This is a genomic window from Paenibacillus sp. cl141a (assembly GCF_900109305.1).
GTDB lineage: Bacteria > Bacillota > Bacilli > Paenibacillales > Paenibacillaceae > Paenibacillus_AQ > Paenibacillus_AQ lautus_A.
In genome coordinates, this window is record NZ_FNZO01000019.1 from 1 (window position 1) to 57671 (window position 57671).

The 57671-nt window shown below is 51.8% G+C and carries 57 protein-coding genes, 2 rRNA genes and 1 riboswitch (1 of these 60 running past the window's edge); of the genes, 56 read left to right on the forward strand and 3 right to left on the reverse strand.

The features are described 5' to 3' along the window. From BMX45_RS29745 to BMX45_RS29755, 3 genes are all read left to right on the forward strand, one after another. A 23S ribosomal RNA gene (locus BMX45_RS29745) occupies positions 1–128 on the forward strand; the annotation flags it as partial. 65 nt (positions 129–193) lie between these two features. Beyond that, a 5S ribosomal RNA gene (rrf, locus tag BMX45_RS29750) occupies positions 194–310 on the forward strand. A 342-nt stretch (positions 311–652) separates the two neighbouring features. Continuing rightward, the gene (locus tag BMX45_RS29755; RefSeq protein ID WP_009591900.1) at positions 653–1090 is read left to right on the forward strand and encodes a hypothetical protein; all 438 of its coding nucleotides are present in this window, start codon (positions 653–655) and stop codon (positions 1088–1090) included. Positions 1091–1188: 98 nt separating this feature from the next. Here the strand turns inward: BMX45_RS29755 and BMX45_RS29760 are convergent, their stop codons facing one another. Next, a complete protein-coding gene (locus BMX45_RS29760) occupies positions 1189–1710 on the reverse strand; it encodes a hypothetical protein (RefSeq protein ID WP_090914272.1) in 522 nt (173 codons plus the stop codon). Positions 1711–1943: 233 nt separating this feature from the next. On the opposite strand from BMX45_RS29760, the gene BMX45_RS29765 reads away from it, so the two are divergent. From BMX45_RS29765 to rsmI, 10 genes are all read left to right on the forward strand, one after another. Next, a complete protein-coding gene (locus BMX45_RS29765; RefSeq protein WP_006207397.1) occupies positions 1944–2129 on the forward strand; it encodes a sigma factor G inhibitor Gin in 186 nt (61 codons plus the stop codon). 138 nt (positions 2130–2267) lie between these two features. After that, positions 2268–3935, forward strand: a complete 1668-nt coding sequence (locus tag BMX45_RS29770) for an aminotransferase class I/II-fold pyridoxal phosphate-dependent enzyme (protein ID WP_090914274.1) — start codon at positions 2268–2270, stop codon at positions 3933–3935. 78 nt (positions 3936–4013) lie between these two features. Further along, entirely contained in the window at positions 4014–4658 is a 645-nt protein-coding gene (tmk, locus tag BMX45_RS29775) for a dTMP kinase (protein WP_090914343.1), read from the forward strand. Between the two features lie 65 nt (positions 4659–4723). Beyond that, a complete protein-coding gene (locus BMX45_RS29780) occupies positions 4724–5053 on the forward strand; it encodes a cyclic-di-AMP receptor (RefSeq protein ID WP_006207400.1) in 330 nt (109 codons plus the stop codon). Between the two features lie 338 nt (positions 5054–5391). Beyond that, positions 5392–5835, forward strand: coding sequence for a YaaR family protein (locus BMX45_RS29785; RefSeq protein ID WP_009591907.1), 444 nt, complete (start codon positions 5392–5394; stop codon positions 5833–5835). A gap of 85 nt (positions 5836–5920) precedes the next feature. Beyond that, positions 5921–6907 carry a DNA polymerase III subunit delta' gene (holB, locus tag BMX45_RS29790; RefSeq protein WP_090914276.1) on the forward strand — a complete coding sequence of 329 codons (987 nt, stop codon included), beginning with the start codon at positions 5921–5923 and terminating at the stop codon, positions 6905–6907. A 56-nt stretch (positions 6908–6963) separates the two neighbouring features. Further along, complete coding sequence (locus BMX45_RS29795) at positions 6964–7764, forward strand: PSP1 domain-containing protein (protein WP_009591910.1); 801 nt, start codon at positions 6964–6966, stop codon at positions 7762–7764. Between the two features lie 32 nt (positions 7765–7796). Further along, entirely contained in the window at positions 7797–8165 is a 369-nt protein-coding gene (gene yabA / locus BMX45_RS29800; RefSeq protein ID WP_009591928.1) for a DNA replication initiation control protein YabA, read from the forward strand. 203 nt (positions 8166–8368) lie between these two features. Then, positions 8369–9136: a tRNA1(Val) (adenine(37)-N6)-methyltransferase gene (locus tag BMX45_RS29805; protein WP_090914278.1), complete on the forward strand. Its 768-nt coding sequence runs from the start codon at positions 8369–8371 to the stop codon at positions 9134–9136. Then, complete coding sequence (gene rsmI, locus BMX45_RS29810; protein ID WP_090914280.1) at positions 9133–10026, forward strand: 16S rRNA (cytidine(1402)-2'-O)-methyltransferase; 894 nt, start codon at positions 9133–9135, stop codon at positions 10024–10026. The genes BMX45_RS29805 and rsmI overlap by 4 nt, the downstream gene beginning before the upstream one ends. Before the next feature lie 268 nt (positions 10027–10294). Here the strand turns inward: rsmI and BMX45_RS29815 are convergent, their stop codons facing one another. Further along, positions 10295–10549 carry an AbrB/MazE/SpoVT family DNA-binding domain-containing protein gene (locus BMX45_RS29815; RefSeq protein ID WP_006207408.1) on the reverse strand — a complete coding sequence of 85 codons (255 nt, stop codon included), beginning with the start codon at positions 10547–10549 and terminating at the stop codon, positions 10295–10297. Positions 10550–10872: 323 nt separating this feature from the next. Here BMX45_RS29815 and BMX45_RS29820 point away from each other — a divergent pair, with 323 nt between their 5' ends. From BMX45_RS29820 to BMX45_RS29880, 13 genes are all read left to right on the forward strand, one after another. Further along, a complete protein-coding gene (locus tag BMX45_RS29820; protein WP_090914282.1) occupies positions 10873–12162 on the forward strand; it encodes an HD domain-containing protein in 1290 nt (429 codons plus the stop codon). 95 nt (positions 12163–12257) lie between these two features. Further along, positions 12258–13025, forward strand: a complete 768-nt coding sequence (locus BMX45_RS29825; protein WP_217648134.1) for a TatD family hydrolase — start codon at positions 12258–12260, stop codon at positions 13023–13025. A gap of 205 nt (positions 13026–13230) precedes the next feature. Continuing rightward, positions 13231–13445, forward strand: a riboswitch (cyclic di-AMP (ydaO/yuaA leader). A 269-nt stretch (positions 13446–13714) separates the two neighbouring features. After that, a complete protein-coding gene (locus BMX45_RS29830; protein WP_090914286.1) occupies positions 13715–14902 on the forward strand; it encodes a 3D domain-containing protein in 1188 nt (395 codons plus the stop codon). A gap of 185 nt (positions 14903–15087) precedes the next feature. Next, positions 15088–15633, forward strand: coding sequence for a ribonuclease M5 (gene rnmV, locus BMX45_RS29835; protein WP_090914288.1), 546 nt, complete (start codon positions 15088–15090; stop codon positions 15631–15633). A 3-nt stretch (positions 15634–15636) separates the two neighbouring features. After that, entirely contained in the window at positions 15637–16521 is an 885-nt protein-coding gene (rsmA, locus tag BMX45_RS29840; RefSeq protein WP_090914290.1) for a 16S rRNA (adenine(1518)-N(6)/adenine(1519)-N(6))-dimethyltransferase RsmA, read from the forward strand. A gap of 114 nt (positions 16522–16635) precedes the next feature. After that, positions 16636–17538, forward strand: coding sequence for a sporulation peptidase YabG (yabG, locus tag BMX45_RS29845; protein WP_090914292.1), 903 nt, complete (start codon positions 16636–16638; stop codon positions 17536–17538). A 291-nt stretch (positions 17539–17829) separates the two neighbouring features. After that, positions 17830–18105 (forward strand): biofilm formation stimulator Veg, encoded by a 276-nt coding sequence (gene veg, locus BMX45_RS29850; protein ID WP_006207415.1) that lies wholly within the window; start codon positions 17830–17832, stop codon positions 18103–18105. Positions 18106–18337: 232 nt separating this feature from the next. After that, the gene (locus tag BMX45_RS29855) at positions 18338–18520 is read left to right on the forward strand and encodes a small, acid-soluble spore protein, alpha/beta type (RefSeq protein ID WP_009591920.1); all 183 of its coding nucleotides are present in this window, start codon (positions 18338–18340) and stop codon (positions 18518–18520) included. A gap of 265 nt (positions 18521–18785) precedes the next feature. Next, positions 18786–19640, forward strand: a complete 855-nt coding sequence (ispE, locus tag BMX45_RS29860) for a 4-(cytidine 5'-diphospho)-2-C-methyl-D-erythritol kinase (protein WP_090914294.1) — start codon at positions 18786–18788, stop codon at positions 19638–19640. Positions 19641–19749: 109 nt separating this feature from the next. Continuing rightward, complete coding sequence (purR, locus tag BMX45_RS29865) at positions 19750–20577, forward strand: pur operon repressor (protein ID WP_090914296.1); 828 nt, start codon at positions 19750–19752, stop codon at positions 20575–20577. Between the two features lie 183 nt (positions 20578–20760). Then, positions 20761–21045 carry a septation regulator SpoVG gene (gene spoVG, locus BMX45_RS29870; RefSeq protein WP_006207419.1) on the forward strand — a complete coding sequence of 95 codons (285 nt, stop codon included), beginning with the start codon at positions 20761–20763 and terminating at the stop codon, positions 21043–21045. 110 nt (positions 21046–21155) lie between these two features. Next, complete coding sequence (gene glmU / locus BMX45_RS29875; protein ID WP_090914298.1) at positions 21156–22550, forward strand: bifunctional UDP-N-acetylglucosamine diphosphorylase/glucosamine-1-phosphate N-acetyltransferase GlmU; 1395 nt, start codon at positions 21156–21158, stop codon at positions 22548–22550. An 83-nt stretch (positions 22551–22633) separates the two neighbouring features. Next, positions 22634–23587 carry a ribose-phosphate diphosphokinase gene (locus BMX45_RS29880; RefSeq protein WP_006207421.1) on the forward strand — a complete coding sequence of 318 codons (954 nt, stop codon included), beginning with the start codon at positions 22634–22636 and terminating at the stop codon, positions 23585–23587. A 161-nt stretch (positions 23588–23748) separates the two neighbouring features. On the opposite strand, the gene BMX45_RS29885 is transcribed toward BMX45_RS29880, so the two are convergent. Further along, complete coding sequence (locus tag BMX45_RS29885) at positions 23749–23949, reverse strand: hypothetical protein (RefSeq protein ID WP_006207422.1); 201 nt, start codon at positions 23947–23949, stop codon at positions 23749–23751. 107 nt (positions 23950–24056) lie between these two features. Between BMX45_RS29885 and pth the strand changes: the two genes are divergently transcribed. The 30 genes from pth to folP form a co-directional block, all read left to right on the forward strand. Next, entirely contained in the window at positions 24057–24620 is a 564-nt protein-coding gene (pth, locus tag BMX45_RS29890) for an aminoacyl-tRNA hydrolase (RefSeq protein ID WP_012818314.1), read from the forward strand. 140 nt (positions 24621–24760) lie between these two features. Then, positions 24761–24991, forward strand: coding sequence for an anti-sigma-F factor Fin family protein (locus tag BMX45_RS29895; protein WP_009591947.1), 231 nt, complete (start codon positions 24761–24763; stop codon positions 24989–24991). Positions 24992–25176: 185 nt separating this feature from the next. After that, positions 25177–28704 carry a transcription-repair coupling factor gene (mfd, locus tag BMX45_RS29900; RefSeq protein WP_090914300.1) on the forward strand — a complete coding sequence of 1176 codons (3528 nt, stop codon included), beginning with the start codon at positions 25177–25179 and terminating at the stop codon, positions 28702–28704. Then, positions 28688–29773: a peptidylprolyl isomerase gene (locus BMX45_RS29905; RefSeq protein ID WP_090914302.1), complete on the forward strand. Its 1086-nt coding sequence runs from the start codon at positions 28688–28690 to the stop codon at positions 29771–29773. The genes mfd and BMX45_RS29905 overlap by 17 nt, the downstream gene beginning before the upstream one ends. A 333-nt stretch (positions 29774–30106) precedes the next feature. After that, positions 30107–30649, forward strand: coding sequence for a stage V sporulation protein T (gene spoVT / locus BMX45_RS29910; protein WP_009591908.1), 543 nt, complete (start codon positions 30107–30109; stop codon positions 30647–30649). Between the two features lie 198 nt (positions 30650–30847). Further along, positions 30848–32527, forward strand: a complete 1680-nt coding sequence (locus BMX45_RS29915) for a putative polysaccharide biosynthesis protein (protein ID WP_090914346.1) — start codon at positions 30848–30850, stop codon at positions 32525–32527. Between the two features lie 93 nt (positions 32528–32620). After that, the gene (gene mazG / locus BMX45_RS29920) at positions 32621–34138 is read left to right on the forward strand and encodes a bifunctional methyltransferase/pyrophosphohydrolase YabN (RefSeq protein ID WP_090914304.1); all 1518 of its coding nucleotides are present in this window, start codon (positions 32621–32623) and stop codon (positions 34136–34138) included. A gap of 166 nt (positions 34139–34304) precedes the next feature. After that, complete coding sequence (locus BMX45_RS29925) at positions 34305–34577, forward strand: HU family DNA-binding protein (protein WP_009591918.1); 273 nt, start codon at positions 34305–34307, stop codon at positions 34575–34577. Then, positions 34577–34855, forward strand: coding sequence for an RNA-binding S4 domain-containing protein (locus BMX45_RS29930; protein WP_009591909.1), 279 nt, complete (start codon positions 34577–34579; stop codon positions 34853–34855). Before BMX45_RS29925 ends, BMX45_RS29930 begins: the two co-directional genes overlap by 1 nt. A 219-nt stretch (positions 34856–35074) precedes the next feature. Next, positions 35075–35356, forward strand: a complete 282-nt coding sequence (gene yabP, locus BMX45_RS29935; RefSeq protein WP_090914307.1) for a sporulation protein YabP — start codon at positions 35075–35077, stop codon at positions 35354–35356. Further along, entirely contained in the window at positions 35353–35922 is a 570-nt protein-coding gene (gene yabQ / locus BMX45_RS29940; protein ID WP_009591929.1) for a spore cortex biosynthesis protein YabQ, read from the forward strand. The genes yabP and yabQ overlap by 4 nt, the downstream gene beginning before the upstream one ends. An 11-nt stretch (positions 35923–35933) precedes the next feature. Further along, complete coding sequence (locus BMX45_RS29945) at positions 35934–36284, forward strand: FtsB family cell division protein (RefSeq protein ID WP_090914309.1); 351 nt, start codon at positions 35934–35936, stop codon at positions 36282–36284. Positions 36285–36398: 114 nt separating this feature from the next. Next, positions 36399–36887: a S1 domain-containing RNA-binding protein gene (locus tag BMX45_RS29950; protein ID WP_009591896.1), complete on the forward strand. Its 489-nt coding sequence runs from the start codon at positions 36399–36401 to the stop codon at positions 36885–36887. Positions 36888–37232: 345 nt separating this feature from the next. Beyond that, on the forward strand, positions 37233–39743 hold the full coding sequence (gene spoIIE / locus BMX45_RS29955; RefSeq protein ID WP_090914311.1) for a stage II sporulation protein E: 2511 nt from the start codon (positions 37233–37235) through the stop codon (positions 39741–39743). Between the two features lie 165 nt (positions 39744–39908). Continuing rightward, positions 39909–40649: a vWA domain-containing protein gene (locus BMX45_RS29960; RefSeq protein WP_090914313.1), complete on the forward strand. Its 741-nt coding sequence runs from the start codon at positions 39909–39911 to the stop codon at positions 40647–40649. Beyond that, positions 40633–41553: a serine/threonine protein kinase gene (locus tag BMX45_RS29965; RefSeq protein WP_009591904.1), complete on the forward strand. Its 921-nt coding sequence runs from the start codon at positions 40633–40635 to the stop codon at positions 41551–41553. The genes BMX45_RS29960 and BMX45_RS29965 overlap by 17 nt, the downstream gene beginning before the upstream one ends. A gap of 416 nt (positions 41554–41969) precedes the next feature. After that, on the forward strand, positions 41970–43400 hold the full coding sequence (gene tilS, locus BMX45_RS29970; protein ID WP_090914315.1) for a tRNA lysidine(34) synthetase TilS: 1431 nt from the start codon (positions 41970–41972) through the stop codon (positions 43398–43400). Between the two features lie 68 nt (positions 43401–43468). Continuing rightward, positions 43469–44008 (forward strand): hypoxanthine phosphoribosyltransferase, encoded by a 540-nt coding sequence (gene hpt, locus BMX45_RS29975; protein ID WP_090914317.1) that lies wholly within the window; start codon positions 43469–43471, stop codon positions 44006–44008. 99 nt (positions 44009–44107) lie between these two features. After that, a complete protein-coding gene (gene ftsH / locus BMX45_RS29980) occupies positions 44108–46177 on the forward strand; it encodes an ATP-dependent zinc metalloprotease FtsH (protein WP_090914320.1) in 2070 nt (689 codons plus the stop codon). 229 nt (positions 46178–46406) lie between these two features. Then, on the forward strand, positions 46407–47345 hold the full coding sequence (nadA, locus tag BMX45_RS29985; RefSeq protein WP_009591898.1) for a quinolinate synthase NadA: 939 nt from the start codon (positions 46407–46409) through the stop codon (positions 47343–47345). Positions 47346–47383: 38 nt separating this feature from the next. Next, on the forward strand, positions 47384–49000 hold the full coding sequence (gene nadB, locus BMX45_RS29990; RefSeq protein ID WP_090914322.1) for an L-aspartate oxidase: 1617 nt from the start codon (positions 47384–47386) through the stop codon (positions 48998–49000). Continuing rightward, positions 48990–49865: a carboxylating nicotinate-nucleotide diphosphorylase gene (nadC, locus tag BMX45_RS29995; RefSeq protein ID WP_090914324.1), complete on the forward strand. Its 876-nt coding sequence runs from the start codon at positions 48990–48992 to the stop codon at positions 49863–49865. The genes nadB and nadC overlap by 11 nt, the downstream gene beginning before the upstream one ends. Further along, the gene (locus tag BMX45_RS30000) at positions 49862–50626 is read left to right on the forward strand and encodes a type III pantothenate kinase (protein ID WP_009591942.1); all 765 of its coding nucleotides are present in this window, start codon (positions 49862–49864) and stop codon (positions 50624–50626) included. The genes nadC and BMX45_RS30000 overlap by 4 nt, the downstream gene beginning before the upstream one ends. A 57-nt stretch (positions 50627–50683) precedes the next feature. Further along, on the forward strand, positions 50684–51568 hold the full coding sequence (gene hslO, locus BMX45_RS30005) for an Hsp33 family molecular chaperone HslO (protein WP_009591925.1): 885 nt from the start codon (positions 50684–50686) through the stop codon (positions 51566–51568). A gap of 20 nt (positions 51569–51588) precedes the next feature. Then, positions 51589–52524 (forward strand): peptidylprolyl isomerase, encoded by a 936-nt coding sequence (locus BMX45_RS30010; protein ID WP_090914325.1) that lies wholly within the window; start codon positions 51589–51591, stop codon positions 52522–52524. A gap of 428 nt (positions 52525–52952) precedes the next feature. Then, on the forward strand, positions 52953–53888 hold the full coding sequence (cysK, locus tag BMX45_RS30015) for a cysteine synthase A (RefSeq protein WP_012818329.1): 936 nt from the start codon (positions 52953–52955) through the stop codon (positions 53886–53888). Between the two features lie 260 nt (positions 53889–54148). Next, the gene (locus BMX45_RS30020) at positions 54149–55813 is read left to right on the forward strand and encodes an anthranilate synthase component I family protein (RefSeq protein WP_090914327.1); all 1665 of its coding nucleotides are present in this window, start codon (positions 54149–54151) and stop codon (positions 55811–55813) included. A 1-nt stretch (position 55814) separates the two neighbouring features. Next, positions 55815–56396, forward strand: coding sequence for an aminodeoxychorismate/anthranilate synthase component II (gene pabA / locus BMX45_RS30025; RefSeq protein WP_090914329.1), 582 nt, complete (start codon positions 55815–55817; stop codon positions 56394–56396). Then, positions 56393–57280 (forward strand): aminotransferase class IV, encoded by an 888-nt coding sequence (locus tag BMX45_RS30030; protein ID WP_090914331.1) that lies wholly within the window; start codon positions 56393–56395, stop codon positions 57278–57280. The genes pabA and BMX45_RS30030 overlap by 4 nt, the downstream gene beginning before the upstream one ends. Continuing rightward, positions 57277–57671, forward strand: the start of a protein-coding gene (gene folP, locus BMX45_RS30035; RefSeq protein ID WP_090914333.1) for a dihydropteroate synthase. Its footprint extends 466 nt past the window's final position; only the first 395 of its 861 coding nucleotides appear in the window; the start codon lies at positions 57277–57279; the stop codon falls past the right edge of the window. Before BMX45_RS30030 ends, folP begins: the two co-directional genes overlap by 4 nt.

A 57671-nucleotide genomic window follows, 5' to 3' on the forward strand; every position in this document is an offset into this window, starting at 1 on the left:
AAGCCCCCCTCAAGATGAGATTTCCCAGTATGTAAGACCCCTTGAAGACGACGAGGTAGATAGGTTGGAGGTGGAAGTGCAGCAATGCATGGAGCTGACCAATACTAATCGGTCGAGGGCTTATCCAAAAATATTTCAATGTGCTGCAAATACGTTTCGTATCTAGTTTTCAGGTGATCAAACATCTGAACCGTTTGGTGGCGATGGCGGAAGGGTTCCACGCGTTCCCATACCGAACACGACCGTTAAGCCTTCCAGCGCCGATGGTACTTGGACCGAAGGGTCCCGGGAGAGTAGGACGTCGCCAAGCGAACAACCACTGTCGATGTAATCGATGGTGGTTTTTATTTGTTTATGGGACTTTTGATGCTTTGATGTGTTAAGAGGTCCAACGCTTTATATAGCACCAAACGAAGCGCCAGCGGCTTTTCTGTTATATAACATGATCATAAAATTGACGTAAACAGATGAAGATTTTGTTACCGATACCACGCCGAAAATCAGTATAATAGAATTAGTCATAATCGGGTAAGTCTTTACCGATTTACGCAGGCTATAGGAATGAAGGCCTGATTGGAAGGTTCTCCATTAACCAACCAACTATGAATACTCATCTGGAGACCGGTTATTGTGGGGGAAGGAGGACAATGACATGTTGCGTAAAAGTGGTCTGCATGTGGCAGGAATGATCTGTGCGGGTACGATACTGTTAATCGGATCCGGATGCGGGGCATCCACGGAACCAAGCTGGAAATCCTTTGACGGGGCAGCGAATGTGAAATCATTCCCGGTTCCGAAGGAAGCGAATAAAACGGAGCAGACGACAGGCAATAGTGACTTGGATTATGTACGCTATGCGCTTCCAGGCTTGAAGGAAGACGACAGTATTCCTGAGCCTTACTTGGATGAAATCGAGTCCTGGGGATGGAAGCAGAAGGAAGTTGAAGACAACGGGTCTTCGTTAGTGTTTGAAAAAGGTAAAAGTATCGTCCACCTGTCGGTGCAAGACGATTTTCTCATAATCACGGTTCCTGCTCAGCTTAAGAAACAAGTCATACAAGGATTGGAAAGCAATAAAGCGAATGAATAAAGACCTCATTCCGAAGCCGGAAGAGGTCTTTATTTCATGTACAAGAGAATATCGTTATAACGCTATGTAGTAAATTCAAACACGAAAAATCCCTTACTTTATTGCTGGTAGTATGAGATATCCTGCTCATTCATTTTTAACATCCCGTCTTTGCGCTGACCGCTCAGGCGCAGCATGGTATAACCTCGCGGAAGAAGCAGCCATAGATGCCAGAACACAATCGCAATGGCAAACGGCAGCGATGACCAGAAGGCCATGATAGCGCTTAAGACTATCCCTACCCAACAGGTATAGAACTGCACCAACATGAATACGCGACGGCTGACATGTTGATCTGGGATATAACCAAGCCAAGGCAGCCTCAGCCTGAAGCGCCAGCGCTTCCGATAGCCTGTTCCCAGGAGGACAAGCACGGTATGACCAATAACGTACTGGATCCATAACATAAGCGGAAAAGCGATGAGCATATAGAGCAGAATGTACGGAGACACCCATAGGGTCCCTGCAGCTGCAGCAAGCCAAGGCAGACTTAAGTAGAGGATGAGCAAGCTTTTGGAAATCTGGATTTTCTTGATTAAGCGGTAGTGATAAAAGGTGGCTTGACCGTGTGGATCTGCCATTGGGCTATGCCGTCCCCCTTTAAATAGAAGATTAATTTCGATAGACGAGAAGTTTTAGTCTTTTATGTTTTTATCGGACAAAATCATATTTTTATTAAGCTGAAAAAAAAGGTACAGACACAAGGCCATCAAGGGGTACATATAATTAAAGCGTAGAAAGATATCCTATGAAAAGGTTTAAAATAATAGAAACTGTGTCATACTAATAGGAAAAGGATCAAGGTGGGATGGTTATGGAAGAATTAACCGAACACGTGTGTATCATATGCAATCAGTCGAAGACCGATGGAATCACCATTGTATCGCAATTCGTATGCGAGGAATGTGAATCGGAAATCGTCCATACCAGTGCGGAAGATGCCAAGTATCATTTTTTTATCCGTCAATTAAAACAGATTGCGATGCCGAAGAATGCATAGGCGCGGGTACGCGTGTTAAATGGGCCTGATGTAAGGGCCTTTTTTTGTTTAGAGAGGATTTTCAGGGCATGGAACGTAGGCGTAGGTTTCAATTTGCGTTAAAATAGGTTAGAGAATGTAATCCGAAGGGATATGTCGATGACTACACATAGAGAGCGTGCCCCACTTACTGAAGCTTTAAGGTTATATCGGGAACGCGGGGCTTCATCTTTTCATGTACCCGGCCATAAGAACGGCAGGGCATACGGGGCAGAAGGTGACGCAGCGGAGATGCTGCGAGAGGCGATGCGCATCGATGTGACGGAAATTACCGGAACCGATGATTTATTTCATCCGGAGGGCGTGATTCAGGAAGCGCAGGAGCTGGCTGCCGATTGTTTTGGCGCCGAAGAAAGCTTTTTTCTGGTGGGCGGAAGCACGGTTGGCAATCTGGCGCTGATCCTGACGGTATGCCGTGAGCCGGGCGACCTCGTGCTGGTGCAGCGGAACGTACATAAGTCCGTGTTGAACGGATTGATGCTGGCCGGTGCAAGGGCGGTGTTTCTTCAGCCGGAGCTGGACAAGCAGAGCGGTTTAGCCGTTGCCCCATCAGAAGCTACGCTGACAGCGGCTCTTGAGGCCTTCCCTGAGGCCAAGGGAGCGTTCATCACGATGCCGAACTATTACGGGATGGGGAGCGACTTAAGGCCGCTGGCGGAGGCTTGCCATAAGCGCGGAGTGCCGTTGCTGGTGGACGAAGCGCACGGGGCGCATTTCGGGCAGCATCCACAGCTGCCGATGAATGCTTTGTCATGCGGCGCGGACGGCGTGGTCCAATCCACGCACAAGATGTTAGCCGCAATGACGATGGGAGCCATGCTGCATGTACAGGGCGTGCTGCTCGACCGGAGCCTGCTGCGCCAGCGGCTGGCGATGGTGCAAAGCTCCAGCCCCTCGTACCCGCTCATGGCTTCGCTGGATCTGGCACGGCGCCTGCTGCACACGCAGGGCGCAGGCGCCTTCACGGCTGGCCTAGCCGCCGTGGATGCCTTCCGGCGCGGCCTCGCGAAGCTGCCGCGCTTCGGGCTGCTGCAGCCGCCGCAGCCCGTGGATGGCGCCGCGGGCACAGCCGCCGCGGCGTACACCCGCCAGGACCCGTTCAAGGCGGTCATTTATGACCGCACCGGGGCCCTGAGCGGTTATGCACTCCAGCGCGAACTGGAGGCGCGCGGCTGCGTGCCGGAGATGAGCGACGAGCTGCGCGTCGTCTTATTGTTTACATTGGGATCGACCCGCGAAGATGCGAATCACGTCTTATGGGCTCTTGTGCATATTGTAGAGCAGGGGGAGAAGACAGATGAGATCGGAATGGAACCAGGTACTGCTGCAGAAGATACGGAATTACTGATCCGGAAATTGCGGGAACAGGGGGATTTCGTGAAGTACGAGCGGCCGGGGATCCACTTGAATGAGGGTTCTTCTCATTTCAATGTCGATGCTAACTTGTTAACTGAAGAAAGTTCGGTCTCCGATGTTTCCACGTGGAACAATTTGCTGCGACAGGCTCCATATTCAGCTCCAATCCCTTTCTCGCTCAAGCCGATTGACAAGGAGAGATTGGAATCGGTGCCGTTAGCAAAGAGCGCCGGGCGAAAGGCGGCCGAGATGGTTATTCCGTATCCGCCAGGCATTCCGATATTATACCCCGGCGAAGACATAACAGCAGAAATGGAACAGAGAATGCTGGCATTGAGGATGGCCGGGGCCAAGTGTCAGGGAATAACCGATCCCACGCTGCAAACCATTGTCGTTTACAAGGAAACGTAAAGGATAGAAACCTCCGTTATGCGCCGGTGCGTAAAACTTGGGGCATATGATCAACAAATGATGAAAGCAGGATACGCTATGAATAATCGCAGACCACTATTTATTACCGTAGAAGGAGGAGAAGGATCCGGTAAAACGACCATGATGGGCAGACTCGCCGCCTTTATGCAGAACCGTTCGATCCCGTATCTGATTACCCGCGAGCCCGGCGGCATAGACATCGCCGAGAAGATCCGCTCCATTATTCTGGATCCGGAGCACACCGCGATGGATGCACGCACCGAAGCATTGTTGTACGCGGCAGCCCGCCGCCAGCATCTTGTGGAGAAGGTGGAGCCGGCATTAAGACAGGGATTGACCGTCCTATGCGACCGATTCGTGGACAGCAGCCTGGTTTACCAGGGGTATGCGCGTGGATTGGGCATGGAAGAGGTATGGAGCATCAATCAGTTTGCCATTGATACCCGGATGCCGGACCTGACGCTGTTATTCGATATCGAGCCGAGGATCGGCCTGTCACGGATCGCGGCGAATGCAGAACGGGAATGGAATCGACTGGATATGGAGAACCTGACATTTCACGAGAAAGTTAGGGAAGGCTATCTATTGGTAGCAGAGCGTAATCCGGATCGAATTCGCATCGTGGATGCTTCCAAGACACCCGCGCAGGTCGAAAGGGAAATGAATCGTCACTTGGAAGACGCGATATTAAAGGATTTTTGAGGTTGTTTGTCAAATAAGTAGTGTTAAGGGCATATGATGCCCAAAATAAACAAGGAGGGTTTACCATGAAATTGATTGTTGCGATTGTCCAGGATAAAGATAGCAACCGTCTCTCCGCCGCATTGGTCAAAGCTAACTTTCGGGCGACAAAGCTTGCAAGTACGGGCGGCTTTCTGAAGGCGGGGAACACCACCTTTATGATTGGGGTAGACGATTCACAGGTTGAAAGTGTGCTTAGCGTCATTCGCACAAGCTGTAAGGTCCGCGAACAGCTGGTCACTCCGGTAACCCCTATGAGCGGTACAACCGATTCCTATTTGCCGCTTCCGGTTGAAGTGCAGGTTGGCGGCGCAACGGTATTTGTACTCCCTGTAGAACGTTTCGAGCATTTCTAAATTCATTCTCTAGATCTGCGATAGATACGTAACGGATGTTTTTATTGGGATATTTGACGGCTGTGTTCTCCTGTATTGAAAGTCTTCTGAACCACTTCTGTATCATAATAAAAATAGTTACCGTAGATCGCTGCAATCGGGAGATGATCTTTCATAAATGGATATTGTAGATGGACTCCGGATCAAGCACCCCGTATTTCGATCATTGTCGGCGAATCGCTTGACAAGATTACCATTTCAAGGTACGTTCACGTGAGGCATAGGTTGTTCGATATGAACGTACCAGATGCCTCCGTTTTATTAGATGCAACAAATAACGCAATAGGCGGTGGATTCAGGTGAAGATCAATCCGGGCTTTCGGCCCATGAAAAGCGAAATCACGGTACCGGATGGCAACGCCAGACCGATTCAGAAGCGATCGTTCTCGGATATGATGCAGCAGCAGGGAGAACGTGCGACCCATGAAGAGCTGAGTCGTCAAATGCGTGAAATTGCAATGCAAGGGGATCGTTTGGCCAAAGCAATGACCGTCCGGGAGTTAAAGGCATATAAATTGATGGTTCGCCGGTTCCTGGAAGAAACGGTTCGTCGCGGTGTAAAAATGAAGGAAACGCGAGGCTGGGACCGCCGGGGGCGCGGCAAGCGCTATAACGTAATCGATGAGGTCGATTCGGCGCTGCTCGAGATGGCGGATGAGCTGCTGGATACGGAACAGGGGAGAATTGATCTGCTGAACAAGGTAGGGGAAATCCGGGGCATGCTGATCAATCTTGTATTCTAGCCGCAAGCGTAAGAAGTTTACTTGAAATGATGGACTGTTCCGTCATAGAGGATCATCATGAAGGATTGGTAGAAGGTGAGGACATATGTCTTTTAACGATATCGTAGGTCAAGGGACTGCGAAGCAACTGCTGCAAAATGCCTTGCGCCGTAATGCTGTCAGTCATGCCTATCTGTTTAGCGGCCCGAACGGTGCCGGACAGATGCAGACGGCGCTTACGTTTGCCAAGGCATTGTTTTGTACGGAAAGAGAAGACGATGCTTGCGGGCAATGTTTGGAATGCCGCAAGGTGGAGCACGGCAACCATCCGGATCTGACGATGGTCGAGCCGGATGGGGCCAGCATCAAGATCGATCAGATCCGCGATCTTCAGCGGATATTCTCCTATCGATCGGAGAACCGGAATCCCAAGGTATATATTATTGACCGCGCGGAGAAGATGACCACGCAGGCAGCCAACAGCCTGCTGAAATTTCTTGAGGAGCCGCAGGCGCCTGCCGTCGCCATACTGATTGCCGAGAATGGACAAGCCCTTCTGCCCACCATTCAATCACGATCGCAGTTAGTCCCGTTTCGGGCACTCGATCCGCAGATGATGGAAAAGGTCCTTGTAGGTGAGGGCTATCCTGCCGCGCTTGTACGCTGTGCCGTTCATCTGGCGTCCGGACTTGACGAGTGCAGGAAAATATTGAATGAGAATTGGTTTGCAGAAATTAGAAACGTAGTGTTACAATTAGGGAAGGAGTCTTTGAACCGCAGCGGCTCTGCGATGATCACCGCGAGTCAAAAAGTGTTCAAAACCGAACTCTCCGATCATCTGGACTTATTGTTCAGTATGTTTCATTTATGGTTTAAGGACATGATCCATGTCCAGTATGGAAGGAAAGAGTCTCTCGTTTTCATAGATCAGGCAGAGTATATCTCTGGTCATGCATCAACCCGCAGCACAGCACAGTGGGTGTCATACATGGATTTGGCCGCAGAGTGTCAGAAGAAGTTACGCTATAATGTCAATGGACAGCTCAGTTTAGAGCAGTTATTGATGGGTTTGGGCGGTAACACTCCGGCGTGAGCACACCCCCAGGCCCGAAGAATGGCCAATATGTACAGGCACAAGGGGGTTTATTTTTGTACAGTGTAGTAGGTGTCCGCTTTAAGAAAGCGGGCAAAATATATTACTTTGATCCGCTCGACCTCCCCGTGGAGAAGGAACAATCCGTAATTGTGGAAACCGCGAGAGGGATCGAGTATGGTCAAGTTGTGATAGGAAAGAAGGAGGTAGGTGAATCGGACGTTGTCCTTCCCCTCAAGAAGGTCATTCGTATCGCTGGTGACTCCGATGCCCGTGTGGTTGAAGAGAACAAACAAGCTGCGAAGGATGCATTCACCACCTGTTTAAATAAAATTCGGGATCACGAACTGAAAATGAAGCTGGTCGACGTGGAATTTACCTTTGACCGAAACAAAATCATTTTCTACTTCACGGCGGAAGGCCGTGTGGATTTCCGTGAACTGGTTAAGGATCTGGCCAGCATATTCCGAACAAGAATCGAACTTCGCCAGATTGGAGTTCGCGATGAAGCCAAAATGCTCGGCGGTCTTGGACCTTGTGGACGTGTACTGTGCTGTTCCTCATGGCTTGGTGATTTTGAACCGGTATCGATCAAGATGGCAAAGGATCAAAGCCTATCGCTCAATCCGACTAAAATTTCCGGGCTATGCGGAAGATTGATGTGCTGCCTGAAGTTTGAGCATGATAATTATGAAAGCGTGAAAGAAGAGCTTCCATCCGCAGGGAAACTGGTCGTTACTTCGCTTGGAGAAGGCAAAGTAGTCGGGCTCAATGCGGATAAGCGGACGGTTCATGTTCAGCTGTTTGAAATTGGAAAGGTCAAGGAACTTCCAATGGATGACGTTGTCATCAAATAGTCCAATAGAATGTTTATTTTCGGGGTGTAGACTTGGAGAAGAAAAACATTTTTGTGCTCATTCAAGAGTTGGAAACACAGATGGGACATATACACAGTGAACTGGGTGGACTTAAGCTGGTCATCAAGGAACTGCTGGAAGAGAACCATCGCCTCAGTCTTGAAAATGAACAGCTCCGGAAAATTTTAAAGAGGGAAGTCAATCCGGCAGAATTGGAAAACCCAGTTGCTTTACAACCTCAGCCTCATGTGAAGGATGAGGAACATGAAGATGTGGTCGGTGAGGGGTATGATAACCTGGCACGGCTCTATCATGAAGGCTTCCACATTTGCAATGTCTATTATGGACATCTGCGGACGGAAGGGGATTGCCTGTTCTGCTTGTCTTTTTTGAATAAATAAGAAGCCGTAGGGGAAACTGCCTACGGTTTTTTTCTAGAATCGAAAGGTTATACTGTAAGGATCGCGAGTGAAACATATGGCTGCTTGTCATGCAATGTGAAGAGCAGCCTTTTACGTATTTCATATCATCAGGCAAGGGTGGAAAGAGTTACACACCAAAGTAGCGGGGATATAACGAATTATAGAGATAAAGGGTTGAAACCATGAAATTGAAAGAAGTGTTACTGCAACCATCCGAGCGGATCGATGATCTGCTCACCCATGAGCTCGGCATCATTCAAAGCGAAGAGGTATTCAGCTTCTCCATGGACGCGGTCCTGCTTGCCAGGTTTGCCAGCATACCGCGCAGGGGCCGGATTCTGGATATGTGCACGGGTAACGGGGTGATTCCCATTCTGCTGTCGACACGTACAGGCGCGCCGATCGAGGGGATTGAAATTCAGCCCAGACTTGCGGATATGGCCAGACGGAGCGTAGCGATGAATGACCTTCAGGACCAGATCACGATCCATGAAGGCGATCTGCGGGAACTGTACAAGGAAAAGGGATATGGAGCGTATGACCTGATTACGGTCAACCCGCCTTATATGCCGATGAATGGCAGCGACTTGAAGCTGAATGAGCATCAGGCGATTGCGAGGCATGAAATTCACTGTACGCTTGAAGAAGTCATTGAGTCCTGTGCAAGGCTGCTCAAACAAGGCGGGAAGATGAGCATGGTTCACAAGCCTCTGCGGCTGGCGGAGATTATCACCCTGATGAGCAAATACCGGATTGAGCCGAAGGTCATCCGGTTTGTGCATCCGCGCGTGAAGATGGAAGCCAACATGGTCCTGATCGAGGGCATTCGGGATGGAAAGCCCGAGGTTCGGCTAAAGCCACCGCTGATTGTGTATGATGAGCAGGGGAAATACGGGCCGGATTTTATGGAAATTTACTATGGAACACATGAGGATGAGACAAAAGAATGAGAAATCTTGTGCAACAGAGTTATGCCGACCGGGGAGCGGGAAGTCCGGGGTCGCTGTATTTGGTGGCAACGCCGATCGGGAATTTAGAGGATATGACGTACCGCGCCGTACGCATCCTGCAGGAGTGCGATATTATCGCGGCAGAGGATACGAGGCAGTCACGCAAGCTGCTGACCCATTTCGAAATTCCGGCTAAACCGCTGTTTAGTTATCACGAGCATAACAAGGCGGCAAGCGGTCCTGAAATCATACGTTATATAATAGAAGGAAAAAATGTGGCACTCGTCAGCGATGCCGGTTTGCCGGCGATTTCAGACCCTGGCAGTGATCTGGTTTCGCTTGCGATTGAGGCAGGAATTTCGGTCATTCCGATCCCGGGAGCCAATGCGGCGTTATCCGCCCTAATCGTGTCGGGTTTGCCGACCGAACGGTTTACGTTTATCGGCTTTTTGCCGCGGGAGCGCAAAGATATCGTCCAGCAGTTGCAAGCTTTGCAATCGGCGCAGGGAACGTTATTATTTTATGAATCTCCGCATCGCGTGAAGAAGACGCTGGAGATCCTGCAGGAGGTACTGGGAAATCGGAAGGTGACCTTGGCACGGGAACTCACCAAGCGCTACGAGGAATTTGTGCGAGGCAGCATTTCCGAATGCCTGGACTGGCTCACGGAGCATCCCCCGCTGGGAGAATATTGTTTGGTGGTGGAAGCCGGCAGTGTAGAAGAGGAGCAGAAAGAGAAAAATGCCTGGTGGCAGGAGCTTTCGCTGGAGGAGCATGTGGGACACTATGAGGGGGAAGGACTAAGCCGCAAGGATGCCATGAAAAAAACCGCGGGTGATCGCGGCGTATCGAAAAGGGACATCTATAACGCACTCCTGACGGAGTCGTGAATATATGGCTTGCCTGGCCCAAGGGGTAAACAAAATAGCCCCACAAGTGGAGCCTAAGCTTCGATGCATATTTCAAATACTTTATGGGGACCGCAAAACATATAAAATGGGATTAAAGAATGGAATACGCTTCACTGAGAACTTATAATTCTTTAATCCCAAAAAAAGACCTCCCTGCGGCCGGGTTCATAGCCGAGGAAGGCACCAAGGAGATATGAAAAAGGTTAGAATTAACAAAATGTAATAATGCTATTATATACTAAAAATCTTAATTTGTCACAGGTGTAGGGATTTCCGAGATACATTCATGGCAAACAATTTTACCTTTGAAGTAAGTGACGTTCTCAGCGTTACCACAGAAGATGCAGGCAGGCTCATATTTCTTAAGCATGATGCGTTCGCCGTCTACATAAATCTCCAATGCATCTTTCTCACCAATTCCGAGCGTGCGGCGCAACTCAATCGGAATGACGACCCGTCCAAGCTCATCGACTTTCCTTACAATTCCTGTTGATTTCATCATAACTTATAAATGCCCCTCTCGCCATAATTTAAAAAAGTCATAATTCGACATAGTTCTAGTTTTTATGTTATTTATAGTACCAACGATTCCCAAAACAGTCAACCTATATTTTTGAAAAATCGGTACCTGTTTACGAAAGTATAGTGAACAAAAGCCTTATATAGCAACGGAATTACCATAATCGAACCAATTTTCACGGCGATTTTGGATTTGTCGATTTGGAAAGCGCGATTTTACGTTATTCGACACAGTTCGACATTAGATGTCAAAAGAAGTGTTTATCGGCTAAAACCAAAGCGTGAACGAGAAGGAGATGAGATGAAATGCATTCACCCATTTCGGAAGAAAAAGTGTTTAAGGACCCCGTCCATAATTACATTCATGTGCAGGACGACATTATATGGCGGTTAATCGATACCCCGGAATTTCAGCGGCTTCGCCGGGTCAGGCAGCTGGGCACTTCTTTCCTGACCTTTCATGGAGCTGAGCACAGCCGATTCTCCCATTCTCTTGGAGTCTATGAAATTACGAGAAGAATCATCTCTCAATTCGAACGGAGAGGGTATTCGGATTGGCCTGCCGAGGAACGGCAAGTAGCGCTCTGCGCGGCGCTGCTGCATGATGTGGGGCACGGACCTTTTTCCCATTCCATAGAAGAAGCTTTTCATATGAACCACGAGGATTGGACATGCCGGATCCTGCTCGGAGATACTTGCGTCAATCGGGTACTGCAGGAGCTCGGTGCCGATTTTCCCGAGAAGGTTGCCTCCGTTATTAACAAAACCTACGATAAGCCGATTGTGATGAATCTGGTCACTAGTCCGCTGGATGCAGACCGGATGGATTATTTGCTAAGGGATGCTTACTATACGGGAGTCAATTATGGAACGATTGATATCGACCGAATCTTGCGGATGCTGCGGCCGTACCGGGATCGGGTCGTCGTGAAGGAATCGGGCATGCACGCGGTGGAGGATTATCTCATGTCGCGGTATCAAATGTACTGGCAGGTGTATTTTCATCCCGTCACCCGAAGCTCCGAAATCATCCTGCGCCAAATCTTTCGCCGGGCCAAGGAGCTGCATGACCGTGGATATGCTTTCCGGTTCATGATCGAACCGCTTCCTGCGCTGTTTTTGGGGAATATCGGCGTGCATCAATATCTGCGCCTTGATGAAGCCCTGATTCAAACGGCCTTTCTGCAATGGACGGAAGAGGAAGACCCGCTTCTTAGCGAATTATGCGGCCGTTTCATGCACCGGAAGCTCTACAAATACGTAGAAATCGACAACATCGATCTGGAAACCATCGACGGGATCCGCCAAGCGTTCCGCGCCGTGGGGCTGCATCCGGAATATGACCTGGAGATTGATTTTCCAACGGATCTTCCTTATGATAAGGTTCATTCCGATATGCCGCTTAACGAGAAACAGATTCTCCTTCTGGACCGGCATGACGAGCTGAGGGAAATCTCGGAGGTATCCGATATCGTACGCTCGATCAGCGGCATTCATAAAGGGCGGTATCATCTTTATTATCCGGAGGAGAAGGTGGGCCCGCTCCTGGGTCAAATGCCGGAAAGGATCGCCGACGTTTTCAAACAACAGCATTAAATCAGGCAAAACAGGACAACACCGTTATTACTCTTGCATTCAACCAACTAATGGAAAATAGGCGACATAGAAACGACAGGAAGGAGAGTGTGGATATTATGCTGTTCGACACGCACACTCATATGGACGCTCCCCAATTCGACGAAGACCGGGAAGCTGCAATTCAGCGGGCGCTTGAAGCCGGCGTTACGCGGATGATCAATATCGGATTTAACCGGGAGACGATCCCGACCACGATGAAGCTGGCGGAGACTTATGATTTTATATATGCAGCGATAGGCTGGCATCCTGTAGATGCGATCACCATGGAGGATCAGGACCTGGATTGGATCGCCTCTTTATGCAGTCACGAGAAAGTGGTGGCAATCGGGGAGATCGGCTTGGACTATCATTGGGATACGTCCCCCAAGGAAGTGCAGCACCGTGTGCTTCGTCGCCAGATCGGGCTTGCCCGGGAATTGAACATGCCCATTGTCATTCATAACCGGGATGCGCATGAAGATATCGTTAACATTTTGCGTGAAGAAAAAGCCTCCGAGGTCGGCGGTGTCATGCATTCCTTCTCCGGAAGCTGGGAAACGGCCAAAATGTGCCTGGATATGGGATTCCATATCTCGTTTGGGGGGCCGATTACGTTCAAGAATGCGAAGCAGCCCAAAGAGGTTTTGGCAAAGGTTCCGCTTGATCGATTATTGATCGAAACGGACGCGCCTTACCTGACACCTCATCCCTTCCGCGGGAAACGAAATGAGACCGCATATGTAAAATTGGTGGCGGAGGCGGCAGCCGAAATTAGAGGGTTGTCCTATGAGGAATTGGCCCAAATTACCACCAAAAATGCGCTGGAACGATTTGGCATTTAACGAAAACGAGAGCAAAAGTGATGAAAAAGGGAGCTTTTTCGATTAATTAAAGTTTTTTAATCAGAAAAGGCGTTGATATTACAATATTTTAACCTTTTACATGAGAAAATGTGGTTGAATGTCGCTTTACAACCTGCATACAAACAGGATATCATCTTTTCAGTGATAAGAAGCTGCGATGTGCAGGTCGCAGCCGAATATTTCATGAACCGTCTCGCTTAATCTCCGAAATTCTGGAGAACGGGGGAACCGATACTGCGGTGCATACTGGTCTGGATGCACGAAGCTGTATTTGATTTCTTTTTCGGGTCTTTGGGGTGAATTTGAAGGATCTCGCCATGAGCGGGCATCCGGATATAGGGCGTCTCTCTTACGTCCGAACCCGACAGCTAACTCCGTAAGCGAAATAAGAGGGGAAATCTCGTGCATACCATTTCCATGATTTCATTCATCAGGAAGCCACGTTAGAGCCTCTAGTACTCTTTCAATGGCTTCTTTTATTTTTGAATAATGGAGAAGGGTTCATCATACTCTTGGTAAACAGGAGGTGATGGCAGATGGACGGAAGACGGGAATTGACGCAGGGTGTAGATAGATAGCAGGGCGCCCTGTGAGAAAAATTGCTATAGTCACGTCAAATGCATTCATGCGTTTACCTAGACGGCGGGACTATGAAGGAGGATGGAATAGTGGGCATTTTTCAACCTGAAGAAACCCATGAATCACAATCATCCAGCATGTCTTACGCATTGAGATGGAAGCATGACAATTTGCGTCAACTGATGTTGCTCGGCGCCATGGGTGCCGTTACGGTATCACTTCTCATATCGTTGGTTGTACATGACCAGGCAGGCAAGGAAGTTCAGCTTGTCGTCGACGGCCGGGTCACTACGGTGGAAACACGTGGATCGTTGCTGCAGGAATTGCTGGATGAGCAAGCGATCACGTTGAGTCCCCAAGATCAAATTTCGATGCCCCTGAACGGCGCGATCCGGGACGGAGACCGAATTATTATTGACAGAGCTATTCCAGTCAACGTTACGGTAGGCAGCAAAACCAAAACCATATTTACATCCCAGGATACAGTTGATCATGTACTCAAAGAGGCTGGTGTTACGATCCAGGGTGAAGATATAGTACAACCGTCGCAAGACACGAAGCTGACCAGCAATATGAATATCCATGTCGTTCGCGTCACGAAGCAAAAAGTTAAGGAAACGGAAGACCGCGAATTCCGCGTGATCAAGACGGCCGATCCATCGCTTGAAAAGGGTGATAACCGCGTTATTCAGCGAGGCGAGCCTGGTCTTATGGTGAACCATTACGAGAAGGTCTACCACAATGGCAAGCTGGTTTCCAAGACGAAGGTCTCCCAAGAAATTGAACGCAAAACGAAGGATAAAATCATTGCCGTAGGCACGAAAAAAGTGGAGAAGCCTGTTATCGTCCAGGCGGCAGCCACCGATGTAAAAGCTACACCGGCTAAATTGTCCGGCACGAAAAAAGTAACGACCGCTAAGGCTGTGGAGAACAACGTGGTTTCCCGCGCAGGCGTTGATTTTAAATACAAGAAGGTATTGAACAACGTGTCGATGACGGCGTATTCGGCCGAGCAGCAAGGAATCGGTACGCGTACCGCATCCGGCACTCGCGTTACGGAAGGTCGCACCATCGCCGTTGATCCTAACATCATCCCGATCGGGTGGTGGGTCTACATCGAGGGCATCGGCTTCCGCCGTGCTGAAGATACGGGCGGCGCCATCAAAGGCAACAAAATCGATGTCTATTACGATTCGTTGAAATCGGCCATGAATTTCGGCCGGAAGAGCGGCCGCACCGTTTACGTGATCGGTCCGGTTAAACCTGAATTGAACTAGACGCATGAATTCCAATTTACTTTGCCATTCTAATGCTATACTATTTAGCTTATAATATATGATGATCAAGAAGAGGAATATTTCCTCTTCTTTTGTTTTGTTAAGACCGGAGTAATCAAGGCTAAACGGGTTGAACCTTAACGTTGTACAAGCCTGCTCTGCTTGGGAAGGAAGAGAATGAACGCATGATTAAAGAAGTGATTGTCGTTGAAGGCAGGGACGATACCGTTGCCATTAAACGGGCCGTAGAGGCCGATACGATCGAAACCGGCGGTTCAGCGATCAACAAACAAATCCTGAAGCGCATAGCGCTTGCCCAGGAGCGCAGAGGCATTATCATATTGACGGACCCTGACCATGCGGGTGAACGAATCCGCAAAATCGTGGATCAGGGCGTACCCGGCTGCAAGCACGCCTTCATTCCGGAAGCGGATGCTACCCGGAAAGGGGATATCGGCGTGGAGAATGCCTCGCCAGAGGCGATACGGCGCGCGCTGGAGCGGGTTCACACGTCTTTTGAGGGTGGAGAGAGCCTGATCAGTTTGGAGGATCTGCTGGAGGCGGGATTATCGGCTCACCCTGAGGCCGCGGCAAGACGGAAGGCGATGGGCAATCTGCTGGGCATCGGATACTGCAACAGCAAGCAGTTCCACAAACGATTGGCCATGTTTCAAATATCGCGGGAAGAATTTCTGGCTGCACTTGCACAGCTGGAAGAAGGGGGCGTTTAGCCAATGAGTCGGATCGAGGATATATCAACACCAAGACGGACGAAGGAGATCATCTCACGCCATGGATTCTCCTTCAAGAAAAGTCTGGGCCAGAACTTTCTCATCGATCAGAATATTTTGTATAAAATCGTGGAAGCTGCAGGACTTGATAAAGACAAGGGCGCGCTCGAGATCGGGCCTGGCATCGGTGCACTGACGGAGAAGCTGGCGCAGACGGCAGGAAACGTCACCGCGGTCGAAATCGATCAGCGCCTGATTCCTATCCTAAGGGAAGTTCTGGAGCCCTACGGGAACGTGAGGGTTCATCATGGGGATGTGCTGAAGGTGGATCTTCATGAGCTGTTCCGTCAGGATTTCGGGGACGTATCGAAGGTAAGCGTGGTTGCCAATCTGCCGTATTACGTGACGACGCCGATTCTCATGAAGCTGCTGGAGGAGAAGCTGCCGCTGGAGAACATCGTGGTGATGATTCAGAAGGAAGTAGCCGAACGGATGGCCGCTGCACCGGGAAGCAAGGATTACGGAAGTCTCAGCATTGCCGTTCAATATTACAGCGAGCCTAAGCTGGTCTGCATCGTGCCGCACACGGTGTTCATTCCGCAGCCGAACGTCGAGTCTGCCGTGATTCGCCTGGCGGTCCGTGAACAGCCTCCCGTCCGCGTGGAAGATGAACGATTCTTCTTCGAGGTGGTCCAGGCTTCATTTGCACAGCGGCGGAAGACGATTGCCAACAATCTGAAGAGCCGGTTCTTCCCGGGTGAGGGACGTGAACGGTTGGAGCAGCTGCTGCAGGAAGCAGGCATCGAGCCTTCACGGCGCGGAGAGACGCTTAGCATTGAGGAGTATGCGCGGCTTAGCAACGTGCTGTTCGGCGCCAATATCCGTTGACGCAGCCTTTCGGGAGTCCCTGGAGCTTACGAATGGCCTCCGCGCGATAAATTGGCGCTGAACAAGAACCAATAGTCACAGTAGCCCATACCATAGGGTAGGGGTGATGTTGTGATGAACTTGGGAGACTTGGTCGTTCGTAAATCCTACGGCGGCGATGTAACGTTCCGGGTAGAAGGCATGCGGCAAAATAACAATATCGTCATCAAAGGGACGGAATTCCGGTTACTGGCCGATGCTCCCGTTGATGATCTGGTCACGGTCCCGCATCCCACCTTAAGCGAACGAACAAAGCAGGCACAGATCAAAGCCAATGAGTCGCTCGATCGCCTGCAGAAGCAAAGACAGGAGCAGAGCGAGCGTCAACTGGCCAGCCTGCGGCATATTGAAGGCGGCCAGCTTGCGGATAAAGGATATTTTGACGTGCCGGGCAAGGTGCTGCATTTGGATGGGGATCCCCAATACCTGAAGAAGAGCATGGCCTTATACAATCAGCTTCGGGTCCCAGCGGAAGGCCATTATATCAATGAGTCGGGGATGGCCGATTCGTTATATCGTCTTCTTCCGCGGGTAAGACCTGATATCGTCGTGATCACGGGTCATGACGGCGTTCTGAAGAGACGACAGCCATACGATTTATATAGCCTGGACAGCTATAAAAATTCCCACAACTTCGTCACAGCGATTCAAGTGGCGCGTCAATATGAGCGGAACCTGGATTCCCTGGTCATCGTGGCCGGAGCGTGCCAATCGCATTTTGAGGCGTTGCTGCAGGCTGGAGCCAATTTTGCCAGCTCGCCGGGGCGAATCCTCATCCATGCGCTGGATCCCGTCTACGTCGCCGCTAAAGCGGCCTATACGTCAGTCCGGGATACCGTGAACATCCATGACGTGGTCCATCATACGATCAGCGGCAGCCAGGGCGTAGGCGGAATTGAGACGAGAGGCAGCTACCGCATCGGTCTGCCCAAGCTGCAGGATTTGTCCACCTTGAAGGTTACGCCTTCAGTCAGTTAGGCTCCTAATCCGTTCGATCAGAGGTCCAAATTACCGCTGGAGAATGAACCAAGAAGAACCCCACTCGATGGGGTTTTTTTATTTTTCCTCTCCATTCGTTAAGAAAGTTGTCAAAAAAAATACATAAAGCTTGTCAATTTAGCGCATATTAAAGCAAATGAGCGCGAGAATGACAGGGTCAAAAAAAATACATTGACAATATATTTTTGATGCTGATATAATTAATGTTTTTGAATTGACAAATGATGTAATCTTCGGTATAATGGACAAGGAAAGAGGTGGTCGTCGACAATGGCTAAAAATGCGCTGTTGGAAATCAAACGCAGTCTCGATGCCCATTTAGGGCAAAAAATTACGCTTCGGGCAAACGGTGGCCGTCGGAAGACCGTCGAGCGTACTGGTGTTTTGGAAGAAACGTACCCTTCTGTTTTCATTGTGAAGCTGGACCAAGACCAGCAAACTTTTAAACGTGTGTCTTACAGTTATGCGGATATTTTGACCGAAACCGTGGAGATCATGGTCACCGGTGACGACAACGAGATGCGAATCACCTATATCAAGTCATAACGATACGTCATGAGAGCAGTCTCCGCTTACAGGGAGGCTGTTTTTTGTTGCCATCCTTCCGGAGGGATGACAAGGACGGTTTGAACGCATACTAAATCTGCGCGAGCTTATCCCAGCCGTTCTATACGCGGTGACGGAGACTTAAGCATGCGTAAGGCCCATGGAAGGCCGCTGCGTCGCGCAGAATGCTGTTCATGCCATACTCAATACATTTTCCAAGGAGGCGGGATTGATGAGCAGAAGAAGACGAAGCATCATGTCCGATCAATTGAAGACCGAATTGGCTAAAGAATTGGGATTCTACGACACCGTGGAAAAAGAGGGCTGGGGAGGCATAAAGGCCAAGGATGCCGGCAACATGGTAAAACGGGCGATTGAGCTCGCCGAGCGGGCAGCCCGCAAATCCGACCTGTAAGAGTATGGCCGCATCGCAGCAGGGTCTTCCGGTTAAGCGGAAGGCCCTGTTTGTTTCATCTTTAGCTTCCTGACTCGCAGGAACAACAGCTTGCGCCTTGATAAGCGGCAATAGGCGTTTTTCTTAAAGCCGGTGCATCGGTAAACGTCATCAAACGGTCCCATGACTTCAAAGCCTGAGTTTGTTAATATAGAGGCATTAGATGTTTTTCCTCGAATATGTTAAGTTCAAGCATATGGGAAAAGCTAAGGATAGGTGAACGTTCTTGAAAATATACGAAAAAGCACCGGCCAAAATCAATTTGATGCTGGATGTACTCCATAAACGTCCTGACGGCTTTCATGAGGTAGAGATGGTCATGACGATGATCGACCTCGCCGATCGGCTCGAAATGTCCGAACAGAAGCGGGACACCATCATCATCACCTCACAGGCAGGATACATACCGCTGGACGAGAAGAATTTGGCCTTTCAGGCAGCAAGACTAATCAAAGAGCGCTACGACGTGAAGAAGGGTGTGCATATCCACCTGGACAAAAAAATTCCCGTTGCCGCGGGACTCGCAGGAGGCAGCAGCGATGCGGCGGCCACACTGCGCGGCTTGAACCGCCTCTGGGGGCTCGGCATCCCCCGGCAGGAGCTGCTCGCGCTCGGTGCCGAGCTCGGCTCGGATGTGCCGTTCTGCGTGACCGGCGGCACGGCATTGGCTACGGGGCGCGGCGAAGTGCTCACGCCGATCCAGAATCCGCCGCAATGCTGGGTGATCGTAGCGAAGCCGCCGATCAATGTGTCGACGGCGGAGGTGTATGGCCGCTTGCGCAGCGAGCAAATTCAGTCCCATCCATCGGCTGAGCGGATGGTGGACGCGCTGGCGCAGGGCAGCTTCCAGCAAATGTGCCAGTCGCTGGGCAACGTGCTGGAAGAGGTGACCTTGAAGATGCACCCGGAAGTTCAGCAGCTGAAGGAAGGTATGCTGAAATTGGGCGCGGACGGCGCGCTGATGTCCGGCAGCGGTCCTACCGTCTTCGGCCTGGTCTCCAAGGAATCCAAGGTGGCCCGGATTTACAATGGCCTTCGGGGCTTCTGCAAGGAAGTATATGCGGTTCGCCTGCTCACTTAGAAACGGTTCGAATTGACAATTCGGGGGCGAGTTGCAATCGAAGTTGTATAAATACGTACAAAAGTGTTATATTTAACATATAATATTCGGATTTAGCGAGGAACCCTAGGTGAAAAAATTAAAACGAAGCGAACGATTGGTCGATATGACCCAATATTTACTATCCAAACCGCATACGCTGATACCGCTGACAACGTTCGCCGAGCGATATGGAGCAGCCAAGTCGTCCATTAGCGAGGATTTGGCGATCATTAAGGACGTATTTGAGAGCGAGGGGCTCGGTGAGCTTCAGACGTTGGCCGGCGCGGCCGGAGGGGTAAGGTACATTCCGAAGCTGCGCAGAGACCATGCTCTGCGCTTTGCGGAGGAGCTGTGCCAGCAGCTTCAGCAATCGGATCGGATTCTGCCGGGCGGCTACCTGTACATGTCCGATCTGCTCGGACAACCTTCACTCATGAACGAAGCGGGCAAGATCATTGCGACGGCATTCTCCGACCGGGTGATCGATGTGGTCATGACCGTGGAGACCAAAGGAATTCCGCTGGCCTATGCGACGGCGGCGCAATTGAACCTGCCGGTCGTACTAGTTCGCCGGGACCATCAAGTGACGGAGGGGTCGGCCGTAAGCATCAATTATGTGTCCGGCTCGCACAAGAGCATCCATACGATGTCTTTATCCCGCCGGGCGCTCAAGGAGCGCTCCCGTGTACTGATCGTGGACGATTTCATGAAGGCAGGAGGCACCATTCAGGGGATGGTCGATCTGCTTGGTGAATTTAATGCCGAAGTCGCAGGCGTCGGGGTCCTGGTGGAATCGGGATCGGTAGAAACCGAGGAAAGACTCCTTGAGGACTATATTTCACTCGCGGTTTTGAGCGACGTAGACTCCAAAACCAAGAGAATTACCGTTAAACCTGGTAATTATTTCGAAAACTAGGCACGCGGTTTTTGTCGATATAATAGCGTTTTCATTCGAATCAGCACGAAGTCTGTCGAAAATATCACATTCTAAAAAAAATTCCTGTTTTTAGGACATTTTGTAGTAGAAAAAAGAAGGATTTCGGGTTTGCTGTGTGGAATTATACACCAAGTCTCTGATGGAAAAAGGTGGTGAACACATATGCAAATTACGGATGTCAGACTCCGCCGTGTTAACTCTGAGGGGAGAATGAAGGCAATCGCATCCATTACCATCGATAATGAATTTGTCGTTCACGACATTCGCGTCATCGACGGAAACAATGGAATGTTTGTTGCAATGCCGAGCAAACGCACTCCTGACGGAGAGTTCCGCGACATTGCCCATCCCATTTCCTCTGGTACCCGCGAGAAGATTCAATCGGCTGTATTGGCCGAGTATGAGCGAGCGGCTACTGAAGAAGAAGTGATTGAAGAAGGCGCTTAAGTTTTACAATTGGGGTTCAAGGAAAAGAGAGCCATGCCTATGGCTCTCTTTTCTTTTTTTGTAGAATGATATATATTCAGTAGTGAGTTCAAGAGGAGGAGGCATGGCCCTTGAAAAGATTTGCTATTGTGCTCGCCGCAGGGCAGGGCAAACGTATGAAATCCAAACTATATAAAGTGCTGCATCCTGTTTGTGGCAAGCCGATGGTCGGACATGTGGTCCAAACCGTACAGCAGGTGAACTGCGAACGCAGTGTTGTGGTCGTTGGCCACGGCGCGGAAGCGGTTCGCACCTATCTGCAAGACGCAGCCGAGTATGTTCTGCAGGAGCAGCAGCTCGGAACGGGTCACGCCGTGAAGCAAGCCAAGGAACTGCTTGGCAGTGAAGAGGGATCCACGATCGTCATTTGCGGGGACACTCCGCTGGTGACGTCTGAGACGCTGGAGAATCTTCTGAAGCTTCATGAAAGCAGCAACGCGGCCGCCACGGTGCTCACCGCGCATATGGATAACCCGAAAGGCTACGGCCGGGTCATTCGAGGCGAGGATGGAAGCGCGCTTCGGATCGTCGAACAGAAAGATTGCAGTCCGGAAGAGGACGCCGTCACTGAAATTAATACCGGTACCTATTGCTTTGACAATAAAAAGCTATTTGCTGCACTGGATAACGTAACCAACCAGAATGCGCAGCAGGAATATTACTTGACCGATTGCATCGGCATCCTGAAACAAGCCGGCGAGACCGTGCTAGCTTATCAGACGGATGACTATGCCGAATCAATTGGCGTCAACGACCGTCTGGCGTTGTCGGAAGCCGAAGGCTTCATGAGAGAGCGCATCAACCGCTCGCACATGTTGAACGGTGTTACCATCATTGACCCGGCTTCTACCTATATCGGAGCCGACGTTCAGATTGGTTCGGATACCGTGCTTTATCCCGGCACCGTTCTGAAAGGGAACACGGTGATCGGCGAAGACTGCTTCATCGGGCCGGATACCGATATCGAGGACTCCATTATCGCGGATGGTGCCAGCGTCAAACATTCGGTGCTCAGCAGCGCTGAAGTCGGATCTCGGACCTCGGTAGGGCCTTTTGCTTATCTCCGTCCGGGGGCAAAACTCGGAGCTGATGTGAAGGTGGGCGACTTCGTCGAAGTGAAGAACGCGACGATTGACGACGGTTCAAAAGTATCCCATCTCAGTTATGTTGGCGATGCCAAAGTCGGCAAAAACGTCAATATCGGCTGCGGTGCGATTACAGTCAACTATGATGGTTATAATAAGTCCATTACCGAAATTGAAGACGATGCATTTATCGGCAGCAACGTGAATTTGATTGCGCCGGTGAAGGTGGGCAAGGGCGCATTCGTTGTTGCAGGCTCGACCATTACGCATTCCGTTTCGGACAATGATCTGGCCATCGCTAGGCAGCGTCAGGAGAACAAGCCAGGGTACGCAGAGAAGATCCGGGCACGCGCCATCGCCAAGAAGAACAAGAAATCGTAATTATCCCTGCTTCTCTTTTCCAAGATAAGAAGCGGTGATCGGATAGCCTAATTCAACGAACCAGCACGGAGGGTTTTTATTCTATGACTTATCTTGATTCTAAATTAAAAATATTCACGTGTAATTCCAATCCTAAACTTGCCCATCAAATCGCTGATTATATCGGCATTCCGATGGGGGAGTCGCATACAACCAGCTTCAGTGACGGCGAGATTCAAGTTAAGCTCTCCGAGAGCGTACGGGGTTGTCATGTCTATATTGTGCAGTCCACTTGCTTGCCGGTGAATGATAACCTGATGGAGCTGCTGGTTATGGTGGATGCGCTCAAGCGGGCATCCGCGAAGAGCATCAACGTGGTTATTCCGTATTACGGATATGCCCGTCAAGACCGTAAAGCGCGTTCGCGGGATCCGATCACCGCTAAGCTGGTTGCCAACCTGATCGAAAAGGCAGGGGCTCATCGCGTCATTACAATGGACCTGCATGCGATGCAGATTCAAGGATTTTTCGATATTCCGGTGGATCATTTGCTTGGCGTGCCGATCCTTGCCCAATATTTCCGTTCGAAGCAGATCGAGAACCCGGTCGTTGTATCTCCGGACCACGGCGGCGTGGTTCGCGCGAGAAAGCTTGCTGATTTCCTGAATGCCCCGCTGGCGATTATCGATAAACGCCGGCCGGAGCCGAATGTCAGTGAAGTCATGAACATTATCGGGAATATCGAAGGCAAGACCGCCATTCTGATCGATGACATTATCGATACCGCCGGAACGATTGTGCTGGGTGCCAATGCGTTGATGGAAGGCGGCGTGAAGGAAGTCTATGCGTGCTGTACGCATCCGGTTCTCTCGGGCCCTGCCCATGAGCGTCTGGAAAACTCCCCGCTGAAGGAAGTTGTCGTAACGGATACCATTCCGATCACCAATCCGAACCCTAGCAGCAAACTGACGGTACTGTCGGTTGCTCCGTTGATGGGTGAAGCCATCATCCGGGTTCACGAGGAATTGTCGATCAGCAAGTTGTTCGAAATAGAATAATAAACCGTGTAAAAAGGCAGGGTTACATCTCCTCATGAGGGAAATGTAGCCCTTGTCGGCTATGACGGCATTATGGCCCTGTAGCAGGTGCAGATGGACAGTCACCAAGAAAACGTTTTCAAAATCATGACCTGCCAATGTCAGGGCGACGTCATCCCCTGTCAGTATCCGGGCCTGGAGATGAAAGTGAACGTACTCCGGTTGTACAGCGTTCCCTCAAGCTCGACAAAATAGGCGTCGACCGCAGTGATCAGACCCACGTCGATGTGACAACCGAGTTCATAGACCTGAACAGGGATGCCGTGCTTCATATGGTATTGAAAATGGCTGTGATGCGTTAATTTCTGTTCGAAAGCTTTCAATGCCGATTCACCTTCTTATGAGGGCATAACGCCAATAGGTTTTGTTCATATTGTACTCAGAAATGCGCAAAGAAGAAAGTATAAATCGTGAAAGGAATCAACCTGTGATGAAATGGATTGTCGGACTGGGCAACCCCGGTCCCAATTATGAGAAGACACGCCACAATGTTGGATTCATGGCATTGGATGCCCTCGCGGAGCGCCATGGCCTGAAGTTCAATCAGAATAAATGCAAATCGGTCATCGCCGAAGGAATGATTGGAGGAACCAAAACCGTCCTGATCAAACCGATGACGTTCATGAATCTTTCGGGCGAGGCTGTGCGTGCTTATATGGATTATTATAAGGTGAGCCTGGAAGACATGATTGTGGTTTATGATGATTTGGATACCGTCGTCGGTAAAATCCGCCTGCGGTATCAGGGCAGCGCCGGAGGACATAACGGCATCAAGTCCATCATTCAGCATACCGGGACCCAGAGCTTCAACCGGGTCCGAATGGGCATTTCGAGACCCGAGCCGGGTTATGCGATTGTCGACTACGTGCTCGGGACGTTCCCGAAGAAGGAGCGCGAACAGTTGCAGCACATGGTGGAAGAGACCTGTGACGCACTGGAATTCAGTTTGGGTCATACCTTTGAGCAGACTATGGCGAAGTTTAACAAGTCGTAGAAGAGCAACATAGATGAGGAACATAGATGAAGGATCCCCGTAAGATGACTCCAAGGTATTCGATAATGGGGATATCCGGGTCTTAAACAAGGGAAATCCGGGCATACTGAAGGTAATATACGACCTTCAGGAGGCATATGATGGCGATAACCTATGTTTGCAGACATTGTCGAGCGTTCCAGGGCCGCATCGATTCCCATGATGTATCCGAAGCCCGTCTCGGATTTGATTCCTTGACCCCTGAGGAACGCAGGGATATAATAGCGTATGATTTTAACGGAGAAGTGATGGTTCGGGTAACCTGCGATCATTGCAGAGAAGCGCTCGAGGCCCATCCGGAACTCAGCCTTTTGGCAAACCCCCTGCAATGAGAGTATAATGGGGTACACGACGTTTTTTCGTAGATGACATACAGCGGCAGAGCCTGCCGCTGCTTTAGCCTTGGCAGTTTTGCTCAAGGCTTCTTTTCGGTTATAATTTTTCGGCAATCGTCTAAAATTCCATGAGAAATAGAGTCTAGGAAATTCATTTCTTTTGCATAAGAGAGGTGCCCCTTTTGTTACAAGCACTTATTGATGTATTTTCGAAGGATTCGGACTTCAAATCCATAACGTCTGGCGTTCATGCCGGCATGAGGGAGCAATTGATCTCTGGTCTATCCGGGTCGTCCAGGCAGATCTTAATGGCTGCCCTGCACCAGGACCAGCAGCGCCCGCTGCTCGTGGTCACTCATAATATGTTTTCAGCCCAGAAAATCGCAGATGATTTGCAGGAAGCGCTGTCATCGGATCAAGTGCTGTTATACCCTGCGAATGAACTGGTGGCGGCGGAGTCGGCCGTTTCAAGCCCCGAGACTCTGGCGCAGCGGATCGATGTGCTCGTCCGTTGTGCAAGAGGATTCCGGGGTATTGTCGTTGCGCCATTTTCCGGCGTGCGTCGCCTTCTTCCCGCTCCCGAGGTGATGTCCGCTGCCCGAATCGTGCTTCACGACGGCGGGACCCTCGTGTTGGACGCCTTCCTCAACCGGATGATCGAGATGGGGTACGAACGCGTGGAACGGGTAGAGCGCCGCGGCGAGATGAGCGTCCGCGGGGGGATCATCGACTTCTACCCGATGACAACGGCCATGGCGTACCGCGTCGAGCTGTTTGATGAGGATATCGACTCGATCCGAACCTTTGATCCGACGGATCAGCGCTCCATCGATAAGGTCCGGGAGGTCATGATCACACCGTGCAAGGAAATCATTGCAGATGCGGAGCGGCTCAGCCGCACGGCGGATACGGTGGTCCGCTTGCTGGAGGCGCAGCTTGAACGCATGAGCGACCGTCAGGCCAAGCTCCGCCTGCGGGATGAAATACACCGGGAAGTCGAAATGCTGCGCGAGCGGATCTACTTCCCTGAAATCTATAAATATATCTCCTTGTTGTATCCGGAGAAGACCAATCTGTACGATTACATGCCGAAGGATACGATTCTGATCATGGATGAGCCTGCCCGTCTGCTGGAAACAGCCAAGCAGCTGGAGCGGGATGAAGCGGAATGGAATTTGCATCTGATGCAAAACGGCAAATCGCTGCCGGATCTGCCGTTGTCCCTGGATACGGAGGAGCTGATCTATCAGCATCCTTACCAGAGTCTGATGATCTCCATCTTCCTGCGCCAGGTGCCCAGAATGCAGCCGCAGAATATCGTCAATGTCATTACGCGCGGCATGCAGGATTTCCACGGCCAGATGAACGTGCTCAAGGCCGAGATGGAACGCTGGAAGAAGTCGGGCGTCCAGGTCATGATGCTTGCCGGCGATGCGGAGCGGATGGACCGGATCCGGCGGGTTCTGCAGGACTACGGCATCGAAGAACCGGTTATGCTGGAAGGCCATCTCCAGAACGGCTTCGAGATGCCCTCGGTTCACGCAGCCATTATTACGGAGAGCGAGATGTTCTCCTCGAAGCAGCGAAAAACACGTAAAACCACGAAGAATATGGACAACGCCGAGCGCATCAAGAGTTATACGGAGCTCAAGGTCGGCGATTATGTGGTGCATCAAAATCACGGCATCGGGAAATATATGGGGATCGGGACGCTCGAAATCAACGGGATCCATAAGGACTACATGCATATTCTCTACGCTGGGGGCGATAAGCTGTCCGTTCCGATCGAGCAGATCGATCTCATCCAGAAATATGTCGGTTCCGAGGATAAGGAGCCAAAGGTTTACAAGCTGGGCGGAAATGAATGGACGCGGGTCAAGAACAAGGTTCGTTCCTCCGTTCAGGATATCGCCGACGATCTGATCAAGCTGTATGCCGAGCGTCAGTCTGCGCCGGGGTACGGATTTGAGAAGGATACGTCCGAACAGCAGGAATTCGAGGACATGTTCCCATATGATGAAACCCCCGATCAGCTTCGGGCCATTACCGAAATCAAAAAAGACATGGAGCAGAACCGGCCGATGGACCGGCTGTTGTGCGGTGATGTCGGTTACGGGAAAACGGAAGTGGCGGTTCGCGCTGCATTCAAGGCGGCGATCGAAGGCAAGCAGGTTGCGGTACTGGTACCGACCACGATACTGGCCCAGCAGCATTACGAGACGTTCCGGGAGCGCTTCGCCAATTACCCGATCAATATCCAGGTGTTGAGCCGTTTCCGCAGCCGGAAGGAACAGAATGAGACAATCAAAAAAGTGAAGCAGGGCTCAGTCGATATTCTGATCGGCACGCACCGACTCCTATCCCAGGATATTGTGTTCAAGGATCTGGGGCTGCTGATCGTGGATGAGGAGCAGCGCTTTGGCGTTACGCATAAGGAAAAATTGAAAAAGCTGAAGACCAATGTCGACGTGCTGACGCTGACGGCAACGCCGATTCCGCGCACGCTGCATATGTCGATGCTCGGCGTTCGGGATTTGTCCGTGATCGAGACGCCGCCGGAGAACCGTTTTCCGGTGCAGACGTATGTCGTGGAGCATAGCCAGACTTTGGTGCGGGAAGCCATTGAACGGGAGCTGGCCCGAGGTGGCCAGGTATACTATCTCTACAATCGGGTTCAGGGCATCCAGGAGATGGCAGCTCAGATATCGATGCTGGTGCCGGAGGCCCGCGTAGGCGTAGGGCATGGCCAAATGTCGGAAACGGAGCTGGAGAAGACCATTCTCGATTTCCTGGACGGCGAATACGACGTATTGGTGAGCACGAGCATTATCGAGACGGGTGTCGACATTCCGAATGTCAACACGCTTATCGTGCACGACGCCGACAAAATGGGCCTCTCCCAGCTGTACCAGCTGCGCGGACGCGTCGGACGTTCCAACCGGATCGCGTATGCTTATTTCACGTACCAGCGGGATAAGGTGCTGACCGAAGTAGCCGAGAAGCGGCTGCAGTCGATTAAAGAGTTTACGGAGCTGGGCTCCGGATTCAAGATTGCGATGCGGGACTTGTCGATCCGCGGAGCGGGCAACTTGCTCGGGGCGGAGCAGCATGGCTTCATCGCTTCGGTCGGGTTTGACCTGTATTCGCAGATGCTGGCAGAGGAGATTCAGAAACGCAAAGTCAGCATGCTGGGCGAGCCTTCATTGCCTTCGAAGGACTGGAACACGTCCATCGATTTGGGGATTGACGCTTACCTGCCGTCCGATTACATCTATGACAGCATTCAGAAGATCGAAATTTATAAAAAAGTGGCCGTCGTTTCCTCGATCGACGAATCGGCTGAGCTTGAGGACGAGCTGCTTGACCGCTTTGGCGAGCTGCCGCTGGCGGTAAGCAACCTGCTTGCCGTATCCCGTTTGAAGGTATATGGCCGTACGTACGGGATCGATTCCATTACCCAGCGCGGGGACGACGTTCTGCTGCAGTTTTATGAAGGGCAGGATAAAGCGGTGGATACCGCAGGGCTTGCGCAAATTGGAAATAAGTTCGAAAGACGTGTACAATTTGAACAAGGGCCGGCTATGGCCATTCGAATCAAAGGCAAGGGACTATCCGATCAACAACTGTTAGAATTGCTTGAGCAATTCCTGGAGGCTGCACAAGGGCCATTCAACCTGAAGGGAGAACTACAAAATGCCGTCAAGAAATAATAAGGCATGGAAGACGTTTATTGTATCGATCACAGCTGTACTATCCATGTCGATGATCGCTGCGTGCGGAAACGACAAGACTAAAGGTGCCGAAGAAGATAACAGCAAAGTCATTGTCAAATATAAGGGTGGAGAAATTACCGAGAAGGAATTTGACCTGGAACAGCGCATGATTCAGTTCATGTCCCCGGAATATGCCCAATTTTTGCAAATGGATGAATTTAAGGAGTATTTGGCGAAACAGGGGGTAGCGTATGAATACCTGTACGCCAAAGCTGACGATAAAGCCAAGAAAGCTGCCGAGAAGCAAACGGATGATTTGTTAAAGCAGCAAAAAGCGGGAATGGGCGAAGAACAGTTTAAAGCCGCCCTGGAATCGCAAAAATTGACGGAGGACGACCTGAAGAATTATATGCTTCGCGTCATGACCGTCATGGAGCATGAGAAGAATCAGGTAACCGAAGAGGATATCAAGAAGGAATTCGATGCGAACAAGAAGGACTATACCAACATTAGCGTTCGTCATGTCCTGATTGCTTTTCAAGATGCCGAAGGCAAGGAGAGACCGGAGGGCGAGGCGCTCAAAATTGCCAAGGAAGTACAGTCCAAGCTGAATAAAGGGGAGGATTTTGCTGCTTTGGCGAAGGAATATTCCCAGGACCCGCGCTCCAAGGACAGCGGGGGCCTGTATGAGAACAAGCCGGCCGGCAGCTGGGTGCCTCAATTTAAGGAAAAGGCCTTAACGCTCGAACTGAACAAAATCAGCGATCCGGTAGAAACCGATTACGGCTACCATGTCATGAAAGTGGAGAAGCGCGAGGAAGTGACGTATGACAAGCTTCCAGCCGATCAGAAGGAAAGCATTCGGAGCGAACTGGCTTCGGCGAAGATCGACAACTTTATGCAGAATGAACTCAACAACCTGATTGAGAGCATGAACCTTCCGAAGAGCGAGAATGCGGACAAGCCTGCCGAAGGCACGGGCGACCAAAAGACGGACGGCACGACCGACAAACCGGCAGAGGGCGACCAAACACCGGATGCAGGCAAGGAAGATACGGGTAAATAGGCCCGTGGCCCGTGGACCGGCATCGGCACAAGGATATTGTGCTGCGAGCGGTGCCAGATCAACGGCCAGCGTGATGATGAAATGGCGTGATCCTTTGAATCCATAACGTGCGATGCGCGCGTTATGGATTTTTTCTCCCCCGGGCGGTGAAGTTTGCTCCTGACGAGATTTATTTTTGGATTTCGCAACCAACAGAGGGTAGATGATGTATAAGGAATTGGGAATGGATGAATACTATGGTCAGACATTAACTCTTATATACCTGGGGACATCCTCTTCCCGAATGGAACAGTAGTTGAAAAATCTTCTTATGAAAGTGGGGCAACAAGTGACATGAAAGCTACTGGTATCGTCCGCCGTATTGATGACCTCGGGCGCGTGGTCATTCCAAAAGAAATTAGACGCACACTGCGGATTCGCGAAGGCGACCCGCTCGAAATCTTCGTGGACCGGGATGGCGAAGTCATTCTGAAGAAATATTCACCGATCGGTGAATTGGGCGATTTTGCGAAGGAATATGCAGAGTCCCTTTATGAGAGTACAGGCCACATCACGATCATATCGGACCGTGATACGTTTATCGCCGTTGCAGGCGGCTCCAAGAAGGAGTATTTGGACAAGCCGATCGGCAACCTTTTGGAAAACTGCATGGAAAATCGCAAGACGGTACTGGAAAGCAACAACGGTACGTATGAGATCAGCAAAGACAATCCGGAAGCGTTGTCCGCTTTTGTCGCTGCGCCTATCATTGCAGGAGGAGACCCGATTGGCAGCGTCGTGCTGCTGAACAAGGACGAATCCGTGAACATGGGCGAGATGGAAGTGAAAATGGCTGAAACGGCCGCAGGTTTCCTCGGCAAGCAAATGGAACAGTAGACGAGGACATCGTTCCTTGGATGGAGACTCCCGCTGAACGTTGATCACAGGGTCAATCGGCAGCCGGGAGTTTTTGTTTGTCCGGTCGATTTTTGTGCCACTCTCCCACCCTTGGTTATAATGGAGGTACGCATGGCAGCGTCTGCATGAGGATTGGCTTGCGATGCGAAAGAAGAGACTAGGGGATTGGAAGAGGATATGAAACCAGATCAAACCGGGGCAAGGTTGCTGCAGGGAGCGTTTATCCTCAGCGCAGCCGCCATTCTGTCCAAGCTGATTGGCACGCTGCAAAAAATACCGCTGCAAAACATGGGCGGTGATGCCGTCTTTGGTATCTACAACACGGTTTATCCGTTCTATATGATGATCATTACGATCGCGGCGGTCGGCTTTCCCGCGGCCGTATCCAAGTATGTGGCAGAGTATGAGGCGGAAGGGCGCACTGGGGACGGTCATCGGCTGTTGCGTTTGTCCTCCGCCGCGCTGGTGCTGTTCGGTCTGATTCTCGGTTTCCTGATGTACGCCTGCGCTCCGTGGATCGGGAAGTGGATCGGCAGCAGCCAGGTAATACCGGCTCTCCGCGCAGGAGCTTTGGCGCTGGCCTTCGTGCCCTGGATGTCGGTTCTGCGCGGTTACTTTCAGGGGCTGCATAATATGGTGCCGACGGCCGTCTCCCAGATTACAGAGCAGATGGTCCGCGTCGGGGTCATGATCGTGCTGCTGCTCTACCTGATCCGTGTCGGCGCCGATGCCGACGTGATTGCGGCGGGGGCGCTGCTTGGATCTGCTGCCGGCGGTGCCGCCGGGCTTTTGGTGATGGGGCTCTACTGGCGCAAGCATATCCGGGCATCTCGGAGCGCCTCGCGGGGAGCAGCAAGGCACGAATTCGGAGAGTCCGGTATGAACAAAACGGAGATGCATGCCGATGTAACTAAAGAGGGAGCAGGTGTTCTGCTTGGCCGCTTGCTTGCTTATGGCATCCCGGTCTGCCTCAGTCTGCTGGCGGTTCCGCTGATCGGACTGGTGGACACCTTCACCGTGCCCCGGTTATTGACGTCCGGCGGACTTGGCGAATCGCTGGCCATGGCGGAGTTTGGGGTCTATAACCGCGGCCTGCCGCTCGTCCAGCTGGTTACGATGCTGGCCGCTTCCTTGTCTGTGCTGTTCATCCCTGCGCTGGCGGAAGCCAAGTTCAAGGGAGAATCGGACCGGGTCGCAAGCCAAAGCCGCATGGCCCTTCGCTGGTTCTGGCTGATCGGCATGACGGCCTCCGTAGGCCTGGCTGTGCTCGCTGAGCCGATCAATATCATGCTGTATGAAGATACCGCAGGTACAGGCACGATGCAGGTGATTGCCTTTACAGCGGCCGGGGGGACGCTGAGCACGATTACGGCAGCGCTGCTCCAGGGCATCGGCATGGTCAAGGGGCCGGCGATTCACCTGCTGGCTGCGGCAGGTCTGAAGCTGCTGCTCAACCTGCTGCTGGTGCCGCAGTTCGGCATTACCGGCGCGGCCATCGCCGGCGTGGCTGCGCATCTGACCGCCGCCGCGCTCAACCTCGCGCTGCTCTCGCGAAGGGCCGGCGCCCGCCTTGACGCCGGCGGGATGCTGGCGAGGACGCTGCCGGTCCTCGCTGCGGTGGCGCTGGCCGCCTGGGGCGCAGGTGCCGCGTCCGGCGGCCTTCTGGGGGCGGCCGGCTTCGCTCCGGGCCGCCTGACCCACGCGGCCCGGAGCCTGAGCGGCGTCGCGGCCGGCTGCGGCGCCTTCCTCATCGGCGCCGTGCTCACGAAGCTCCTCACCGAGGAGGAGCTTCGGATGCTGCCGAAGGTCGGAAGACCGCTGGCAGCCTTCTTGCGGGCCCTGGGCGTGCTGCGCTGAACCGGGCAGACGTGCAGATGTTTGATCTTCTGTGATATAGTAGTGTACGATAACGACGTCGACAAGGCGGACGAAGACGAAAGGAAGTAGCTTATGAGTGCATCCATTACGGTGGTCGGCTTGGGTTCTGGCAATCCGGATCGATTGACGATAGGCATCATCAAAACCATGCAGCGGGCATCGAAGGTGTATGTGCGCACATTATCCCACCCCGTCATGGCTGCGTTGAAGGAGTTCCAGGTACAGCCGGAATCGTTTGACCATGTGTATGAAGCGCATGACACCTTTCCCGAGGTGTACGAATCCATTGCAGCCGCTCTAATCAATTTGGCCAAAGCCGCGAAGGACGACGAGCGCGAGATCGTCTACGCGGTACCCGGGCATCCGATGGTAGCGGAGGCAACGGTCCGGCTATTGCGCGAGCGCTGCCCCGGAGAGAATGTGACGCTTACGGTGCTCGGCGGCGAGAGCTTTCTGGACGAGGCCTTCGTCCGCCTTGGCTTCGATCCCATTGAGGGCTTCCAGCTGCTCGATGCCGCTGAGCTTCGGGCAAGCGTCATCCAGCCGCAGCTGCATACCCTGATCGGCCAGGTGTATGACATGTTTACGGCTTCGGAAGTGAAACTGGCGCTGATGGAGCTGTATCCGGACGATTATCCGGTCATTGTCGGCCATGCGCTGGGCGTTGAGGGCGAGGAAGCGATCCAGCAAGTGCCGCTCTTCGAGCTCGATCGCATCGACGGCTACGGCAATTTGTCGCTGATCTATGTACCCCGAAGCGATGACAGCAATCTGAGGCAGCGGACGTTTGCGAGGCTTCATGAGATCGTTGGCATTCTCCGCAGTCCCGAAGGCTGTCCGTGGGACCGCGAGCAGACCCACGAATCCATCCGCAAAAATCTGATCGAAGAAACCTACGAGGTATTGGAGACGATTGACGAGGATGACCCCGAGCATATGCAGGAGGAACTCGGCGACCTGCTCCTGCAGATTATGCTGCATTCCCAATTGGAAGAAGAGCTGGGTACCTTCACGGTGTATGACGTCATTCAAGCCCTCAATGACAAGCTGATCTTCCGCCACCCGCATGTTTTTGGCGAGAGCAGCGCCAAAGACGCGGAATCCGCCCTGCAGAACTGGGAACAGATGAAGGCGGAAGAGAAACGGCGCAAGGGGCTCTCCCCGGAAAAAGCTTCGGCGCTGGACGGCATCCCGCGGGACCTTCCTGCCTTGATGAAGGCGTACAAGCTCCAGAAGAAGGCGTCCAAGGTGGGCTTCGATTGGGATAACATCGACGGCGTATTCCAGAAGATTGAGGAGGAGCTCGGTGAGCTGCGACAAGCAGTGACGGAGGGTCAGTCCGACGAGGATACGGCGCTTGAGCTCGGCGATCTATTGTTCGCGGTTTCCAATGCGGCAAGATTCATCGGCACGGATCCGGAAGAAGCGCTTTCGAGAACGAACCGGAAGTTTATCCGTCGCTTCAGCTACATAGAGGAGCAGCTTGCCGCCCAGGGCAAAACCCTGCAGGAAAGCACCTTGGACGAAATGGAAGCCCTGTGGCAGTCAGCCAAATCGGGATCAGCGCATCACGGCGGTATCGAAGAGTGAAAAAACGCATCTTTTCACGTAAAAAATAAAAAAATAGGGATATGCGGCAGGAATTCCGCAAGGCATCCAGAATAATCATTAATGGTGAAATCTTGCAGAGTGCAAGGCGGTATAACCGAATAACCGTAAATCTTATATTTTTCTGATAATTGGGAGGATTTAATTCATGAACAAAACAGATCTGATCAACAACATTTCCGGTAAAAGTGGATTGACTAAAAAAGACGTAGAGAACGTCCTGAACGGTTTCCTTGGCGAAATCACGGAAGCTTTGGCTAATGGCGATAAAGTTCAATTGATCGGCTTCGGTACATTCGAAACTCGCAAGCGCGCTGGACGCACAGGCCGCAACCCGCAAACAGGCAACACGATCGAAATTCCAGAATCCAACGTTCCTGCGTTCAAGGCAGGTAACAAGCTTAAAGAAGCTGTAAAATAATGCGTGTCGATAAATTCCTGAAAGTATCGAGGTTAATCAAGCGGCGTACCGTAGCGAAAGATGTATCGGATCAAGGCCGGGTGCTGATCAACGGCCGCGAGGCCAAGCCGAGCAGCACGGTTAAAGTGGGCGATGAGATCACCGTCCAGTTTGGCCAGAAGCTGGTGACCGTCCGGGTCGAGCGTCTTACCGAGACAACCCGTAAAGATGAGGCGACCAGCCTCTATACCTTGGTCAAGGAAGAACCGATCGTTAAAGATCGCGGATTGGACTGGTAAACAGCCCGAGCCGTTCCATGAAACGTCCCTCTCACCATAAGGTGGGGGGGACGTTTCTGTTTTCATCCTGGCGTGTATATATGTACGGGAGACCCGGGCTCCCGTTCGTTTATGAAGCATCCCGGCTGCTTTCCGATCTTTCATGAAGGTGTGCGCCTCTTCCGGTTCTAAAGACAGGCACCTCCCCATAAGCTATTGTTAAAAGGAGGGGTACATGCCATGATCGACCAAGGGAAGGGCAAGTTTCATGATCTGCGGATGCAGAACCGGAAGCTGCTGGACATTACGGGTGTCCAAAACGTGGAGAGCTTTGACAGCGAAGAATTCCTGCTTCAGACCGAGCTTGGGCATCTCACCATTCGGGGGCAAAATTTACATATTAAAAATCTCAGCCTGGAAGAGGGGCTTTTGTCGATTGAAGGTCAGGTGCACTCCCTGATGTATTTGAATCCCGGTTCGCAGACCAAGAACAAGAGTCTGCTGGGCAAGCTGTTTAAATGAATCCCAGCGTACAATGGATCACGCTGCTCTGGATGCTCTTCTCCGGAGCAGCGATGGGAGTCGCCTTCGACAGCTACCGGGTGCTGGCAGGGCAGCTCCGTTTCCCGCAATGGTCCAAGCATGCCCTGGACTTCCTTTACTGGATTGCGGCAGCCTTCTTCATTTTTCGCATGTTATACATGACCAATGACGGGCAGCTACGCTTTTATGTGTTTGTGGGGCTATTTATAGGGGTTTGGATCTATTTTTTATTATGGAGTGTCATAACCCAGCGTTTTGTGGTAATGTTAATTCAAGTGACAAAAGGCTTGCTGTCCTTTTTGTACAAGCTGTTCCGTATGCTATTATGGAATCCGATCAAAGGAATCCTGATGCTGGGCTTAGGGCTGTTAAGGTTTCTATGGAAGTTTCTCCTGTCGCTGTTGCGTTTAATCCTTAAATGCCTCATGCCTTTTTGGCGACTCCTGAAATGGATGCTAAGACCGATCACATCCAGGGTCAGGCTACCGGCATGGAGCAGGCAATTAGCGGACAAGGTTATCAAGGCGTGGAAGCGCTGGTTTTAGGAGGTATGGTCATGGGAAGATTTGCTGATCCATCGAAGCAGGCTCCCCAACAAACCAAGACAAAGAACAAAGGCGCCCGCCGGCGTAAGAGAATGTTTGTGGCGATGATGGCGCTGTTTTTGATCTGGACAGGATCAACGCTCTGGTCCCAGAATGACCGCATCCGTAATCAGAACGAAGCGCTAGCTCAGAAGCAAGAGGATTATAAGTCCGTTGAACAGTCGCTCATCCAGATTACTCACGAAGTGGAGCGATTGAAGGACCCAGAATATATCGGGCAGATTGCCCGCAAGAAGTTCGGATTGTATCTGCCGAATGAAACGCCGATCATTCAGCCCCAAAATTCGGGCGAATCGCCGTAATTAGGCATGACAGACGTCTGTTGACCTTGTTTAGGTCATTATCGTATAATCAAATCACCGCAGCGCGATTTCTAAATCGGACTGTATATTTTTAAGGGAGGATCATTTTATTCTATGGCAATTGAAGTGGGCACCAAGTTAGAGGGCAAGGTGACAGGCATAACGCATTTTGGAGCATTTGTGGATCTGTCAGGAGGTGTCACGGGTCTCGTTCACATCTCGGAAATCGCCGACAACTACGTTAAGGATGTCAACGATCATTTGAAGATCAACGATGTCGTTACCGTGAAGGTGATTAATGTCGACAAGGACGGCAAGATCGGTCTTTCGATCAAGCAGGCTGTCGACAAGCCGGCTTCCGAAAGTCGTCCACCCCGCGCACCGAGACCGGAACGCAGTGGAGGCGGCGGAGAACGATTCGGAGGTGGCGGTGGAGGAGGATTCAACCGCGAACGCGGTGGACGCCCGTTTAAGCCTGCGGCCAACAAGCCTTCATTTGAGGATAAAATGTCACGCTTCCTGAAAGACAGTGAAGAACGAATCTCTTCGCTCAAGAAGAATACGGAAGGCAAACGCGGCGGACGCGGAGCCAAACGTATGTAATTCGATAAAATATAAACTGACCGCAGAGGGAAATTGCCTTCTGCGGTTTTTTTGTCGTTGCATCCAAGGGTACGACAGGTTCCTACGCATTTTACGGCGCCAACCTGCGGAATGAACGCGGGATGGCCGCCTCAATTCGGGAAATGATCCGCCCGAAAGCCCCAGGCTAGACTTGCGGAAACCCGGCTGGGCGCGGGGGATGAGCGGTCGTTTCCCGAACGTTCGCAGGGCACGTTGATTTTGTCGGAAATTTCTTTGGGGCTTGTCCGGTGTTCTGACAAACTTTCCGAAACGGGGGTTTTATAATGGGACCAACAAATTCGTGAAGAATGGGGTGCCAGCGTAATGGATAAAAGAAATCTGGTGATGTTTCCGGGTACTGAGGCAGTTAAAGGGGGAGCGGGTTCCATTCGTGCCCGCGTGGCGGAACGGTTAGGGCAGCTGCCTTTCCTGCAGCGTCCCATCCACTTCCTGGCCGCAAAGAAGTGGATGATCCTGCTAACCTTCATGGGTTTTCTGCTCGGACGAGCTATGATTCTGGGGGAACTTTCTCCATTTGCAGTCGCCTATTTCGCAGTCATCGCCTTTATGCGACGCGATGTTTTGCTGCCGGTAGGCGTAGCGATCGTTGCAGGAAGTTTATTTGCGTCCTTTCCGGTGGCATGGATGGTGCCGGCAGAGATTTTGATCTTTTATTTTATGATGCGGGGCTTGGAGACATATGATCGGGCGGAATTGTCTTATGCACCGTTGATGGTATTTGTCTCCACCTTCTTTGTGAACCTGTTCAGCGTCCTCATCGGACCAAGCATTACCTGGTACTTCATGATGATGCTCACCTTGAATGCCGTGCTCAGCTTCGTGTTGACGCTAGTCTTTATCCAGGCGATTCCGGTGCTGACGCTTCGCAAAAAAACGCATGTTCTTCGTAATGAAGAAATTCTATGCATCATCATTCTGCTGGCGTCGGTCATGACAGGTGCCGTCGGCTGGACCGTTCAATCCCTGTCGGTGGAGCATGTCTTATCCCGGTATCTGATTCTGCTGTTTGCATTGGTAGGGGGTGCGCCGCTGGGCGCCTCGGTTGGCGTAGTGACGGGCCTGATCCTCAGTTTGGCCAATATATCGGCCTTCTCGCAGATGAGCCTGCTCGCCTTTTCCGGGATGCTCGCCGGTATGCTAAAGGAAGGGAAGAAGGGCGGCGTTTCGCTGGGCATGCTGCTCGGGGCAACCATTCTTTCCATCTATTTCAGCAATCCCGGAGAAGTCATGATCTCCACATGGGAAACCTGTGCGGCTATCGTGCTGTTCCTCTTGACACCGAAAAGCGTGATGCAGGCCATCGGCAAATATGTGCCGGGGACGCAGGACCATACCCGTTCTCAGCATGAATATGCCAAGCGGGTCCGGGACCTCACAGCCGATCGCGTGACCCAGTTCTCCAAGGTGTTCCGCCAGCTCTCGCAAAGTTTCGGACAAACGTCAGGGGTCATACAGCCTCCAGGCAAACAGACAGAGGAGATGAATCATTTCATGAACGCCGTGGCGGAAGGAAGCTGCGCCACCTGCTATAAACGGAATCAGTGCTGGGACATGAAGTTCTACCAGACTTATAAATATATGACCGATATGATGACCTCGATCGAGGAGAATCCCCAGATGGAAGCAGACGATCTGCCGCCGGAGTGGAGCCGGATCTGCGCCAAGAAGGAGGAGGTGCTCGGCATACTGAAGCAGCAGTATCATCTTTACCAACATGATATGCAGTGGAAACGCCAAATATACGATAGCCGCCATCTGGTAGCGGAACAATTATCCGGCGTTTCGCAGGTCATGGAGGACTTGGCTCGAGAGATTAAACGGGAAAGCCAGACGATGCACATTCAGGAGGAACAAATCAGGGAAGCGCTGCAGCAGCTGGGATTATCGATTCAAGGCATCGATATTATTAGCCTGGATTCGGGTCAGGTCGAGATTGAGATCGTGCATGCGTATACCCGCGGATATGACGAATGCAGGAAGATTATCGGACCGCTGCTGTCCGACATTCTCGGGGAGCATATCGCCGTGATGGAAGAAACCCTGACCCATCCTAGGGACGGATTGGCGACGGTGCGTTTCGGTTCGGCCAAAACATTTGAAATTATGACGGGGGTAGCGGCAGCGGCCAAGGGAGGAGATCTTTTATCAGGGGATAGTTTCAGCACGGTTGAGCTAGGCAACGGTACGTTTGCGGTAGCGCTCAGCGATGGAATGGGGAACGGGGAAAGGGCAAGGCTCGAGAGCAGCTCGGCCCTGAATATATTAGAGCAGCTGCTTCAATCCGGCATGGATGAGAAGCTGGCGATTAAATCGGTCAACTCGATCCTGATGTTGCGTTCGCCGGATGAAATCTATGCCACCGTCGATATGGCTCTCATCGATCAATACACGGCACAGACCACTTTTATGAAGATCGGTTCGACGCCAAGCTTTATCAAAAGGGGCAATGATGTCATACCGGTCTCGGCCAGCAATCTTCCCATCGGCATTATCCAGGATATCGAGGTGGATTTGGTATCCCTGCAGCTGCAGGCGGGCGATGTTCTCATTATGATGACGGACGGGATTTATGATGCGCCGGGTTATGCGGTGAACAAGGAGTTATGGATGAAACGAATGATCCAGGAAGTGAACAGTGAAGACCCTCAGGAAATAGCCGATTGCCTGCTAGAGAAGGTGATCCGCTATCAACAGAATCAAATCCATGATGATATGACGGTGGTGGTCGGGCGCGTGGATCACTTCCATCCGGAATGGTCGAACGTGCATGTTCCGGGATTCGCCCGCATGGAGCGGCCTAGAACGGTTAGCTGAGGATTTACAATATAACAAAGCGATTACCCGGGAAATGGAGGCCCGGAGCCGATCAATTCTTTTCCGCCTATTCTTCCTGATTGTCGTTTGAACTCTCTTGAATGTGGAAATGATAGAGATAGAAATCCAATCGATAGGATGGATCAGACGGGAGGCAATTTGATTATGAAACAAATCTTGCTGATTACAGACGGGTGTTCGAATGTCGGCGCTAGTCCGGTTCTGGCCGCGGCGCATGCGCTGCAGGATGGTATTGTTGTCAACGTGGTGGGGGTCCTTGATTACGGGACGATCGGTGAACTTGGGGGATTGGAAATACAGGAGATAGCCAAAGCGGGAGGAGGCATACACCGGATCGTGGGTACGCCGCAGCTTGCGCAGACGATGCAGATGATGACTCGGAAAACGGTGGTTCAGACGATCCAACAAGCGGTAAATAAGGAGATACAGCATATTTTGGGAGGCGGGACGCTGGAGGAACTTCCGCCGGACAAGCGTTCGCAAGTCGTCGAAGTGGTGGATGAGCTGGCCGAGACGTCATCCCTTCAGGTTGCACTGTTAATCGATGCAAGTGCAAGCATGAAGCCTAAGCTGGCAGCCGTTGAGGAAGCGATACGCGACCTGATGCTGAGCTTGAAAGCGCGCGCAGGCTCAAGCGAATTGTCGGTATTCCATTTTCCCGGAAAACATAGCGGCGAGGATATCGTCATGGACGTGGATTGGACCTCGGATCTTGACGGTGCCCGCGGCATGTTCAGCAAGCTGCAGATGAAGGGGGCGACGCCGACAGGACCTGCCTTGTTAAAGGTGATTGAATTTTACCGATATGGTACACTAGAAGGTAATCAATCATGGCAGGGTCGTTCCAGCCAAGAGGAAGGGATGCTCGGTGACTACGTTGTCTAACCCGGGTTATCCGCCAGGAACCGTAATTAAGGGCAAATGGCGGAACAGCCGGTACATCGTGGAACGTATGCTCGGTAAAGGGGCTAACGGCAAGGTGTATCTGGTCCACCGGGCAGGAGTGCGTGAGCGTTATGCTTTAAAAGTAGGGTATGACGCTCTGGATCTACAATCCGAAATTAATGTGCTGAATGCACTGAAAGAACAAATGACGGACCCTTATCTCGTGGAGGCGGACGATCATCATGACGGCAGCGGCGAAGTGTCCTTCTATGTCATGCGTTACATCGAGGGGAGCCCGCTGCATCATTTTATTCGCAAACGCGGCACCGAGTGGGTCGGCCTGATCGGGCTGAAGCTGCTTGAGAAGCTGTCCGTTCTGCATGCATCCGGTTATGCGTTCGGAGATTTGAAGCCGAATAATGTGATGGTTTCGGCCTACGGAAGAGTGGAACTGATCGATTACGGCGGCGTCAGCTCCTTCGGGCGCAGCGTAAAGCAGTTTACAGAATGGTACGACCGGGGATACTGGAATGCCGGGAGCCGGACCGGCGACGTATCCTATGATTTGTTCTCGTTTGCCGTGATGTGCATCGGCCTGCTGGATGAGAAGTCGCTTAAGGAGGCGTCTTGTCAGCTTCCCCAAACCCGGAGCGTTGCCGACCTGCAGCTGGTGCTGCGAAGAAACCCCGTATTCAAGCCATATGCCGTCTGGCTGAACAAGGCATTATCGGGAGAATTCGCGGATTCACGGGAAGCGCTGAACGAGTGGAGAAAACGGATATATGAAGGCTCGAGCCGAGGCGGGCGCCCAGCTCCGGGACGTACGCCGCGCTGGCTAAGGAACGCGTTTGGGTTGTCCTTGGTCATTATGGCCTGCGCCGTTTATTTCTTCTTCCGCTCATGAGTTGTTGCCTTGTTACTGGAAGTTCATAAAGGTGCGAGTTCAAAAGGTCGGTTTTCAGCACCGAAGCTTATGCTCCCGATGTGCGTTTTTTCAAAACGCTTCAGTTGGATGAAACTAGGGACGTCAGGAATGGAGCGTACGTTCTTGGTACGTGAGAACCTGAAATGTTTCCGCAGGAAACATACTTCGAAAGCATCTGCTTAGGCCCGGCTGAATTCAAGATTCGATGCCGAGTGGCTTCCTGATTCACTTCGTGTTAGATATAGAATTTATGAGTGATCAGTGGAACTGATGAAATTCTATATCGCAAGAAAACCTACCTATTTAATCGCGGTCGCTCATCCTTGAAGTAGCCTCGATAGGGGTTTTCTTATCGAAAGCGGGCTTTTTGAACAACCTCTAAAGGGGACCTGGAAGTGAAACAGGATTATTTACGGACATTCGTCCAACATATCGAGCGTACCGCCGCAGAGTTTGATTTGTGGTCGGAAGGCGACGGTATCGTGGTTGCCGTTTCCGGCGGACCGGATTCCGTTGCGCTTCTTCACGTTCTGCATGAAATCGCAATGCACCGTACGCCGCTCCGATTGATCTGCGCTCATGTGCATCATGGTTTTCGTAAAGAGTCGGATCAAGAGGCAGAGATGGTGCGCGAGCTGGCGGAGTCGCTCGGACTTCCATTGGAAACGGCGTTCATCGATATTCCCGCTTATATGGAAGAGAGCGGCAAGGGCGGACAGGAAGCGGCAAGAGAGAAGCGTTACGAATTTCTGCTGCAAACGGCCCGGAAACACAATGCGCGCTCCGTGGCTCTGGCTCATCATGCCGACGATCAAGCCGAGACGGTATTCATGAGGCTACTGCGCGGAAGCGGTTTGTCGGGCCTGGGCGGCATCAAATTTAAGCGCACGGAAAAAAAAGTGGAACTTATCCGCCCGTTCCTTCGTATGTACAAGGCGGATATCGTGGAGCTATGCCGCGTATGCGGATTCCAGTATGCGGTGGATCACAGCAATCTGCAGACGAAGTACCGCCGTAATGCGATTCGCCTGGAAGTATTTCCTTTTTTGGAGCGATACAACGGGCAGTTCTCCTCCTCACTCAATCAGCTGGCCGAAATTGTCCAGCAGGAGGATGATTTTGTGGAGCTTGAAGCTGCGAAGCAATTTCGGAGTTTGGTACGGGAGAACGATGGGAGGCTCGCTTTCGACGCGCCTTCCTTTTTGGGCTTACATGTCGCTTTACAACGGCGTTTGATTAAACTAATATTAAATTACCTGCCCTCAGATCAGGAAAACACCGATTTTGTCAAGATTGAAACGGTGCGCCACGGCATCCTTAACGATCAGCGAAGCAACTGGCGTCTGGATCTGGGTGACGGCATTACCTGTGTTCGTGAGTACGGAGTGATCCAGTTTTGGCCTAAACCTCCGGAAGAACAGGGACAGTACATATACATTCTTGATTCTCCTGATGCGTCAGAGCTTTATGTTAAGGAAATCGGAAAAATGCTGACATTGTCGTTAAAGACAGGAAGCGAAAGCCGGAGCGGCTCCAGACCATCGGCCTTTGTGGCGGATTTTGATGCGGATGAGCTGCGGTTTCCTTTAACCGTGCGCAACAGACAGCCGGGAGACAAGATGAAGATCATGGGATTAAACGGAAGCAAAAAGGTAAAAGATATTCTCATTGATGAGAAAATCCCGCCTTCTGTCCGTGCCCGGATTCCTATTCTTTGTGACGGTTCCGGCAGCATCGTATGGATTCCAGGTGTACGACGTTCCGTTCACGCCCCTTGCGGGCGGCACACACCACGAGTTCTCCGGATGGAGCTGTCGGATGTTTAAGGCAAGTGTAAAACGAAGAATGGCCCGTTTCACGCTTTCATAGTATAAACGTAGGAGGTCCACTTAAGTTGCAGAATGACATTCAGGAAATACTCATCAGTGAAGAAGAGATCCGCGCAAAAATTAAGGAACTCGGTTCCAAGCTCAGCGCCGAATATGAGGGACGCAATCCGCTCGTTATTTGCGTTCTTAAAGGTGCGTTTATTTTTATGGCCGACTTGGTTAAATCCATATCAGTACCTCTAGAGTTGGATTTCATGGCTGTATCCAGCTATGGAGCATCAACCAAATCCTCTGGCGTGGTCAAGATCATTAAAGATCTGGACGCTTCCGTTGAAGGCAGGGATGTTCTGATTGTGGAGGATATTATCGACAGCGGTCTTACGCTCAGCCATTTGATTGAGCTTCTTAAGAGCCGCAAGGCAGACTCGGTGCGTGTTGTCACCCTGTTCGACAAGCCGGCACGCCGTACGGTGGATTTGCAAGCTGATTATACCGGATTCGTGCTGCCGGATGCTTTTGTTGTCGGATACGGGCTCGATTACGCCGAGCATTACCGGAACCTCCCCTACATCGGGATTCTGAAACCGGAAATCTACAGCAGTTAAACCGCGCCAATAGGCTGCTGCCACAGATCGGGGGCCTTTGTTGAGATGGCCAGACAGGCTGTGGTAAAATATCTTATGTGTCTTGAGAGGAGGTAGGGGATGAGTCGGTTCATCCGGAATTCTGGTTTTTATTTGATTCTATTTTTAGTCGTGGTGGGCATAGTACAATTCGTCACCAATGGCGGCGAGCAAGCCGATGCCCCTAGTTATAATCAACTGCGGCAGGAAGTCAAAGCTAACAACATAGAGGAAATGACGGTACAATTTGACGGTTACGCTTATCTGGTGACCGGTAAGTATAGGGAGATATCCGAAGAGAAAAAATCGGAGAATTTCTCGACCTATATTCCTGCCACGGATGCAGCGATGCAAGAGCTGACTGCAGCCAGTGATAGCAACAATGTCAAACTGTCCGTGGTGCCAATGGAAGGCCAAAGCATTTGGCTGACATTGCTTTCATCCTTTATTCCGCTCATCATTATGTTTGTTCTGTTCTTCTTCCTGTTCAATCAGGCTCAGGGCGGCGGCGGCAAAGTGATGAACTTTGGTAAGAGCAAAGCCCGCTTATATAATGAAGAGAAGAAACGGATTACATTTGAAGATGTAGCCGGAGCAGATGAAGAGAAGCAGGAGCTTGTCGAGGTTGTTGACTTCTTGAAGGATCCGCGCAAATTTAACACGGTTGGCGCTCGCATTCCGAAGGGCGTCCTGCTTGTCGGTCCTCCGGGAACCGGTAAAACGCTCCTTGCACGCGCCGTTGCCGGCGAAGCGGGAGTGCCGTTCTTCAGTATTTCCGGTTCCGACTTCGTAGAGATGTTTGTCGGCGTCGGTGCTTCTCGCGTACGCGACTTGTTCGAAAACGCGAAGAAGAATGCACCTTGTATCATCTTCATTGATGAGATTGATGCTGTAGGTCGTCAGCGCGGCGCCGGTCTCGGCGGCGGTCATGACGAGCGCGAGCAGACGCTCAACCAATTGCTGGTTGAGATGGACGGTTTCGGAGCGAACGAAGGCATTATTATCGTCGCTGCGACCAACCGACCGGATATTTTGGACCCGGCGCTTCTTCGCCCGGGACGTTTTGACCGTCAGATTACCGTCGATCGCCCGGATGTGAAGGGCCGTGAAGCCGTACTGAAGGTTCATGCACGAAACAAACCGTTGACGAAGGATGTCAAGCTCGACATCATCGCCAAACGTACAACCGGTTTTACGGGCGCCGATCTGGAGAATCTCCTGAACGAGGCTGCCTTGCTTGCGGCTCGCCGCAACCGTAAAGATATCTCCATGCGAGAGGTGGATGAAGCGATTGACCGCGTTATCGTGGGTACCGAGAAGCGCAGCCGCGTGATCAGCGACCGCGAGAAACGCATCGTAGCTTACCATGAAGCCGGTCACACCATCGTGGGTTACTTCCTTGAGCATGCGGATACGGTGCACAAGGTAACGATTATTCCTCGCGGCCGTGCCGGCGGATATGTCATCATGATGCCGAAGGAAGATCGGATGCTCGTAACGAAGCAGGAATTGCTGGACCGCGTAACCGGTTTGCTTGGCGGCCGTGTCGCCGAGGAGCTGTTCATCGGCGAAATCGGAACCGGAGCCTACAGCGACTTCCAGCAAGCAACGGGCATCATTCGCAGCATGATTGTGGAGTACGGTATGAGTGAGAAGCTCGGACCGATGCAGTTCGGTACATCCCAAGGACAAGTGTTCCTGGGACGTGATATCGGACACGAGCAGAACTATAGTGATGCAATCGCTTATGAAATCGATCAGGAAATGCAGCGGTTCATTAACGAATGTTATGAGAAGTGTAGAGAGCTTCTGACCAAGCATTCCAAAGAGGTTCATCTGATTGCCAACACGCTTCTGGAGAAGGAAACACTGGAGCTGGAGCAGATCAAGAACCTCATTGAGACCGGATCGGCTGAAGGCGATGGCAGTGGCGAAGGTGAAGGTTCTTCCGAGAACGGCGAACCGATTATCGACAACATTGGGGACGTGAAAGTTCGCATCCAAGGGAAAGAAGACGGCGGGCAGCCGACTTCCACGGAAGAAATTCCGAACAACCCGATGGATTCGAATGATCCAGCACCGGAAACCAAAGATTCCGAACGCAAGGATCCTCCAGGCGGATCGGACAACGGTAACAGCAGGTTAACGTAATATTCGTTGATAAAACATCGAATACCGAATAAAAAAGAAGAACCGGAGAACGATAATTCGTTTTCCGGTTCTTTTTGTGCTTTCTATCACATTGACAGGGGACAGAACGAACGTGTACATTAGTTGTTAAATAAGGATGCGCTTCCTTTCACAAAGGTGGAAACCATCCTGAAAGTCACATGGTCATCAACGGCGAACAGCCGGACTACATAAAGGGAGAGGGTCGATCATGGAAGCTTTGGCACTGGAGCGCAAGGCAGAACAGAACCGTGAACTGCGTGAGCGGTTAATGCAGTTGAAGAAGGAACGCAATGCAATTATTTTGGCTCATTATTATCAACGGGACGAAATTCAGGAGGTTGCTGATTTCCGGGGGGATTCCTTCTTGCTCGCACAGAAGGCGGCACAAACCGACGCCGAGGTCATCGTATTCTGCGGCGTGCATTTTATGGGCGAGAGCGCCAAAATCCTGGCACCCAACAAAACGGTTCTCATTCCGGATGAACGAGCCGGCTGTCCTATGGCCGATATGGTGAACGTGGACGGACTGCGGAAATTGAAAGCGCAGCATCCGAATGCGAAGGTGGTTACGTACATCAATTCATCCGCTGAAATCAAGGCGGAAACGGATATCTGCTGCACTTCCTCCAACGCCGTGAAAGTGATTCAGTCGGTGGATTCGGACGAAATTATATGGGTTCCCGATAAGAACCTGGGGCACTATGTTCAGCAGCATACCGACAAGAAACTCATTATTTGGGAAGGATACTGCAACACGCATGACATGCTGACCGTTAAGGATGTCGTCGAGATGAAGGCCAAATATCCTCAGGCTGAATTTGTGGTGCATCCGGAATGCCGTCCGGAGGTTGTTGCCATGGGTGACTTTGTGGGAAGTACAACCGCCATTCTGGAATATTGCAAACAGTCATCGGCCAAGGAGTTTATCGTGGGAACTGAGGACGGTACCGGTTATCAGCTTCGATTGGATAGCCCGGATAAATCGTTCCACTTCGCGACGAAATTCCTGGTATGTCCGAATATGAAAGTGAATAATCTCAAAAAGCTGGTGAGAGCACTTGAAACGATGAAGCCGCAGATCTATGTGCCGCCGGTCGTTGCAGAGAAAGCCAGAACTTCATTAGAGCGCATGTTACAGGTTAAGTAGCATGCGCTACTCTTTCGTGAAAAGACAGGTGAGGCAACGTGATACCGCAGTATTTGATTGATTTTGAGCTGAACGATCTCCCGGTTGTAGAGACGGATGTCATCGTGATCGGTTCAGGCATTGCGGGTTTATATACGGCGATCATGGCAAGTGCGACTCAGAATGTGCTTTTGATTACGAAAAAATCGCTCCTCGAGAGCAACACGCGTTATGCTCAAGGCGGGATCGCGGCCGTAACGGCGGAGGATGACTCGCCAGCATATCACCGTCAGGACACCCTCCTTGCAGGGGCCGGTTTATGTTCATCTGCCGCGGTGGATGTGCTCGTAAACGAGGGGCCCGTCGGGGTTCAGGAGCTGATTCGCCTCGGTACAACGTTTGATGTGGAGAATGGCGAGCTTGCATTGACCAAAGAAGGTGCGCACAGCCACCGACGGATCCTTCATGCCAACGGTGATGCTACCGGTTATGAAATTGTGCGCGCTCTTTCCATTCAAGTCGAAATGCTTCACAATATAGAGGTATGGGACGATCATTTTGTCATTGACCTGATTACCGAGCAGGGAGAGTGTCACGGCGCATTGGTACAGATGCCGGATGGCAAGCGGGTATTCGTGCGCGGCCGTGCGACGATTATGTGTTCCGGCGGGGCCGGTCAATTGTACCGGTACACAACCAATCCGGAGGTTGCGACCGCGGATGGCATCGCCATGGCTTATCGGGCAGGCGCGGAAATTCGGGATATGGAGTTTATCCAGTTTCATCCGACGGCGCTAAGCTATCCGGGCGCTCCCCGTTTCCTGATATCAGAGGCGGTTCGCGGCGAAGGTGCTGTGCTTCGTAATATAAGAGGGGAACGGTTCATGCCGAAATACCATGAGTTACAGGAGCTGGCACCCCGGGATATCGTGGCACGGGCCATTGTCAGCGAAATGGAAGCGACCGGATCGACCTTCGTATACCTGGATATTACCCATGAGTCGCCGGAAATGGTCAAACACCGATTCCCAACGATCTATGAAACATGCATGCAATACGGGCTGGATTTATCGTCCGATTGGATTCCGGTCTCCCCGGCTGCGCATTATATGATGGGGGGCATCAAGACCAACCTGCACGGCGAGAGCAGCGTGAAGCGATTATTTGCTTGCGGAGAGGTCTCGTCTACCGGTGTTCACGGAGCGAACCGGTTGGCCAGCAATTCGCTTTCGGAGGCGGTCGTGTACGGCAGTCGGATTGTCGAGCGCATTAAGAGCCTCCCGGAACCCTCTGAGGCTCCTCTTCGGGTATCATTCCATCTGGGCCGCAAGGACGCTCCGTCTCAAGCGATGGTGGAAAAACGCTTGAAGCTTCAGAAGGTCATGGTGCGTTATGCAGGACTTCGGAGAAATCGGGATACTCTAATAAGAGCGGCGGAAGAGCTTGGCCGTCAGCTGCCCTTGTTCCAATCGATGCTCTCCAAGCGTGAAGAATACGAATTTGCGAACATGCTGACTGCATCCCTGCTGGTGGTTCAAGGCGCGCTGGGACGAGAAGAAAGCCGGGGAGCTCACTACCGCGAGGATTATCCGGAGCGAAATGACAGCGAATGGCGCAAGCATATTGTGTTTATACGGGACCAAGAAATGACGGAGGAATTGAGCGATGATGTTTAACGGATATAACGATGGCCTTCTCCAAAGCATACGGACTTGGCTTCAGGAGGATATTGGGTCGGGGGATATTACGACCCTCACCACGATCGAGCCGGGTCACGAATCCAAAGGGGTTATCCATGCCAAAGAGGCAGGCATCGTGGCAGGCATGCCGGTGGCAGAGCTGGTATTCGAAACGGTAGATCCAACGCTTGCGTTTACGGCATTGGTCCGTGACGGAGACGTGGTGGAAAAAGGGAGGGTTCTCGCTGAGGTGGAAGGAAGCACCCATCGTATTTTGACAGGCGAGCGGCTCGCGTTAAATTTGCTTCAGCGTCTATCGGGCATTGCAACCAAAACACGTTCTTTTGTTGATGTGCTTGAGGGATTGCCGACAAGGCTGGTGGATACCCGCAAAACGACGCCAGGCCACCGGATGCTTGAGAAATATGCCGTGCGGGTCGGCGGAGGCGCGAATCATCGCTTCGGCCTGTACGATGCCGTCATGATCAAGGATAATCACATCAAGGGTGCGGGCGGAATCGCCCAGGCGGTCAGCCGGGCCAGAGCCCATATTCCGCACACCATGACGATCGAAGTTGAAACCGAGAGCCTGGCACAAGTGGAAGAAGCCTTGGCTGCAGGTGCGGATATTATCATGCTGGACAACATGAGTCATGACATGATGACGGAGGCCGTGCGGAGAATCAAGGCCAAGTCGCCTCACGTTCGCGTCGAAGCGTCGGGGAACGTGACGCTGGAGACCGTGCGCGGGATTGCGGAGACCGGGGTCGATGTCATTTCGGTTGGACGGCTGACGTATTCATTCCATAGTCTCGATATTAGTTTGGATCTGAATGCAAAGAAAGGAGGAGCAGAGGGTTGATTCTGGTTGTGGACGTAGGGAATACCAATATTGTGCTGGGTGTGTACCAGGGAAAGAAACTGCTGCATGATTTTCGGATCAGTACATCGCGTCAGTCTACCGTGGACGAATACGGTGTATTGATCCACAATTTGTTTCAAATGTCCAATATATTGGTAAGCCAAATAGAAGGCGTTATTGTTTCTTCCGTAGTTCCTCCGCTTGTGCGCGTGGTCGAGGAAATGTGCAATAAATATATTGGCAAGGCACCCCTTATCGTTGGGCCGGGGATCAAAACCGGACTCAATCTGCGGTATGAGAATCCGCGCGAGGTGGGGGCTGATCGGATCGTGAATGCAGTTGCAGCCGTCGAGCAGTACGGGGGGCCGCTGATCGTAGTGGATTTCGGTACGGCGACGACGTTTGATTGCATTGATGAAGCAGGCAACTATCTGGGCGGCGTAATTGTGCCGGGCATTGGCATTGCTACGGAAGCCCTTGTACAGCGTGCTTCCAAGCTTCCTCGCGTAGAGCTCGAAAAGCCGAAAAAGGTGATTGGGCGCAACACCGTTCATGCCATGCAGGCCGGCATCGTATTCGGTTATGCGGGACAGGTCGATGGCCTGGTTAAACGCATAAAAGCCGAGATGGGAACGGACAATGTTAAGGTTATCGCCACGGGGGGAATGGCTGAGCTGATTGCCGGCGAAACGGAATCCATCGAAGAGATCTCTCCCCTCTTGACGCTGGAAGGCTTGCGTATTATTTACGAGCGTAACTAGAACCGATATCAAACCGTTAGATATTACAAACAACCAGAAAGACAAGGAGGCCTCAAGATGGGTAATCAAAAAGACCGTATGCTGCGGGGAACGGCGTTAAACGGGAAAGTGCGGGCATTTGCCGTTCGGACAACCGATCTGGTGGAAGAGCTTCGCCGAAGACACGATACGTTCCCTGTCGTCACAGCCGCTTTGGGCCGCACCGTGTCAGCAGCAGCGATGATGGGAGCTATGCTGAAGGGAGATGAGCGTCTTAGCATTCAGGTTCGCGGCGATGGACCGATCGGTCTGATTGCGGCGGAGAGCAATGCCAAGGGCGAGGTACGCGGTTATGTCAAAAATCCGCATGTGGAGCTGACGAATATACGTCCGGGCAAGATGGACGTAGCCGCAGCTGTAGGGACCACCGGTCAGATTGATGTGGTCAAGGATTTCGGATTGAAGGAGCCTTACCGTGGCAGCGTGCCGATTATCTCGGGCGAGCTGGCCGAAGATTTCACGTATTATTTTGCCGTATCCGAACAGACCAACTCGGCGGTAAGCTTGGGCGTCCTGGTTTCGCCGGATTATTCCGTGGCCAATGCCGGCGGCTTCATCATTCAGCTTCTCCCCGGCGTTAGCGATGAAGAGATTACGGAGATCGAGCTTGCATTAAGCAAAATTCCTCCGATCACCGAGATGCTGGAGGAAGGGCTGGATCTCGAGGATATCCTGAAACGCGTCGTTCCGGATGTGACGATTCTGGAGGAAACAGAAGTCTACTTTAGCTGCGACTGCTCGCATGAGCGGGTGGAGCGTGCACTGATCAGCTTGGGACGGGAAGAGCTCGAGCAGATGATCGAAGAGGACGGCAAAGCAGAGGTTTCCTGCCATTTTTGCAATGAACGATATACGTTTGACCGAGAACAGCTTAAATCCGTGCTAGAGCGGGCCAAATCTTAATGTTGGGATGAGCGACCGTGATGACGAGACAAGAGAAGGGATTGTGGGCGACCGTCATTGTCTTGACAGCATGCGTATTGGGTATGGGGGGCTGGATGTTGTTTTCCGAGGGCTTTTCGCAGGAGGCTTCTCCGCCGCGGAAAGCAGGCTCCCAGCCTGTTGCATCCATCCAGGACAGGGCGATTACCGAAGACGAGTGGGTTGACGAGCTGAAGAAGAGATATGGACGCGAAATGCTGATGACCATGCTGAATCGGCATGCCGTGGCGCTGGAAGCGAAAGCGAAGGGCATTGATGTGACGGCCGCGGAAGTCGAGACGGAAATCGAAGTCATGAGCCGAAGCTATGGCTCTAAGGAACGGTTCTTATCGGAAATGGAAGATCAGCTGGGCATTACGGAGAGTGAGTTAGAGACGGAGACGACGTATCGGCTCCTGCTTGAGAAAATTGCGACTTCCGATGTTCACATCGAGGAGCAGCAAATCGATTCGTATCTGGAACAGTACCCTGATCAATTTCGACCCAAGAAACAGCTGAATTTATCCATGATTGAAGTCGCTTCGGAAGATGAGGCGGAACGCGTCATGGATCGGCTGGAGAATGGGGAGGATTTTGCGGATCTCGCAGCTCAGGTATCCCTTGACGAGTACACTCGGGAAGACGGCGGACAGATCGGATTGGTAGAAGAGGATGACCCCTTTTTGCCGCCAGAGCTGCTTGAAGCAGCGTTATCGCTCAAGCCCGGAGATATTGCGGGCCCTGTATCGCTCACGGACACATACGCCATAGTATATGTGAGGGATATTATTGAGCCTCAAGCTCCTAGCGAGGAAAGTATCCGGAAGGCGGTTCGCAAGCAGCTGGCCCTGGAGCAGTCGGTGTCCTTATCGGAATTGGAGCGGCAGCTTCGCGAGAAATACGAGGCACGGATCAGTGCGGGTACGGTTACGCTGTAAATAGAGCAACAACATGAGGAAAGCTCGCTGTGGCGGAGATAGATCTGGCTGCAGGAGCTTTTTTCGCTATAGTTAATGCCTAAGCTCGGATGGATGCGGAAAATTGGCGGTTATCCGGCACGAAGTCCTCCGAAGGATTTCGCGTTCGGCTCGTTCATGAGTCGCAGGATAATTCACCTAGAAATGTTGATTTTCGAGCAGCTGGATATTGACAATGGCCTGTAACGTTGATAAGATGAAGGTACAAAAACCTACCTTTTTACTCGGATATTAGAGAGCCATTGAACATCTGGAATTTTATTAATCTGCTGGCTCCCATTTTTTTAACATCGAGAACCTACAAATTCATGATTCGACATTCGAATGAATAACACCATTATGTATTCACTATTTTTATCCAGATCCATATTTAGAGGAGGTCTTCATTCATGGCAAAAGTCGTAAATAATGTGACAGAATTAATCGGTGAAACACCGCTCGTCCGTTTGAACCGGATCGTACCGGAGGATAGCGCAGAGATCTATCTGAAGCTGGAATACCAGAACCCGGGCGCCAGCGTTAAAGACCGGATCGCGATCAGCATCGTGGAAGAGGCAGAGAAGGATGGTCGTTTGAAGCCGGGCGATACGATCATTGAAGCGACCAGCGGTAATACCGGCATCGGCTTAGCTATGGTGGCAGCGGCCAAAGGCTATAAAGCGGTTATCGTCATGCCTGAAACCATGAGCTTGGAGCGCCGGAACCTGCTGCGTGCTTACGGAGCGGAACTGGTCCTGACACCGGGATCGGAAGGAATGAACGGAGCCGTTAAGAAGGCCGAAGAAATCCTGAAGGAAAATGCCGGGTTCTTCATGGCCGAGCAGTTCAAGAACCAAGCCAACGTGAAGATCCACCGTGAAACGACTGGTCCGGAAATCGTAGAAGCGATCCAATCGATCGGCGGTTCCCTGGATGCGTTCGTGGCTGGCATCGGAACAGGTGGTACGATTACAGGCGCTGGGGAAGTGCTGAAAGAGCAATATCCTGACATCAAGATTATTGCAGTGGAGCCTGCTGCATCGCCAATCCTTGCCGGTGGCAAGCCAGGCCCTCACAAAATCCAGGGTATTGGCGCAAACTTTATCCCGGAAATTTTGAACCAAGAAGTCTACGATGAAATCGTCCATGTAGAGAATGACGATGCCTTTGAAACTTCCCGCCGCGTAGCGAAGGAAGAAGGCGTTCTTGGCGGTATCTCCTCCGGTGCGGCTGTATATGCTGCCTTGAAGGTCGCCAAAGAGCTTGGTAAAGGCAAACGGGTTGTCGCTGTCATTCCAAGTAACGGAGAACGTTACCTGAGCACGCCGCTCTATAACTTCGAATAAAATGATCTGGAATAGGCTGTGCATTTTCATCTCACCCAAGTGAGGTCATGTGCTGCGAGAAGGGAGCCCTCAATGTGTTTTTATAGCATTGAGGGCTTTTTGCGTATACTACTCCCTAAGATAACGCTTTAATGGATTCAAGGGCTGACCGCTTCAAAAATTATTGTTGGACAAGCCTCTATTTAGGGTTTTCAAGAGAAGCGGGATACAGTATACTGACAGGCAACAGTAAGGCTTTTGAAGACTAAGGGAGGATCGGCATGGAGAGAAAAGTGGAGCTGGCCCAGTGGCAGGCATGGGCTAAAGAGGGCTGGTCCGTCGTTCCCTATCTGGTTCAATATAAAGGAGCAACACGAGGATTACCCCTGTCATGGAGACATGCTTGGAAAGATGCATCGCCTTATGCCTTTGTGCTGGAGAGCGGCAAGGGTGGACGCTACACGTATCTTGGGTTACGACCAGTGTCCATTTTGCAGGGAAAAGGAAGTCAGGGCGAGATTATCGAAATGTCAGGCGGATTACGAAAGCTGGTAACGGGAGAGCCGCTGCGTCTGTTGGAGCAGTGGATGAAAGCGTGGAAAGCGCCCCGAGTGCCGGGATGGCCGGACTTTCGGGGAGGCTGTGCAGGCTTTCTGAGCTACGATGTCATCCGCTCGATCGAGCAACTGCCCGTGATGGCCAAGGATGAGCCCGGCTTTCCAGATTATATGTGGATGCGCATGGAAGAAATCTGGATTTACGATCATGCGGATGACAGCCTATACTGCTCGGTGCATGTTCCTCTGCCTTGGGCCTTCGGGAGCGGGGAAGATTCGAAGGAAGCGACGGTGCTTGAGGATTCAGGGGATGTTTCTGAAGGCTCGGTGCTCTCACCGGGGCAAGAAGGGATTTTGGAGGAATTATATGAGAAGGCCGGCTTAAGAGCCGAATCGATGCTCTCCCAATGGAATCAAATGTACGGAACGGGGTCAGAGAACGATTCGAAATCCGAAGATGAACGGGTACGGCAGGAACGATGGAAGAAAGCGCAGGAGCTGTCAGGGCCGAATGTGGAAGTCTGGGATCGGCTGGAGATTGATTTTTCGCAGGAAGCGTTCGAGCAGGCGGTTCTCTCGATCCAAGAATATATTCGGCAGGGCGATGTTTTTCAGGTCAACTTGTCTCTTCGCCGGCATCTGCAGCTCCATGCGGAACCTTCCGATATTTATGAATGGCTGCGCATTCTGAACCCTTCACCTTACATGGGGTATTTATCCTCACCAGGCTTCAGTTTGGCCAGCGGCTCGCCGGAATTGCTAGTGAAGTTGGATGGGGATACCGTGTCAGCCCGGCCGATCGCGGGTACCCGCCGCCGGGGGAGAAATCCGGAAGAGGACGCGGCCATGGAAGCGGAGCTGCTTGGAAGCGAGAAGGAACGGGCCGAGCATATTATGCTGGTGGACCTGGAGCGGAATGACATCGGCCGCATAGCCGCATACGGGACGGTGCATGTTCCGGAGCTGATGACCGTGGAGAGGTACTCGCACGTCATGCATTTGGTGTCCCAAGTGGAAGGGCGGATTGCTGAGGGCAACAATGCATATGATGTCATTGCGGCAGCGTTCCCTGGCGGCACCATTACCGGCGCACCCAAAATCAGGACCATGGAAATCATCGAAGAGCTGGAGCCCGTGACGCGGGGGCCTTATACCGGCTCCATGGGCTGGATCGATTATAACGGCGATATGGAGCTTAACATTATTATCCGAACCCTCGCCGTGAAGGATGGGGTCGGTTACATTCAGACAGGTGCTGGGATCGTCATTGATTCCGATCCATATCGGGAATACCGGGAGTGCCATAACAAGGCCAAAGCTTTGATAGCGGCGCTGATGTGCAGTGAAGAAGAAGCCGCAGCGGCGGCTGCCTATATAGGGGGGAAATAACATGATACTTGTCATCGACAATTATGATTCGTTTACGTATAACCTGGTTCAATATTTGGGGGAGCTCGGCGAGGAAGTGAAGGTTTACCGGAATGATGAGATCGACATCACCGGCATCGAAGCGTTGGCGCCGGACCATATCCTGATATCGCCGGGACCGTGCACGCCGAATGAAGCGGGCATCAGTCTGGACGTGATTTCACATTTCAAAGGGATCATTCCCATCTTCGGCGTCTGCCTCGGCCATCAGGCGATCGGGCAAGCCTTTGGCGGCAACGTCATTCGTGCGGAGCGCCTCATGCATGGAAAAACATCCGCCATCCAACACACAGGTGAGTCGGTCTTTGAAGGTTTGCCGGTTCCGTTCACCGCAACGCGATATCACTCGCTAATCGTTGAGAAGGAGACCCTCCCCGAGGAGCTGGAGATTACCGCCTGGACGGAAGAGGGCGAAATCATGGGGCTTCGGCACAAGCATTATCCCGTGGAAGGCGTGCAGTTCCACCCGGAATCCATCATTACGGACCATGGACATCAGATGCTGCGCAACTTCCTGAAGCGCACGGCTGGCGCCAAGGCATGAAATATATAGGCATGAACGGCGGCATCGTTGAAGCTGCCGACGCGGTCATACCTGTGATGGATCATGGGCTTTTGTACGGGATGGGGCTATTCGAGACCTTCCGCACGTATCAAGGGAAGCCCTACTTGCTAGAGCGGCATTTGAACCGGCTGACGGACAGCTGCCGGGAGCTCGGGATCGCCCACAAGGCGGATGCAGAGAGGATCAGCGGCTGGATTGCGGAGCTTATGGAGGCGAATGGCCTTCAGGATGCCTATATACGGTACACCGTAACCGCAGGAGAAGGATTACTCGGTTTGCCTTCCGGAGATTATGCGAAGCCGGCTGAGATATTATTCGCCAAAGAGCTGCCGGCCGCCAACGCTGCGCTTTACGAGACAGGCAAAGCCATGAGGCTGCTGTCCCTACCGCGGAACACGCCGGAATCATCGGTCCGGATGAAATCCCTGCATTATATGAACAATATACTCGCAAAGCGGGAATTGGCAAGATATCCGGAACCATCGGGTGGTCCGGCAGAGGGGCTGATGTTAACTTCGGCGGGAGACGTGGCCGAAGGCATCGTCAGCAACGTCTTTTTCGTCAAGAAGGGGCGTTTATATACACCGGACGTGGGTACGGGCATTTTACCGGGGATTACGCGGGCGGTGGTGCTGGAATTGGCTGCTGATCTTGGGATTGAGGCAGAAGAAGGCCGTTACGATTGGGATGTATTTACCGGAGCGGATGAAATATTTACGACAGGCTCTGTTCAGGAGATTGTTCCGGTTACGACGCTGTTTGGAGTAGAAAGCGAGGCTCTGACCATCGGACAAGGAGTGGCCGGCCCGGTAACCCGTACATTGCTGTATGCGTATAGAAGGAAAGCAGGGCTTGATATATGAAAACAACCATCTATGAACGTGAATATCGTTTGAGCAAGGACGCTTCGTTAAAGCTCGGTCAGTCAACGCTCATTATGGGCATATTGAATGTGACGCCGGATTCGTTCTCGGACGGAGGCCGCTATAACGACACGGAGCGAGCCGTGGAGCATGCGCTTCAGCTGATTGAGGGGGGAGCCGACATCATCGATATCGGCGGGGAATCGACGCGGCCGGGACACGAGCCGGTTGGAGCTTCAGAGGAGCTTGCCCGCGTAATCCCGGTTATTGAAGCTATTCACCGGCATGCGCCGCAAATTCCGTTGTCGATTGACACCTATAAAGCGGAAGTGGCGCGCCAGGCTATTGGAGCGGGGGCTCATATCATTAATGATATCTGGGGCTTTAAAGA

Bases quoted from the DNA above. Each gene is read 5' to 3' on its own strand.
- BMX45_RS29755 (WP_009591900.1), top strand. From the start codon at position 653: ATGTTGCGTAAAAGTGGTCTGCATGTGGCAGGAATGATCTGTGCGGGT.
- BMX45_RS29760 (WP_090914272.1), bottom strand. From the start codon at position 1,710: ATGGCAGATCCACACGGTCAAGCCACCTTTTATCACTACCGCTTAATC.
- BMX45_RS29765 (WP_006207397.1), top strand. From the start codon at position 1,944: ATGGAAGAATTAACCGAACACGTGTGTATCATATGCAATCAGTCGAAG.
- BMX45_RS29770 (WP_090914274.1), top strand. From the start codon at position 2,268: ATGACTACACATAGAGAGCGTGCCCCACTTACTGAAGCTTTAAGGTTA.
- tmk (WP_090914343.1), top strand. From the start codon at position 4,014: ATGAATAATCGCAGACCACTATTTATTACCGTAGAAGGAGGAGAAGGA.
- BMX45_RS29780 (WP_006207400.1), top strand. From the start codon at position 4,724: ATGAAATTGATTGTTGCGATTGTCCAGGATAAAGATAGCAACCGTCTC.
- holB (WP_090914276.1), top strand. From the start codon at position 5,921: ATGTCTTTTAACGATATCGTAGGTCAAGGGACTGCGAAGCAACTGCTG.
- BMX45_RS29805 (WP_090914278.1), top strand. From the start codon at position 8,369: ATGAAATTGAAAGAAGTGTTACTGCAACCATCCGAGCGGATCGATGAT.
- rsmI (WP_090914280.1), top strand. From the start codon at position 9,133: ATGAGAAATCTTGTGCAACAGAGTTATGCCGACCGGGGAGCGGGAAGT.
- BMX45_RS29815 (WP_006207408.1), bottom strand. From the start codon at position 10,549: ATGATGAAATCAACAGGAATTGTAAGGAAAGTCGATGAGCTTGGACGG.
- BMX45_RS29820 (WP_090914282.1), top strand. From the start codon at position 10,873: ATGCATTCACCCATTTCGGAAGAAAAAGTGTTTAAGGACCCCGTCCAT.
- rnmV (WP_090914288.1), top strand. From the start codon at position 15,088: ATGATTAAAGAAGTGATTGTCGTTGAAGGCAGGGACGATACCGTTGCC.
- rsmA (WP_090914290.1), top strand. From the start codon at position 15,637: ATGAGTCGGATCGAGGATATATCAACACCAAGACGGACGAAGGAGATC.
- yabG (WP_090914292.1), top strand. From the start codon at position 16,636: ATGAACTTGGGAGACTTGGTCGTTCGTAAATCCTACGGCGGCGATGTA.
- veg (WP_006207415.1), top strand. From the start codon at position 17,830: ATGGCTAAAAATGCGCTGTTGGAAATCAAACGCAGTCTCGATGCCCAT.
- BMX45_RS29855 (WP_009591920.1), top strand. From the start codon at position 18,338: ATGAGCAGAAGAAGACGAAGCATCATGTCCGATCAATTGAAGACCGAA.
- spoVG (WP_006207419.1), top strand. From the start codon at position 20,761: ATGCAAATTACGGATGTCAGACTCCGCCGTGTTAACTCTGAGGGGAGA.
- BMX45_RS29880 (WP_006207421.1), top strand. From the start codon at position 22,634: ATGACTTATCTTGATTCTAAATTAAAAATATTCACGTGTAATTCCAAT.
- pth (WP_012818314.1), top strand. From the start codon at position 24,057: ATGAAATGGATTGTCGGACTGGGCAACCCCGGTCCCAATTATGAGAAG.
- BMX45_RS29895 (WP_009591947.1), top strand. From the start codon at position 24,761: ATGGCGATAACCTATGTTTGCAGACATTGTCGAGCGTTCCAGGGCCGC.
- BMX45_RS29905 (WP_090914302.1), top strand. From the start codon at position 28,688: ATGCCGTCAAGAAATAATAAGGCATGGAAGACGTTTATTGTATCGATC.
- spoVT (WP_009591908.1), top strand. From the start codon at position 30,107: ATGAAAGCTACTGGTATCGTCCGCCGTATTGATGACCTCGGGCGCGTG.
- BMX45_RS29915 (WP_090914346.1), top strand. From the start codon at position 30,848: ATGAAACCAGATCAAACCGGGGCAAGGTTGCTGCAGGGAGCGTTTATC.
- mazG (WP_090914304.1), top strand. From the start codon at position 32,621: ATGAGTGCATCCATTACGGTGGTCGGCTTGGGTTCTGGCAATCCGGAT.
- BMX45_RS29925 (WP_009591918.1), top strand. From the start codon at position 34,305: ATGAACAAAACAGATCTGATCAACAACATTTCCGGTAAAAGTGGATTG.
- BMX45_RS29930 (WP_009591909.1), top strand. From the start codon at position 34,577: ATGCGTGTCGATAAATTCCTGAAAGTATCGAGGTTAATCAAGCGGCGT.
- yabP (WP_090914307.1), top strand. From the start codon at position 35,075: ATGATCGACCAAGGGAAGGGCAAGTTTCATGATCTGCGGATGCAGAAC.
- yabQ (WP_009591929.1), top strand. From the start codon at position 35,353: ATGAATCCCAGCGTACAATGGATCACGCTGCTCTGGATGCTCTTCTCC.
- BMX45_RS29945 (WP_090914309.1), top strand. From the start codon at position 35,934: ATGGGAAGATTTGCTGATCCATCGAAGCAGGCTCCCCAACAAACCAAG.
- BMX45_RS29950 (WP_009591896.1), top strand. From the start codon at position 36,399: ATGGCAATTGAAGTGGGCACCAAGTTAGAGGGCAAGGTGACAGGCATA.
- spoIIE (WP_090914311.1), top strand. From the start codon at position 37,233: ATGGATAAAAGAAATCTGGTGATGTTTCCGGGTACTGAGGCAGTTAAA.
- BMX45_RS29960 (WP_090914313.1), top strand. From the start codon at position 39,909: ATGAAACAAATCTTGCTGATTACAGACGGGTGTTCGAATGTCGGCGCT.
- ftsH (WP_090914320.1), top strand. From the start codon at position 44,108: ATGAGTCGGTTCATCCGGAATTCTGGTTTTTATTTGATTCTATTTTTA.
- nadA (WP_009591898.1), top strand. From the start codon at position 46,407: ATGGAAGCTTTGGCACTGGAGCGCAAGGCAGAACAGAACCGTGAACTG.
- nadC (WP_090914324.1), top strand. From the start codon at position 48,990: ATGATGTTTAACGGATATAACGATGGCCTTCTCCAAAGCATACGGACT.
- hslO (WP_009591925.1), top strand. From the start codon at position 50,684: ATGGGTAATCAAAAAGACCGTATGCTGCGGGGAACGGCGTTAAACGGG.
- BMX45_RS30010 (WP_090914325.1), top strand. From the start codon at position 51,589: ATGACGAGACAAGAGAAGGGATTGTGGGCGACCGTCATTGTCTTGACA.
- cysK (WP_012818329.1), top strand. From the start codon at position 52,953: ATGGCAAAAGTCGTAAATAATGTGACAGAATTAATCGGTGAAACACCG.
- BMX45_RS30020 (WP_090914327.1), top strand. From the start codon at position 54,149: ATGGAGAGAAAAGTGGAGCTGGCCCAGTGGCAGGCATGGGCTAAAGAG.
- pabA (WP_090914329.1), top strand. From the start codon at position 55,815: ATGATACTTGTCATCGACAATTATGATTCGTTTACGTATAACCTGGTT.
- BMX45_RS30030 (WP_090914331.1), top strand. From the start codon at position 56,393: ATGAAATATATAGGCATGAACGGCGGCATCGTTGAAGCTGCCGACGCG.